Genomic DNA, 57322 nt, shown 5'->3' on the forward strand with positions numbered 1-57322 from the left:
CGGCAAGTTATCCGCTAAACACCTGCACCCTAGAAGGGATAAACAACAAGATAAAGCTAATCAAGCGAATGGGGTATGGGTATCGAGATACCGACTACTTCTTCTTGAAGATAAAAGCGGCTTTCCCCGGAAAGCCGCGATGAACCCCTTAATAGGGGCCTTTTTTGTACTTGGAAGTTTTAAAATTGTTGTCGAGCATGCTCACTTACACCCGTAATCTCTGCGTGCTCTCTTAGAATTTCAAACAACTACTTTGAAAAGCAATGATACTAGAGGCTTCTTTAAAGGAGCTATTTTTTGTATCTGGTGGCTGGTGGATTTGGGATTAAGAGTAAAGAAAAGCGGGTATTAAAAAGGGTTAATGCTTTCACATTAACCCTTTGGTATTTGGTAGTGTCGATTCTACTTTTTGATGCTAAGCAGGGTGCCAGACTTACACTTGAATGAGTAATAATGGCGGCTCTCGTTGAATTTTCCTAAGCCTTCGCCGTCACAGTAGTCGATATTGATGTCACGCATCACTTCTAGTGTGTCTTCGCTTTTCAGAGCGAATTTAGAGCCATCAGAGCAGACAATACGCACTCTTTCATCATGGCTTACTGAGTAAATATCGACTTCGGTGTTACACAGCTCAAAAGAGGCTTCACGAAAGTTGTCTTGCTGTGTATTTGAAGCGCAACCTGCAGTCAGTGTTGCTGCGAAAACTGCCAAAAGTCCGAGTCTTTTCATTGTTAATCCTTCGCTATCATCAGATTGATTGATGAGTTTTATATGCTATTTCAGGTAGCCTATACAACAACACGCTTTGGTTCAAGGAGCGCTCGTTGACTCTAAGATATAAAAGTATAGATGTAGACAGATAATTTATAATTGGCTAACTGCATGTTTATCCAATACGTATCACCAATAAAAAAGACCAACACTGAGGTTGGCCTTTCAAAATCAAGCTTGTTTTAAATGACTATCGAAACTGTTTGGCTTCTGGAAGGAATTCAAAACCAGCAGACGCAAGTTTAGCGATCAATGCTGCTTTGTCGATCTCGTAGAAGTTGACCACTCGATCTATATCACCGCCGAAGTCGTCACGTAGCTTCATGTTGACGATGCTCATCAACATTACAGGATCCATTTTTTCAAAATTAGCGAGGTTCATATTAGTCCTCGAAATCTGAGATCAGCAGGTTTGCAGCGGCAAAGGCTGCACGCTCACGCGCTTCTTTAGGAAGAGATTCGTCTGCAGCAAGGTCATTCAATGTTTTTACCGCGCAGGTGATCGCTTTCGGGATATAGCCTTGGTCGCCACTGCCAATTTGAGAATACAGTTCACGCACCAAATCACAACAATCGTATACTTTCATTTTTATACCTAACCAAATGATAACTGATCTCAATATACACATAGAGATAAGCAAAAACAAAGTGGATCTGATTAAGTTCAGAGTTAGTTTGTTCTTGCTCAATATCTCATTCTGTTGATGCTCAACGTATCACTTGCTAGCTTGCCAATTAGCCGGATATTGACCGCTTAACCAGATATTTGCTGTTCAAGTTGATAAGTCACTTCATCAGCAAGGTTGAGTTGTTTGGCTAACTCTTTGAGGTACGCCTTTTCCATGAAGTTCTGTTCGTCGGCTACGATCAAAGAGGCTAAGTAGATTTCGCTGGCTTGTTGCGGTGATGTCGCGAGTTGAGCGATTTCACTTGGATCGAGTGGTTTGTGCAACTCTTCAGACACCAATTTAGTCAGTTGATAATCGGCACCCATGTTCTCGACGGCTTGTTCAATCTTAGCCATCTCTTCTTCATCGACATGGCCATCGGCTTTGGATGCGGCAATCATTGATCTGAGAATCAGTACGCTATGGTTTGAGTCGTTCTCATCAAATTTAGCTTGCTCGGCATTCGGTGTTTGGCCTTGTTTAGATTGGTAGTCGTTGTAGACCTTGTAAGCGAGAGCGCCCAGAGCTGCTGCGCCACCAATACCTGCGGCTTTCTTACCCATTTTCTTGGTTTTATTAGAACCCATTAATGCACCTAATAGCCCGCCACCAACAGCGCCTGCACCGAAGGCTCCGAGTGTACTTTTACTGCTACTCTTGCCATTGTTGCCTTGAGAAAGGTCACTTAAACTTGAAGACCCTTGTGAAAGTTTCTGAGTGCCTTGTTTAACGAGATCTGACTTAAGTGCTTGGTTAAGTAAGCTTTTGATATCCATCGATACCTCCAATGGTGAGCATGTCCAAAAAGTTGATGACACCAATATACGGATTTGAAGATGAACAGGGGATTAACTTACGTTATTTACTCTACTGATAAATAGGAAGGGAGTTTGAAGCGAAATGACAGGCACAAAAAAGGCCACCTAACGGCAGCCTTTCAATGTTTATCTAGTCAGTAATCGGATTACTAAGCTAGTTGAGCCTTAAGGTGCTCGATAACCGTGTCCATTGCGATAGCTTCTTTATCACCAGTACGACGGTTTTTGTATTCGAAGTTACCTTCGTCCATGCTGCGATCGCCGATAACGATAGTGTGAGGGATACCCACAAGCTCGATATCTTTAAACATAACACCAGGGCGCTCTTTACGGTCATCGAATAAAACTTCGATACCCATAGCTGTTAATTCAGCGTATAGCTTCTCAGCTGCTTCTTTAACGCGCTCAGATTTGTGCATGTTCATTGGTACGATAGCAACTTGGAACGGCGCTAGTGCGTCTGGCCAAGTGATACCGAATTTATCGTGGTTTTGCTCGATAGCAGATGCAACAACACGTGAAACACCGATACCGTAACAACCCATCTCTAGGATTACGCTCTTACCATCAGGACCAAGCATGTTACAGTTCATTGCTTTAGAGTAAGTATTACCCAGTTGGAAGATGTGACCCACTTCGATACCACGCTTAAGCTGGATAGTACCTTTACCACATGGGCTAAGGTCACCTTCAACTACGTTACGTAGGTCTTCAACTTGAGCAAGCTCAACGTCACGACCCCAGTTAATTCCGAAGTAGTGCTTACCGTCTACGTTTGCACCAGCGCCGAAGTCACTCATTACAGCAACTGAGCGGTCAACGATGAATGGTAGCTCTAGGCCAACAGGGCCAAGTGAACCAGGACCAGCGCCAACAAGTGCACGGATTTCTTCTTCAGAAGCCATCTCTAATGGAGAAGCAACCTGTGGAAGGTTTTCTGCTTTCACTTCGTTAAGCTCGTGGTCACCACGGATGATTAGAGCAATGATATCTGCTTCTACTTCATCAGATGCTTTAACGAATAGAGTCTTAACTGTCTTCTCGATTGCTAGACCGTGTTGCTCTACCAATTCTGCGATAGTTTTCGCATTTGGTGTATCAACCAGTTCCATCTCTTGAGTTGGTGCTGCTGCATCTTCAGTAGGAGCAAGTGCTTCTGCTTTTTCGATGTTTGCTGCGTAATCTGACTCAGTTGAGAATGCGATTAGGTCTTCGCCGCTTTCAGCAAGAACGTGGAACTCTTGAGAGCCGCTGCCGCCGATTGCGCCAGAGTCTGCCAATACTGGACGGTATTCAAGGCCCATACGGTCGAATGCTTTACAGTAAGCATCGTGCATCGCTTGGTAAGACTTTTCTAAGCCTTCTTTGTCGATATCAAAGCTGTACGCATCCATCATAGAGAATTCACGTGCACGCATTACGCCAAAACGAGGGCGGCGCTCATCACGGAATTTAGTCTGGATTTGGTACAGATTTAGAGGTAGCTGTTTGTAAGAGCTGATCTCGTTACGTACTAGACTCGTTACCACTTCTTCAGCTGTTGGGCTAAGAACAAATGGACGAGAGTGACGGTCTGTGAAACGAAGTAGCTCAGGCCCCATCTTTTCAGAACGGCCAGTCTCTTCCCAAAGCTCAAACGGTTGAACTACGGGCATCAAGATTTCAACGGCACCTGCATTATCGATCTCTTGGCGAACGATATTTTCGACTTTACGCAGTACACGTAGACCAGTAGGTAGCCAAGTATATAAACCTGAAGCTAGCTTACGGATCATACCTGCACGTAGCATCAGCTGGTGGCTGATAACTTCTGCGTCGTTTGGAGTCTCTTTCAGAGTAGAAAGAAGGTAGTTACTGGTACGCATTCTATGGTATCCGTTTCATCATTGATAAAAGAAAACTTGCTGTCGTTCGTAACCACAGCAAATCTGATATAGCCGCATATAATATCAGCCTATTTGGGATCTCAAAAGCGTTCAATGTCAGTTACATTGATGAAAAGCGTTTCAACCACGAATTTCACGTTAAGATTGAACAAATTTACCGCATATTCCTTGTTGTCAGGCTTACCTTTCTTATAGGCAGGGCGAGGATCTTGGCCTAATACTTCTTTGATCACCTGAATGATATGGCGCGCTTGTGGATGGCTTGCGAGCTTACTTTGCGCTTGCTGCGAAAAGTTAACGTCGAGCACTTCTGGTTCGTCGGCGGCGAACCCTCCCAATGCATCCGGAATCGAATCTGAGTAGGGGATATAAGGCTTGATGTCGATGATCGGTGTACCGTCTACTAAGTCGACGCTGCCGAGATCCAACCAAGTCTGTCCTTTCTCTTGAGACACACCTTTTAGTTCAACCGCAGACATGCCAATTCCATTTGGTCTGAATGTGGCACGTGACGCGAATACACCAATACGTTCATTCCCGCCAAGGCGAGGTGGCCTCACAGTTGGTTTCCAGCCTGCTTCAAGGTTCTTGTCGAACAGAAATAGTAACCAAACATGGCTAAATTGCTCTATATCACGAACAGACTCAAGGCAGTTTGCTGCATCAACCAACCTGACTCTTGAGGTGGATGTGGGTACCAACCTGGGCTGCCTTGGCACAGCGAACTTCTCTTTATAAGGAGACTCAATAAAGCCAACAGGTTCAATGGTGTACATAGTTGGGTGTTCTCTGATTACGATTAAGACGGAAAAATATCATAAAATCGCTTGTTTTTCTTTTGATAATAATTATCATTTGAAATGTTATAACATATCAAAATTAGTTATTTAGGGGAAATACAATGAAACCGAATATCCATCCAGATTACCGTCCCGTGGTTTTTCATGACACCAGTGTCGATGAGTACTTCTTAATCGGCTCAACGCTAAAAACAGACCGTACTATCGAATGGGAAGACGGCAATACTTATCCTTACTTCACGATTGAGGTGTCGTCAAAGTCGCATCCTTTCTATACGGGTAAACAACGAGTGCTACATAAAGAGGGACGTGTTGCGAACTTCACTCGTCGTTTTGGTCAATTAGGTAAGGGAGCGAAATAGAATGAAAGTTGTGAAATCACTTAAAAGTGCGAAAAGTCGCCATCCTGATTGCCAGATAGTAAAGCGCAGAGGTCGTTATTATGTTATCTGCAAAACCAATCCGAGATTCAAAGCGGTTCAGAAATAGTCAGTCAAATTGATGTGACGCGAGTGTAAAAACGAGGGGAAAGTCAAACTTCATTCATTTGTCTGTTTTTCTTTTCCCTCGAGAAGAACCTGACAGAATATTGCGTATTAACTTAGAGTATGGCGTGTTTTATTTTCAAGTGAATCAATGGCTTATATTATCAGTTATATTTGTAGTGAATGTGTATTTGTGAATTATAAATCTAGATTTTGTATTTAATGTAGATTTATTTGCTAATTAATTGTTCAAATAGAGTTAAAAATCGTCGTTTGTTACACATTTTGTAACATTTTGAATTTCTAATTGATAATTTTGTCGCGTACCCTTCGCTGGCAATTTGAACATTTTTGTCACAATTGCATAGGAATCACTACAAGGAGGGAACTGATGAGTTCATCAGCTTCAATAAAAAACAACTCGCCAAAGAAACCTATTTTTACCCGTTTTCTCGATGGTGTTGAATATTTGGGGAACCTATTACCCCACCCGATCACTCTTTTCGCAATCTTCTGTGTCGCTATTCTAGTTACTTCAGGTATAGCTGGATATTTTGATGTGTCTGTTATGGACCCTCGTCCAGAAGGTGCTCCAGGTCGTGCTGCTGACGGCATGATCTACGTTGTAAGCTTACTTAATGCTGAAGGCTTACAGCTCATTGTTACTAATCTAGTGACAAACTTTGTTGGCTTTGCGCCATTAGGTACCGTGCTTGTTGCAATGCTAGGTGTAGCGATTGCTGAGCACTCAGGTCTATTATCTGCGGCGATGCGTGGCATGGTAATGGGCGCATCTAAGCGCATGGTTACGGTAACCGTAGTTTTCGCAGGTATTATCTCTAACACGGCTTCAGAGCTTGGCTATGTAGTACTTATCCCGCTTGCAGCAATGCTTTTCCACTCTTTGGGTCGTCACCCATTAGCAGGTCTAGCGGCAGCATTTGCTGGTGTATCTGGTGGTTACTCTGCAAACCTTCTAATCGGTACGGTTGACCCGCTGCTTTCTGGTATTACTACAACAGCAGCACAAATGATTGACCCGACTTACAACGTTGGTCCTGAATCAAACTGGTACTTCATGTTTGTTTCTACTTTCTTCATCGCGATTACAGGTGCATTTGTAACTGAGAAGATTGTTGAACCAAAACTGGGTAAATACAACGACGAAGAAGCGTCTGAAGATTTATCAAATGATTCAATGGGCAAGCTAACAGACGTTGAGAAGAAAGGCCTTAAGTTTGCGGGTATCGCAGTGCTAGCGGTTTCAGCGCTTCTTGCTTGGACGATTGTTCCAGCTGATGGTGTTCTACGTTCAGCAGCAGGTACGGTTTCAGGTTCTCCATTCCTGAAAAGTATCGTAGCGTTCATCTTCGTATTCTTCGCAGTTCCTGGTTTTGTTTACGGTAAAGTTACCGGCACAATGAAAACAGACCGTGATGTAATCAATGCAATGTCTAAGTCTATGTCTTCAATGGGCATGTACATCGTACTTGTGTTCTTCGCTGCTCAGTTTGTTGCTTTCTTCAAGTGGACTAACTTCGGTCAAGTATTCGCAGTTGCAGGTGCTACTTTCCTACAGGATATCGGCCTAACGGGTCCAATGTTGTTCTTCGCATTCATCCTAATGTGTGGCTTCATTAACCTGATGATCGGTTCGGCTTCTGCTCAGTGGGCAGTAACAGCGCCAATCTTCGTTCCAATGCTAATGTTAGTAGGTTACGCACCTGAAACGATTCAAGCGGCTTACCGTATCGGTGATTCAACAACCAACATCATTACGCCAATGATGAGCTACTTTGGTCTTATCCTAGCTGTAGCGACGCGTTACATGAAGAACCTAGGTATCGGTACTCTGATTGCAACTATGCTTCCATACTCAATCGTATTCTTGGTTGGTTGGAGCTTAATGTTCTACGTTTGGGTATTCGTATTTGGCCTACCAGTAGGTCCAGGTGCTGCAACGTACTACACGCCTTAGTTGTAGAGTAGGGGAAACCTTCTTCTAATTGATATTAAAAAAACCTGCATTGTTTGCAGGTTTTTTGATTTTTTATGGAGAGATAGAACTAGGTTAAGCTCGGATGAGCCAGCTAGCGTTTGGCTAGAATTCTATCTAAGTGGTTGGCAAACTCACGACGGTCGGTTTGAGAAAGGGCACTTGGTCCACCCGTTTGGATGCCACTTGAGCGCATGGTATCCATAAAGTCACGAATGTTCAGACGCGCTTTAATGGTCTCTTTGGTGTAAAGCTCACCACGAGAGCTGAGTGCTTGCCCACCTTTAGTGATCACTTCGTCAGCCAGAGGGATATCGGATGTAATCACAAGATCGCCGGGTTCAGTGCGCTTTACGATTTCATCATCAGCAATATCAAACCCGCTTGGCACTTGAATTGAGTGAATGTTATTGCGTTTAGGAACGGGAACCAGATGGTTTGCCACAAAGGTACATTCAACCCCTGTGCGCTCAGCTGCGCGTACGATTGTTTCTCGGATAACCTTTGGACAAGCGTCCGCATCAACCCATATCTTCATAGTGTTCTATTTCTCTGTTAGCTTATTTATCGGTCAACTTATTGCTCAGTTGCCTTATTGATCAGTTAGTTTAGCTTCAAGCATGGCAACGCGAGCAGTGAGTTCAAGGATTTGCTTTTCCAGTTGGCTAACACGATCAAGTGCTGGCTCTTCTTGTGTCGCGACTTCAACTTTAGGAACACGATTTGCGCTTTTCCAGCTCTTGATGGTCGTGATTAAAGCGGGCATCGGAACGGATGTGCTCATACGAGCCTTAACTAAAGCAACTGTCGGCTCTTTCCCTTGCGCTTGCAGTCCTTCAAGCACTGATTTCAACTCTTCAGAAACATCTTTTGTCAGCATGTTGATCTCCATTTTTAGTCTTTAGTCATTTTACTCGCTCTGGTGAATGATAGCGAATCATAAAACCGCCCATGGCTTGTGAGAGATCTCTTACAAAGGTTGTGAGATAACACGAATACATCGCTAGAGAGATTGATGTGCACATGGTTAAGGTGTTGAATTTTAATTGTTTTATATAATTAACAACTTTCTTAAATTCAAAATGTGATGCAAATCTATTGTCCGAAATCCTAAATCGCGTAAATTAAACCTTGTCGGAAGGATTCTGACACGGAACAGGAAAGCACCAAGGATTTGGTTATCTTCAGGATGAAGATTTGGTTACTTAGGATTGAGTGATCAAGCATGGAGCGTAAGGACATTGTAGGGATACAGTCAGTTAACAGGAAGTTAGCTGCAACGGAATGACAATGGACACCTTTAGGATTAAAGGGTTGGATTAGCATCAGGACGATGTAAAGGACACCGCTCACGGAACAAGTGATGTGCGCTAACTAGGATTGTTAGCTTTCAGGATGATTGGACACCGCTAGGACGGCGAAGTAAAGGAAAGAGCTGAAGGATTACAGCCACTATTATGGATGATGCATGGAGCATTAATTAGTAGCCGGACTGCTGCGAGTAAGACCCTAGCCCTGACACTTCGGTGTCGGGGCTTTTCTTTTCCTAAGGCTTTTTCTCTATCTAGGGGCTCTCTTTAATTCAGGAGCTTTTATCTAAGCACGCGACATCTGCTTTTCTGCTAATGGTCAACACAAGGAGTGTTTTATGACGATAGCAACCTCAAGAACGCTGTTGGTACCTTATACCGAGCAGTTAGAACATGACTTTATCAAGTTGAATTGCTGCCCCATCAATCGTGCTGAAATGAACGGGCCGCATTCTATTGCCTCTGCAAAACACCTATTTCAAGAAATACTGAACGACAACGTTGGTTTTTGCCGAGCCATTATCCACAACCAAACCCGCGAATACCTCGGGCATTTGTTTGTTTCGTCTGAAGAAGGGAAGCATGAACTGGGATTTATTCTGGACAAGGAGTTTTGGAATCAAGGCCTTGCTAGTGAAGTGCTAAAACCTTTCTTTAGTTTGGTTTGTTTTGAAGAACACCTAACGAATGTTGTCGCGACCGTTAATGTTGGTCATAACCCATCAATTAAGTTACTTGAAAAGTTAGGCTTTGCATTTAAAGAGACCAAACAAGATCAGTTTGGCCCTTATCATGAATATAGTTATACCGCGTATTGCGACGTTACATTCTATGAGGCTGTAGCTCAAACCGCATAGAACGGAAGCCCACCATGGTCAGTTTCCCTTGGTACAGGTCATCACCTAACGCTGAAAACTCAAATTGATACACGGTGTGCCAGCGCCAAATGGTGGTGAGCTCATGGCGCATCTTAAGTTTATGACCACTAAAGGCAACACTTAATAGCTGTAAGTCGAGCTCTTTACATTTTCTCGCAATGGCAGCTTTCGCAAGCTCGGATTGCCTGCGCTGTTGCCAAAACAGAAAGCAAAAGAAGCACAGCATCAAAATAGCCAATAAGTTATCTATCATTTAATCCATACTTCCTTTTATCTCTCTATTCCGTTCGTGATTTGAGCTTTTTGTTATGAGCTACTGAGCTGTTCTGTCTGGTATCTATTGCGACTTAGCCGCTTGTTGTAATTCTACAAGTGCATTGGCGAGTTCTGGTGATGGGTTCGAGTTCAATAATGGTAAAAATACCATTCTCAGTGTCGGAATCATCACTAAATCTGCAAATAACTGATTGAACAAGTTTTGGTTGCCCGTTTGTGCGAGACGCAGCAAGAACTGCTCAGCAATCGCAGGATCTTGCAGTGCGTGCCAGCTGCGACCAGCCAAACCAATCAATACTTCTTGGTGGCTTAAGCGCGGGCTAGCCAGAACTTGGTTAATTACGGCGTTGGTTGTGCTTTGCTCTGCGCCAGAAAGGGCACGTACCAGTGCTGACAGTAAGAACAGATCTGGCTCTTGACTGTTAATCTCATTCTCTGCCATTTCTTGTAAGCGTTGAGCGAGCTTGTCATTGATTTGCGTATGCTCAAGCGCCCCGAGAGTCGCGTATAGAGGTTCTGAAGGCAGCTTATTCAATGCTTTGCGAATCGCGACACCATTTTGTTGGCTGCCTAAACGAGCACACATATCAGTGATGCCTTGTAGGCCAACGGTTTTCCAGTTGTCCCAGCCTAGATCGCCTGTGAAGTAGTGTTGAGCGTGTTCGTAGTATTGGCTCGTTGCAAGGTCTAAACCTGCTCTTACTTGGCTATGGAACACGGCCATTTTGTCTTCTGAAGGCTTGAAGGTATATGGGTTGTTTGACAGCTTTTGTTGTTGCTCTTCGCTGATCTCACCGTTCAAACGTGTGCCCATCGCTTCGATAACAAACTTAAGGAAATTGCCGACATCACCTTGATGTAATAGGCCTCTTTCGTCCAGTTTGAATTTTAGGAACCAGATCCATGGCTGCTTCTGTTCATTCCAGTAGCTGATCGCTAAGTGAGCTTGTTTCTGAAGTGGAAATGGGTATGGCTGTTTCCCTTGCTCAACATCGGAGAATAGGGTGTTGTCGATCTTCTGGATACGGCGACCGAGGTCGTAGATATCGTATTGGCAACCGCTATTCTTTAGCAACTGAGTGAGCGTGTGAATCGTTTCCATAGTAATAAAGCTCCTAACTTTCTTTCCTAAATAGATGGTACTCTATGCCCCAATTTCAAGGTCACTAGATAAATAACTTGGTGAAAAATGACAGCTGCCACAAAGTTACCTCCATTACTTCAACAATTAGAACAACAAATGCGCCAATGCTCCCTATGGAGTAGCGTTGCACCGTTGGATGAAGCTCTGGCGAGCGTTGAACCTTTTGCTATCGATTCACTGCAACCCGAAGAGTGGCTACAGTGGATCTTCATCGTCAAGATTAATGCGATGATTGATGCGCAAATGCCTTTACCTAAGGGGTTTGCTATTCATCCATATTTTGGTGAAGTGTGGAAAAATGAGGCAGACAAAGCTGAGCTACTAGTGACGATTCAAAGCATTGATGAGGTATGCGCCTAATGTTAGAGATCATTTATCAAGATGAGTACTTTGTCGCGGTAAATAAGCCTGCAGGAATGCTGGTGCACCGCTCATGGCTAGATAAACACGAGACTCAATTTGTTATGCAGACATTGCGCGATCAAATTGGTCAGCATGTATTTCCATTACACCGCTTAGACAGACCGACATCGGGTGTGTTGGTGTTTGCGTTGTCGAGTGAGGTTGCTTCACAGGTGATGCCAATGTTCGCTAATCATGAGATGCAAAAAACCTATCATGCGATTGTCCGTGGTTGGATAGAAGAGGGCGATACGCTCGATTATGCACTTAAGGTTGAGCTGGATAAGATCGCAGATAAGTTCGCGAAAGAAGACAAAGAAGCGCAAGAGGCAGTGACAGTCTATGAACCGCTAGCAAAAGTAGAAGTGCCATATTCAACAGGACGCTTTCCTACGAGCCGCTACTGCTTGGTTGAGATGATGCCAAAGACAGGTCGCAAACATCAGCTGCGTCGTCACATGGCTCATCTAAGACATCCGATTGTCGGTGATACTTCACATGGTGATGGTAAGCACAATCGACTGTTCCGTGATGATTTAGATTCGCATCGTTTGTTGTTGCACGCTTCTGAGCTTCGCTTTATCCATCCTTTCACAAAAGAAGAGTTGGTGATGAAGGCCAACCTTGATGAAACTTGGCTAAGGTTGTTTGAAACCTTTGAGTGGGATACTAACTTAATCGATGCTCAAACTTGCTTGTCTAAGTAAGTCTCGCGTGTTTAGGCAATCTCCAGTCTAAGTGAATAGAGAAAATAGAATAAAAAAACAAAGGGCTGATAGTGATATCAGCCCTTTTTGTATCTGTATAACCTTAACGGCATAACTAATGTTGGTTAGTTAACAGTAATAGTTAGTCGCGGGATCATTTTAGCTTTTCTAGATCAGCTTCGATCTCAGCGATCTTGCTTGATACCACTTTCTCTAGATGGCGTAAGTCGGTAAGGATCTTCTGCTTCACATCCACCTCAGCCGTTGGCGTCGGTTTGGTGATTTTGTTGAGTTCATCAATCACAAGAGTGAGGTTGCGGTTAATCTCTGTCACTTCTTTGTATTGATTATTGCCACCGCTAACAAGCACACTTTTTACTTGTCGTGGGTACTTAAATTTAACGCTTTTCGCGAACAGTTCCCCTTTCTGCTTACGAAAGTAAATCTTCAGGATATCTTTGTGCGCTTCTTGGCGAAGGGAGTAACGTTCAATCTGTTTAGGTTCGTGGATACCTAAGCCAGTGAGGTTTGGATACATAAGCGACCTCTAGGTTATGAATGTAATACTTTTATGTAATTGACTTGATCAATGTAGCAGCCTAACGACGAGCTAGATAGTTGATATCTGTGAATTGATTGTAAGTTGTGGGCAAGATCGCTCTCTATCTTTGCCCACACTTATTTGGTTATTAAACCTGTTTTTAGACTGAATTCGCTTTCTAAGGTGCGAGTTCAGAAACGTGCTCGGTTAATCGTTCTCTTAGTGCCTGTTCTTGTTCTTCAGACAGCCTTCCTCCCGCTTCACTGGTCAGAATAAACAGATCCTCTGCTCGCTCACCTATGGTGGTGATTTTGGCACCGTGCAAGTTGATGTCTAGCTCCGCAAAGGTTGCACCGACTTGAGCCAATAACCCCGGCGTATCAAGAGCTCTTAACTCCATCAAGGTACGTTTCTTGCTCTTGGTTGGTAGGAACTCAACTAAGGTTTTGACCTTAAAGTGTTGCAAGTTACGTGGCGTGCGACGCGTCTTAATCTTAGTCGGGCGGCCATCAGTCAATACATGAGTCAGATGTTTAGCAACGGCTTTGTGTCTTGCTTCATCAATCGCTTCGCCGTGCTGGTCTAGTACGATAAAGGTATCCAAAACATGACCATCTTTGCTAACCATGACCTGCGCGTCATGAACGTTAAAGTTACGTCTGTCGAGTTCGGCAACCACGGTCGCAAACAGTGCTGCTTGGTCTTTACAATAAACGAACACTTCTGTGCCACCGCGCGTCGCTTTCTTACTGATCAGCACTAACGGTTGGCTTGGGTCTTCTAGGCGAAGTAAGTGCTCACAGTGCCAAGCGATTTGTTTATGTGTGTGACGCAAGAAATAATCGGCCTTAAAGCGTTGCCACAACACTTCAATCTCACGAGCGGTGAAGCCTTCTTTACGCAGCAGTGCTGATGCCATTTGTTGGTTGTGACGAATACGGTCTCTGACATCGACAGGGTTTTCCAAGCCGCGGCGCAGTGCTCGCTGCGTTGAGTGGAACAGCTCAGCTAACAGGGTTCGTTTCCAACTGTTCCATAGCTCAGGGTTAGTCGCACAGATATCGGCAACGGTTAAACAAACCAGTAGCTCGAGTGATTCTTCATCACGCACTTTTTTGGCGAATTCGGTGATCACATCTGGGTCGTAGATATCACGACGTTGAGCCGTTACTGACATCAATAGGTGATTTTGTACCAACCACGCGACTTGTTTGGCTTCAGGCTTCGATAGCCCGTGTTCAATACAGAAAGAGTAAGCCTCAACCGCACCTATCTCAGAGTGGTCTCCGCCGCGGCCTTTGCCGATGTCATGGAAGATAGCGGCAAGGATCAGCAACTCTTTCTTCTGTACTCGAGGATAGACTTCACAGCAGATAGGGTGCTTATCGTGGTTTTCGATTTGACCAAAGCGGTTGATGTGCTTGAGCAGGCGGATACTGTGCTCATCCACGGTGTAAACATGGAATAGGTCAAACTGCATCTGACCAACGATCTGGCTCCACTGCGGTAAGTACGCAGAGAGCACGCCCAATTTGTGCATTAAGCTAAAGGCTTTGTGCAGGGCATTAGGGTGGCGAACTAGATCCATGAACTTGTCACGAGCTTCAGGAATGGTATGCAGGAATCGGTTCAATCGACGGCGTGCCGTACGCAGTTGTCGCAATGTTGGTGGACTTACCCCTTCGATAGTCGAGTCATTGGCGATATGGATGAACATATCGAGAATGGTTTCTGGTCTTGCTTGGAATAGGGCAGGCTTGCGCGCTTCGATCAACGAACCTCGACGTTGGAAATCACTATCGAGAATTTCAGCGTCTTGGGTTTGACCGCCATTGATGATCGCTTGATCGAACAGCTTAAGCAGCATCTTATTCAGTTCAGCAACACGACGAAGGGTTCGGTAGAACTCTTTCATCATCATCTCAACACCACGGTTTCCTTCACCCGTATAACCCAGATGTTCAGCGACTTGAGCTTGATGCGCGAACGTTAAACGGTTGTCGTAACGGCGCAGTTCAATATGCAATGCAAAGCGAACACGCCATAAAAAATCTTGGCACTCAACGAGCTCACGATATTCAGCATCGGTCAGAAAGCCGTATTTGCTCATCTCTAACAAAGAGGTCGCGCCGAAGTGGCGACGCGCAACCCAGCTCAGGGTATGGATGTCTCTGAGCCCTCCCGGAGTCGATTTGATGTCCGGTTCTAAATTATAGGTGGTGTCGTGGTAGCGAGCATGACGCTCTCTCTGTTCTTGAATCTTGGCTTTGTAAAACGTCTCACTTGGCCAAAATGAATCGGAATGAATCTTCAGTTTTAGTTCTTGGAAAGTGTCTTCACTACCACATAACAATCGCGACTCTTGTAGGTTGGTCGCGACGGTTAAATCATCGGTGCCGATATCGAGACACTCAGTAATAGTTCGCACAGCATGGCCAACTTCGAGCTTTAAATCCCAAAGTAGAGTAATGAATTGACTGACCTTTTCACCAAGAGCTGGTGGTAGTGTTTTTTGCGAGACAATGAGAATATCAATGTCAGACAAAGGATGCAGTTCGCCACGACCATAACCACCCACTGCGACAAGTGAAATATGAGGCAGTTTGTTGAATCCGAAATTTTCCCACAAACGATTGAGAAGTAAATCCATGTATTCGGAGCGCAGTAGAACCAAATCGGTGACGGGATGGTGGTTCAGAAATTCATTTTTTTGATACTGCGTGAAGATCTCGAGCTGATTTTTTAATTCGCAGATTTCAATTTGTTCGTCATTGAACGTAAGAGGGCATTGATAAGGCATAGTCTGCTATCCGTGCAAGCAAATGAGAATAGTAAACAATTTAACAGAAGCTGATGGAAAATCGAAATTGAGTGGATAAAAAATATCCTCGACAATGCGAGGATATTTTTAAAAGGCTGATGCGCTCAGTTCGGTGAACTAAGCGTTCTTCATGATACGTGGGATTGTATCATCGCTGCGCAGTGTTAGTACTTCACAACCAGTATCAGTTACAACCAGAGTGTGCTCCCATTGAGCCGAGTTCTTGCTGTCTGCTGTGTATACTGTCCAGCTATCTTCGTCATCAAGACGACAGCCAAACTTACCCGCGTTGATCATTGGCTCGATAGTGAAGCACATGCCTGCTTTTAGCACGGTGCGATCGCTGTTCTTGTAGTGAACTACTTGTGGATCTTCGTGGAATTCAGAACCAATGCCGTGACCACAGTAATCTTTAACAATAGAGAACTTAGCGCGTGGGTTGTTCTTGTTGTTTGTTTTGATGTACTTCTCGATAGCAGTACCGATTTGACCAAGTTGAACACCTGGCTTAACTTGGCGCATGCCTTCGTAAAGTGCTTCTTGAGCAACCATGCACAGACGCTTGTTTGCAGGTGAAACCTCACCCACTAGGAACATCTTAGAGGTGTCACCGTGGTAGCCTTGAGGGCGAGTACTAAGATCGGCATTTGCGTCATCAGGGATGATAACTGTGATATCAACGTTCAGAATGTCGCCATCTTTGAGTACCGCAGGTTTGAATTGACCTGTGCTACCCGTTTCGTCTTGTGACGCGGGAATGCCGTGACACACAATATGATTGATAGACGTACAGATAGACTTAGGGAAACCGTGGTAATCGAGTGGCGCAGAGTATGCACCTCTTTCTAGAGCGTACTCATGACAAAGCGTATTGAGCTCTTCCGTCGTGGTACCCACTTGGATGTGAGGTTCGATCATCTCAATAATGTCAGCGGCCAGCTTGCCGGCGACGCGCATTTTTTCAATTTCTTCAGCAGTTTTAATTTTTACAGCCATTGCATATCTCTTAATTTGGTAGCACCTAAGTGTGCATATTGGGGCTATTCTATCAGTGCAGCAATTTAGCGCAACATTCCCATGCCCATACATTGCTGGTGGATACTGCTCAACGTGAGTGAATCGTGATCAATTTATTGAGACAGAAGTGAATGAATAGCGACACTATTTATAGGTGAAATTCGCCGATAGGGATCAGTATAGCAGTCGCCATTTTTAGAATTTTTTCTAGCCATAGATAGACAAAATATGGTATAAAGCGCGCCGGACATCAGGACTGTTTTCTCCAATTGGCGAAACAAGCTTTGTGTCCACTAACTTATTTCTTTAAATCACACACATTCCGACACATGTTCCGGGGTGCCTCAACAACATAGATAACGGCTGAAAAGTGGTTAGTTGTTAGGGGTCGGATTCATGGGGGATGTGGAGGCCTAACCCCATAGAGGATTTTAAAATGGCAACTGTATCAATGCGCGATATGCTTAAAGCTGGTGTTCACTTCGGTCACCAAACTCGTTACTGGAACCCAAAAATGAAGCCATTCATCTTTGGTGCTCGTAACAAAGTACATATCATCAACCTAGAAAAAACTGTACCAATGTTCAACGACGCTCTAGCTGAAATTGCTAAAGTTGGCGAGAAGAAAGGTAAAGTTCTTTTTGTTGGTACTAAGCGCGCTGCATCTGAAGCTGTTAAAGAAGCTGCTATCAACAGCAACCAGTTCTACGTTAACAACCGCTGGTTAGGCGGTATGCTAACGAACTACAAAACTGTTCGTCAGTCTATCAAGCGTCTGAAAGAACTTGAAGCGCAAGCTCAAGACGGTACTTTCGACAAGCTTACTAAGAAAGAAGCTCTAATGCGTACTCGTGAAATGGAGAAGCTAGAGAAATCTCTTGGTGGTATTAAGAACATGGGCGGCCTTCCAGACGCTCTATTCGTAATCGATGCTGATCACGAACACATCGCAGTTAAAGAAGCAAACAACCTAGGTATCCCAGTTTACGCTGTAGTTGATACTAACTCTAACCCAGACGGCGTTGACTTCGTTATCCCAGGTAACGATGATGCAATCCGTGCAGTACAGCTTTACCTAAACGCTGCTGCAGACGCGGTTAAAGAAGGTCGTAACAAAGATGTTGCTGCTGTAGCTGCTGAAAAAGACGGTTTTGTAGAAGCTGAATAATAGCGGCTCTGAGCCATATTTAGTTCATATTAAGCGGTCATAATCGGTGGCTTAACGGACTGAATACAGTCAATATCAGGGGCCAATTAATTAGGCCCCTGTTTTTTATCTTTTTTAGAATTTACTGAGGAATAGAGAATGGCAACTGTAACTGCAGCTCTAGTTAAAGAACTTCGTGAACGCACAGCTGCGGGCATGATGGAATGTAAAAAAGCACTTGTTGCTGCTGAAGGCGACATCGAGCTAGCAATTGAAAACATGCGTAAATCTGGCGCAGCGAAAGCAGCTAAAAAAGCTGGTAACGTTGCTGCTGAAGGCGCAATCATCATCAAAGAAGCAAACGGCGCAGCTGCTCTTCTTGAAGTTAACTGCCAAACTGATTTCGTAGCTAAAGATGCAGGTTTCCTTGCATTCGCTAACGAAGTTGCTGAAGTTGCTCTAGCAGAACGTCTAGAAATCGCTGCTCTTCAAGCTAAATTTGAAGAAGCGCGTATTGCACTAGTAACTAAGATCGGTGAAAACATCAACATCCGTCGCGTACAATTCGTTGAAGGTGTTGCACTAGCTTCTTACCGTCACGGCGAGAAAATCGGTGTTGTTGTTGCTGGTGAAGGCGAAGCTGAAACGCTTAAGCACGTTGCAATGCACGTTGCTGCATCACGTCCTGAGTTCCTAAACCCAGAAGACGTACCTGCAGACGTAGTTGAGAAAGAAAAAGCAGTTCAAGTTGAAATCGCTATGAACGAAGGCAAACCAGCTGAAATCGCAGAGAAAATGGTTGTTGGCCGTATGAAGAAATTCACGGGCGAAATCTCTCTAACTGGTCAAGCTTTCATCATGGAGCCTAAGCAAACTGTTGGCGCTATCCTGAAAGAGAAAGGCGCTTCAGTATCTGACTTCGTACGTCTAGAAGTTGGTGAAGGCATCGAGAAAGCGGCTGAAATGAGCTTCGCTGACGAAGTTGCTGCGGTACAAAAAGGTTAATCCTTAGCGTATTGTTTGAAAAAGACCGTGGCAAATGCTGCGGTCTTTTTATGAATAATGAATTATTTCCGACTTTTAGCTGTTATGAATGCAAACTGAGCTCTTCAGTTTTTATCCATGACTGTTAATCATCAACTCTTTGGAAGGTAAACTCCATGACTACGAACCCTAAACCAGTGTATCAACGTATTCTGTTAAAACTTAGCGGTGAAGCGCTACAAGGCGAAGAAGGTTTTGGTATTGACCCAACGATCCTTGATCGTATGGCTCAAGAAGTAAAAGAATTGGTTGAACTAGGCGTTCAAGTTGGTGTTGTTATCGGTGGCGGTAACTTGTTCCGTGGTGCTGGTCTTGCTGAAGCTGGCATGAACCGCGTTGTTGGTGACCACATGGGTATGCTTGCAACGGTAATGAACGGCCTTGCAATGCGTGACGCTCTTCACCGTGCTTACGTAAACGCACGTGTAATGTCTGCAATCCCTCTTAAAGGTGTGTGTGACGACTACAACTGGGCAGATGCAATCAGCCAACTACGTCAAGGTCGCGTTGTGATCTTCTCTGCTGGTACGGGTAACCCATTCTTCACTACGGATTCTGCTGCATGTCTACGTGGTATCGAAATCGAAGCTGACGTAGTTCTAAAAGCGACAAAAGTAGATGGTGTATTTACTTCTGACCCTGTAGCAAACCCAGACGCAGAGTTGTATGATACGTTGTCTTACAATACGGTTCTTGATAAAGAACTTAAAGTAATGGACTTGGCTGCATTTACGCTAGCACGTGATCACAAAATGCCAATCCGTGTATTTAACATGAATAAACCAGGCGCACTACGTCGCGTGGTTATGGGTGAAACTGAAGGTACATTAATCAGCGACGCTGACTAATTTTTCGGGCTTACTGAGGTGTTGTACCTTGGCAAGCTTATCCTTATCACTCCAAATAAAAAGCTTTCTTGAAGAAAGAACATAATCAAGGTGAAATTGTGATTAACGAAATCAAAAAAGACGCTCAAGAGCGCATGGTAAAAAGTGTTGATGCACTAAAAAACAGCCTGCAAAAGATTCGTACAGGCCGTGCGCACCCGAGCCTACTTTCTGGTCTTACTGTTGAGTACTACGGTGCTCCAACGCCTTTGACTCAAGTAGCTAACGTTATCGCTGAAGATGCACGTACACTAGCTATTACAGTGTTTGATAAAACGCTGACTCCTCTAGTTGAAAAAGCAATCCTGACATCTGACCTAGGCCTAAACCCTATGTCTGCGGGTACAGTTATCCGTGTTCCACTTCCACCGCTAACGGAAGAGCGTCGTAAAGACCTAGTTAAAATCGTTCGTGGCGAAGCTGAAGGTGGCCGTGTTGCTATCCGTAACATCCGTCGTGACGCGAATGGCGATCTAAAAGCACTTCTTAAAGATAAAGAAATCTCTGAAGATGAAGATCGTAAAGCACAAGACGAAATTCAAAAGCTAACTGACGCTGCGGTTAAGAACGTAGACGAAGTTCTAGCTGTTAAAGAAAAAGAGTTGATGGAAGTTTAATTTTCCATATTCTTTTCTTTCCGGAAAAACGCTGTACTCACGGTGCAGCGTTTTTTTATGCTACTCTGTTCGACTATTAGAATTTGATTCACTCTTTTATGCATAATTCTCAAGCGTTCACAGACTCTCTTCCTAAACACATTGCTATCATTATGGATGGTAATGGTCGCTGGGCAAAAGCTCAGGGCAAGCCTCGCGTCTTTGGCCATAAAAACGGTGTTCAAGCCGTTCGTAAAACTATCTCTTCTGCAGCCAGACTTGGCATTAAAGCCGTTACTCTTTTTGCATTTAGTAGCGAAAACTGGCGTCGTCCTGAAGAAGAAGTCGGTATCTTGATGGAACTGTTTATTTCAGTGCTGTCGAGTGAAGTTAAAAAGCTTCATAAAAATAATCTACAACTTCGTGTTATTGGTGATAAAAGTCGTTTCAATGATCGACTACAAAAGAAGATAGAAGAAGCGGAAGCTTTGACTAGCACCAATACGGGTATGGTTATTAATATTGCAGCTAACTACGGTGGTAAGTGGGATATTCAGCAAGCAATGACCTCTATTGCTCAACAGGTAAAGTCTGGTGATATTAATGTAGATGACATTGATGAAGCTATGATTACACAGCACCTGACAATGGCAGATATTCCTGAAGTCGATCTACTTATCCGTACCAGTGGCGAATGCCGCATTAGTAATTTTATGCTTTGGCAGTTGGCTTACGCCGAAATGTATTTCACTGAACAATTCTGGCCAGACTTTAATGAAGACAGCTTAGTAGAAGCTGTGACTTGGTTTGTTAACCGTGAGCGTCGTTTTGGATGCACCGGTGAGCAAATTAAAGCTCTGATGGACAGTTAATAAGGATTTTTTGGTTTGAAACAACGAATTATTACGGCGTTGATTTTAGCTCCCCTAGTTATTCTAGGTATTTTCGAGTTATCACTTCCTACATTTATTCTTTCACTAGCGGTAATCTCGCTATTGGGTTTTTGGGAGTGGACTCAGTTTGTTGAAAGCAAATCACGTTATGTAGCGTTGATTCCAACGGTTGTGGTAAGTGCTGCAAGTTTTGCTTTTATCCCTTTTGATGCATTTAGCCTTAATAACTTGTCTACTGCTCACTACGCCATTCTAACGATTGGCTCGATTTGGTGGGTAATCGCGAGTGGCATGGCGGTGACTTATCCTAAGTCTATGCCTGCATGGAAAGACTCTTCTCTTCTTCGTCACGCCTTTGGTGTGCTGACTCTGCTGCCATTCTTCTGGAGTGTGGTTATCCTGCGTGCTAACGGTATCGATGCTGATCCTTACCACGGTGCTAAACTGGTGATGTTTGTTTGCTTGCTTGTTTGGGCTGCAGATAGCGGCGCATACTTTTCAGGAAAGAGTTTTGGTAAGCGTAAAATGGCACCAGCGGTAAGCCCTAATAAGACGATTGAAGGTCTTATCGGTGGCATTATTACTGCGGTGATCGTGGCTTGGATCTTTGCTGACTTGTTTGACATCCAATTCACAAGCCCACTTCACATGATTGTTATTACCCTTGTGACCGTTGTTATTTCTGTTCTAGGTGACCTTGTTGAAAGCATGTTTAAGCGTGTTTCTGGGGTGAAAGACAGCAGTAATCTGATTCCTGGTCATGGTGGTATACTAGATAGAATAGATAGCTTAACGGCTGCATTCCCTGTCTTTGCTCTGCTTTATTTAGCATTCTAATAAAAAAGGGCAGTGATTCTGCCCTTTATTACATTTCTACGGTCATATGTGATGCGAAATCTAACTATCCTTGGCGCTACCGGCTCAATTGGTGCAAGTACACTAAAAGTCGTTGAGCAAAACCCAGATCTCTATTCAGTGGTTGCACTGGCTGCAGGCTCGAATGTTGAAAAGATGCTGGCGTTAGTTGAAAAGTGGCAACCAAGCTATGTTGCTATGGCTTGCTCTGATGCAGCGTCTCAACTGACTGAAGTGTTGTCCGTGAGTTACCCTAACGTAAAAGTACTTTCAGGCACTGAAGGCATGTGTCAGGTTGCTTCTTTAGAGGAAGTGGATACGGTAATGGCTGCGATTGTTGGTGCGGCAGGTTTACTTCCTACTATGTCTGCGGTTAAGGCTGGTAAGCGTATCTTGCTTGCTAATAAAGAAGCCTTGGTAATGTCTGGGCAGTTGTTTATTGATGCGGTAGCAAAGTACGGTGCAGAACTACTTCCAGTCGATAGTGAACATAATGCTATCTTTCAATGTTTACCTCAAAGCGTACAAACTAACCTAGGTCGTTGTGATTTAGAAGAGAACGGTATCAACCATATTCTTTTGACTGGTTCGGGTGGTCCTTTCCGTTATACCGATGTGGCTGAACTCGAATCAGTGACTCCTGAACGCGCAATTGCACACCCTAACTGGTCTATGGGTCCTAAGATCTCGGTCGATTCAGCGACTATGATGAATAAGGGCTTAGAGTACATTGAGGCGAAATGGTTATTTAATGCCTCGCAAGAGCAGTTAAAAGTGATTATTCATCCTCAGTCTGTGATTCATTCTATGGTCCAGTACAAGGATGGCTCTGTACTTGCTCAAATGGGCGAACCGGATATGGCGACGCCAATCGCTTTGACGATGTCTTACCCTAATCGTACCGAGGCGGGTGTTAAGCCTTTAGACTTTACTAAAGTGGGTGAGCTTACCTTCTTAGAACCAGATTTCAGTCGTTACCCGTGTTTGAGGTTAGCGATTGAAGCGTGCTACTTAGGTCAGCATGCGACAACAGCCATTAATGCAGCAAACGAGATCGCGGTCGATGCTTTCTTGAACAATCAGGTGAAGTTTACCGATATTGCTGTCATTAACGAACACGTTATGAGCAAAGTATGTGAACAACATAACTCTGAGGGCTTAGATAGCTTGGAAAGCCTTCTCGAGCTCGATAATATGTCTCGTCAAATAGCCATTCAATTTATTAAAGAGCAGCTAACATGAGTGGAATTCTGTGGAACTTCGCATCTTTTATCGTAGCGCTTGGCATTCTGGTTGCTGTTCATGAGTTTGGACACTTCTGGGTCGCTCGTCGTTGTGGTGTGAAAGTTGAAAAATTCTCGATTGGTTTTGGTAAATCAATCTGGAGTAAAGTGGGCCGTGATGGTACTGAATACAGCTTATCAGTGATTCCACTGGGCGGCTACGTTAAGATGCTCGATGGTCGTGTTGACGATCTTTCTGAAGATCAACAGCAATACGCTTTCGACAAGAAGCCGCTTTGGAAACGAACGGCGATTGTGGGTGCAGGCCCTGCATTCAACTTTATCTTTGCGGTGTTCGCGTATTGGTTAGTATTTTTGATTGGCGTACCCGCGGTTAAGCCCGTGATTGGTGAAGTCACTCCACAATCTATTGCTGCACAAGCCGGAATTGAAACTGGAATGGAACTTAAATCTATTTCAGGAATCAAAACCGCAGATTGGGAATCAGTCAATATGGGGTTGATATCGCACATTGGTGATCAATCCATGACAGTGACGGTTGCTTCTCAAGACGACATCGGCTTTGAGCAACAAATGACATTGGATATTTCAGACTGGTCGTTCAACCCAGAAACTGAATCTGCAATGACAACGCTGGGCTTTAGACCGTATTCTCCAGAGATATCGACCGTACTGGCTCAAATCATTGATGATGGCGCTGCATACGATGCAGGTCTTGAAGCTGGCGATAAAATTGTTGAGATTAACGGGCAACCTATTGAACAGTGGCAGTCGGTTGTTGAGTTAATTCGTGCTAATCCAATGACATCATTGGACTTGGTCGTATTGCGAAATGGTGCCGAGCAGTCATTGGTTATGACACCAAAAAGTCGAGAGCTTTCTGATGGTTCGACAATCGGCTATGCAGGTATTGCTCCGGAAGTCGCAGAATGGCCAGAAGATTATCGCTTTGAGTTACAATTTGGTGTAATTGAGTCTGTAGGAAAAGCATTTGATAAAACAGGTCAAATCATTGGATTGACACTGACAATGCTTAAGAAGCTCATCGTTGGTGATGTTGGCTTAAACAACTTGAGTGGCCCTATTTCAATCGCTAAAGGTGCAGGTACAACCGCCGATTATGGTCTGGTTTACTTCTTGGGCTTTTTGGCTCTGATTAGTGTTAACTTAGGGATTATTAATTTGGTTCCGCTGCCTATGCTTGATGGCGGACATTTGCTGTTTTTCGCTATTGAGGCCGTTACTCGTAAACCGGTACCTGAGAAAGTTCAGGAAATGGGATACAGAGTGGGAGGGGCAATCCTCTTCTCATTGATGGCTCTGGCAATATTTAACGATTTTACTCGTCTGTGAATGGTTTCTCACAGGCATTGGTAGTAGCAAGGAATAATTAGAATAAGTATGGCGATTAAGCAAATTCTGTTCGCAAGTCTATTGGCCACTAGTGTGGCTGCGAACGGAGCACAAAACTTTGTAGTTCAAGATATCAAGATCGAAGGTTTACAGCGTGTTGCACTTGGTGCAGCTCTACTGAAAATGCCAGTACGTATTGGCGATGAAGTAGATGAAAGCGATGTGTCTGAGATCATTCGTGCATTGTATGCTTCGGGCAACTTTGAGGACGTTAAAGTACTTCGTGATGAAGGTGTATTGATTGTTCAAGTTCAAGAACGACCGACCATCGCAAGCATCTCATTCTCTGGTAATAAAGCGATTAAAGAAGAACAGCTTCAGCAGAACCTAGATGCGTCTGGTGTTCGTGAAGGTGAAGCCCTTGACCGTACTACGCTGAGTAACATTGAAAAAGGCCTTGAAGATTTTTACTACAGTGTTGGTAAGTACAACGCGACAGTAAAAGCGGTTGTGACACCTCTGCCACGTAACCGTTCTGACCTTAAGTTTGTGTTTACTGAGGGCGTATCCGCTAAGATTCAGCAAATCAACTTTATCGGTAATGAAGTCTTCTCTGACTCTGAACTGCTTAGTCGTTTCAATCTGAATGTTGATGTTGCATGGTGGAATTTCCTTGCGGATGAAAAATACCAAAAGCAAGTATTAGCCGGTGATATCGAAGCGCTGAAATCTTACTACCTTGACCGTGGTTACCTTAAGTTTAAGGTTGACTCTACGCAGGTGGCGATCTCTCCAGACAAAAAAGGTGTTTACATCACGCTTGGCCTCGATGAAGGCGAAGCCTACACCGTTAAAGATGTCTCTTTCCGTGGTGAATTAATCGGTCGTGAGGCTGACTTCGAAGCGTTAGTGCCATTCGAAGACGGCGATACGTACAACGGTTCTTCGGTAACGTCTTTGGAAGAGAACGTAAAACGAATTCTTGGTGAATCTGGCTACGCGTACCCACAAGTTCGCACGATTCCTGAATTTGACGATGAGACCAAAGAAGTGTCGTTGGTTATCAATGTAGAAGCGGGCAGCCGTATCTATGTTCGTGATATTCGATTCACGGGTAACAACTCAACGAAAGACGAAGTACTGCGTCGTGAAATGCGTCAAATGGAAGGCAGCTGGCTTAACTCTAAGTCCATTGATACCGGTAAGAGCCGTCTTAACCGTTTAGGTTTCTTTGAAACGGTTGATGTACAAACAGTGCGTGTTCCTGGCAGTGAAGACCAAGTTGATTTGGTTTACAACGTTAAGGAAGCGAACTCAGGCAGTATCAACTTTGGTGTCGGCTACGGTACTGAATCTGGTGTGAGTTTCCAAGTTGGCCTGCAACAAGACAACTTTGCGGGCTCTGGTAACCGTGTTGGCGTAAGTGCCATGATGAACGATTACCAAAAAAACGTGAGCTTAGACTACCGTGACCCATACTGGAACCTGGATGGTGTGAGCTTAGGCGGTAAGATCTTCTACAACGAATTTGAAGCCTCTGAAGCGGGCATCGTCGACTATACCAACCAAAGTTATGGTACGAGCTTAACCTGGGGTTTCCCTATGGATGAGCTGAACCGCATTGAGTTCGGTGTTGGCTATACGCACAACAAGATCGGTAACGTACCGACTTATATCCAGGTTGAACAGTTTGCGAGAAGTATCGACCAATACGGTGATGAGCACATCTTAACTGATGACTTCGATATCAATATCTCTTGGACGCGTAACAACTTGAACCGTGGTTTCTTCCCAACAGAGGGTAACCACCAACGTGCTTTCGCTAAAATGACGGTACCAGGCTCTGATGCTCAGTACTTCAAAATGCAGTACGATGTAAAACATTACATCCCGCTGACCAAAAAGCATGAGTTCACACTATTGATGCGCGGCCGATTAGGCTATGGTAATGGTTATGGTCAAACAGATGGTAACGATAACTTGTTCCCATTCTACGAGAACTACTACGCAGGTGGTTTTACAACCCTACGTGGTTTTGGCTCTAACTCAGCTGGCCCGAAAGCCGTTTACGGCAGCAGCACAGGTAATAACCCAACCTATGATACCGCTACTGATGATTCAGTGGGTGGTAACGCGGTTGCCTTAGCAAGCTTAGAGTTAATTGTACCAACGCCGTTTGCTTCTGATGAAGCGCGCAGCCAAATTCGTACCAGTGTCTTCTTCGATATGGCAAGTGTATGGGATACCGAGTTCGTAGACCGTGGCGCACCTAACAGTGGCGGCCAGTACTACTACGATTACTCTGATCCAACAAATTACCGTTCATCTTATGGTGCAGCCCTTCAATGGATGTCACCGATGGGCCCACTGGTTTTCTCTCTAGCGAAACCAATTAAAGTTTACGAAGGTGATGATGAGGAATTCTTCACATTCACCATTGGTAGAACTTTCTAATATTTAAAGGACAATAATTTGAAAAATATGATTAAAGCAGCAGGTTTAGGCCTTGTAGTTCTTAGCTCTTCTTTCTTTGCAACAGCTGCTGAAGCTGCGCAAAAAGTGGGTTATGTAAACACTGCACAAGTATTCCAGGCTCTACCTCAGCGTGAAGTTGTTCTTCAAAAAATGCAGGAAGAGTTCAAAGACAAAGCAGCTGAGCTACAGAGCATTCAAGCTGAAGCTAAAACGAAGATTGAAAAGCTTAAGCGTGATGGCGAGCTACTAGGTCCTGACGAAGTTGAGAAGCTACGTATCGAAGTAGGCCAACTAGACAGCAAGTACAAAATCAAAGCTCAAGCACTAGAAAAAGCAAGCCAACGTCGTGAAGCACAAGAGAAGCAGAAGCTATTCAAAGTGATTCAAGATGCTGTAACGAAAGTTGCAGAGAAAGAAGGCTACGACATGATCGTTGATATTCAAGCTCTGCAATACGGCAAGCCAGAATACAACATCTCTGAGAAAGTAATTAAAGCACTGAAATAAGTTTTATGAAGAATCTGACTTTAGCCGAATTGGCAACGATTACCGGGGGAGAGCTACACGGAGATGGTACAATTACCGTTTCAGCAGTCGCTCCGATGGATAAAGCGCAAGAAGGTAACATTACGTTCCTTTCTAACGTGAAGTACAGCAAGCACCTAGGTGACTGTAAAGCGTCCGCTATTATGGTTAAAGAGAGTGAGCGTGAACTGTGCAAGACTAACGTGATTGTGGTTAATGACCCTTATGTTGCTTTTGCTAAAGTTGCTCAAGCGCTTGATACTACTCCTGCTCCCGCAGCGGCTATTGCTGATTCTGCTTCAATCTCTAGCGAAGCAACCATTGGACAAAATGTGTCTATTGGCGCGAACGCTGTGATTGAGTCTGGTGTAGTACTTAGTGATGATGTGATCATCGGTGCTGGTTGCTTTATTGGTAAAAATGCAAAAATTGGCGCAGGCACTAAGCTGTGGGCTAACGTAAGTGTTTACCATGAAGTTGTGATTGGTGAAGGATGTCTGATCCAATCAAGTACTGTTATTGGCTCTGATGGCTTTGGCTATGCGAACGAGAAAGGTGAGTGGGTTAAGATCCCGCAAGTGGGTTCTGTTCGCATTGGTAACCGCGTAGAAATCGGCGCGTGTACTACCATTGACCGTGGTGCATTAGATGACACAATCATTGAAGATAACGTTATCTTAGATAACCAACTTCAAATTGCTCACAATGTTCACATCGGATATGGTTCTGCTCTTGCGGGTGGTACTATCATCGCAGGCAGCACGACGATAGGTAAGTACTGTATTATTGGTGGCGGCAGTGTGATTAATGGTCACATTGAAATCGTTGATGGCGTTACAATCACCGGTATGGGGATGGTAATGCGCAGCATCACTGAGAAAGGCATGTACTCTTCAGGTATTCCTTTACAGCCAAATAAAGATTGGCGTAAAACAGCAACGCGTGTTCATCGAATTGATGAAATGAACAAGCGTTTGAAAACCGTTGAAAAACTTATCGAGAAGAGCGCGGAATCATAATTCCAGCATTTCTAATAAAAGGCTCGCGTACAGCGAGTCTTTTTCGTTTATAATCCTTCTAATTAAATAAAGAATATATATAGGAATACGACTTTGACTACTGAACAGACAACGATGAACATTACTGAAATTCAGGAACTATTACCTCATCGCTACCCATTCTTAATGGTTGATCGTGTGACTAGCTTTGAAAAAGAAAAAACACTGACTGCGATTAAGAATGTCTCTGTTAACGAACCTCAGTTCACAGGCCACTTCCCACAACTTCCTGTATTCCCAGGCGTGTTGATCTTAGAAGCAATGGCACAAGCAACAGGCCTTCTAGCATTTAAATCTTTTGGTGCGCCTTCTGGCAACGAGCTTTACTACTTTGCAAGTGTTGATAAAGCAAAATTCCGTAAGCCAGTAGTACCTGGTGACCAACTGGTTATCGAAGTTGAATTCTTAAAAGAACGTCGTGGCATCGCATCGTTTAATGGTGTTGCTAAGGTTGACGGCGTAGTTGTATGTTCAGCTGAACTTAAATGTGCTCGTAGAGAGTTTTAATATGATTCATGAAACAGCGAAAATTCACCCGGCAGCAGTAATCGAAGGTGATGTAACTATCGGTGCTAACGTGACGGTTGGGCCTTTCACTTACATTGCTGGTAACGTGACAATTGGTGACGACACTGAAGTGATGTCGCACGTTGTGATCAAAGGTCACACAACCATTGGTAAAGAAAACCGTATCTTCCCACACGCTGTTATCGGTGAAGAAAACCAAGATAAGAAATACGGCGGCGAAGACACAACAGTTGTGATCGGTGATCGCAACGTAATTCGTGAAGCGGTTCAAATCCATCGTGGTACGGTTCAAGACAAAGCAACCACAGTGATTGGTGATGACAACTTACTTTGTGTTAATGCTCACGTAGCGCACGATGTTATTGTTGGTAACCACACTCACATTGGTAACAACGCTATTCTTGGCGGTCATGTAACGGTTGGCGACTACGCTGGTGTTATGGCACTTTCTGCGATTCACCCATTCTGCTCAATTGGTGCTTACGCATACATTGGTGGTTGTTCTGCAGTTGTTCAAGATGTACTGCCGTACGTGCTTGCACAGGGTAACCACGCGGCTCCATTCGGTCTTAATCTAGTAGGTTTGAAGCGTAACGGATTTGAAAAACCTGAAATTCGTGCACTACAGAAGGCGTACAAAGAGCTATACCGTTCAGGTAAAACACTTGAAGAAGCGAAAGCGGCTTTAGTTGAAATGGCAAAAGAGTTTACTTCGGTAGCGCCTATGCTTGAAATGCTAGAGAACTCTGAGCGCGGTATTATTCGTTAATACTCGATATGGTTATGTACCAATCAATGTGAGTATGGCAATAACTACTTCATCAGAATGGTATAACAAAAAGATCGCTACTCGTTAGGCGGTCTTTTTTGTTTTAGGCAACAAGGGAATTGAAAAACTATGGCACAGCAAGAAGCAGCAACCAATAGCTCGGACTTCGTTTCGAATGAACCATTGCGCGTAGGCATTGTTGTCGGCGAACTGTCTGGCGATACGCTTGGTGAAGGCTTTATCAAAGCGATCAAATCACAATACCCGAATGCAGAGTTCGTTGGCATTGGCGGGCCGAAAATGAAAGCCCTAGGTTGTGAGTCTCTTTTCGAGATGGAAGAGCTGGCCGTTATGGGCTTAGTTGAAGTGCTTGGCCGTTTACCTCGCTTGTTAAAAGTAAAAGCAGAGCTGGTTAAGTATTTCACTCAAAATCCACCCGATGTCTTTGTCGGTATCGACGCGCCCGATTTCAACCTAAGGCTTGAGTTAGACCTTAAGAACGCTGGTATCAAAACGGTGCATTACGTGAGCCCTTCAGTGTGGGCTTGGCGTCCAAAGCGTATCTTTAAAATCGACAAAGCAACCGACTTAGTCTTGGCTTTCTTGCCGTTCGAAAAAGCGTTCTACGATAAATATAACGTTGCCTGTGAGTTTGTTGGTCACACGTTGGCAGACGCGATTCCTTTAGAGCCTAGTAAACAAGATGCTCGAGAGCTGTTAGGTCTTGATCAAGACAAGCAGTGGTTAGCCGTATTACCGGGTAGTCGTGGTGGTGAGATGGGTTTGATTGCTCAGCCATTTATCGAAACTTGCCAACGTATCAAGCAGAAGTATCCGGATATCAATTTTGTTGTTGCGCTCGTTAACGAGCAGCGTAAAAAGCAGTTTACTGAAATCTGGCAATCGACCGCACCTGAGCTTGAATTCACGTTAGTCGAAGATACGGCAACCAACGTGATTACCGCCGCTGATTCTGTGCTCTTGGCTTCAGGTACCGTGGCTCTTGAATGTATGTTGCTTAAACGCCCTATGGTGGTTGGTTACAAAGTAAATAAGCTGACGGGTTACATTGTTAAGAAGTTGGCGATCACTGAGTTTGTGTCACTGCCGAATATTTTGGCTGGTGAAGAGATCGTGAAAGAGCATATTCTTGAAGAGTGCCACCCAGACTTTTTGTTCCCGTCTGTCGATAAAATGCTATCAGCCGATAACAGTGCCTTGATCAAACGCTTTACCGAGATGCATCACTGGATCCGCAAAGACGCAGACAAACAAGCCGCTAACGCAGTATTGAAATTGATTGACCGACCTTTTGTTGAAGCATAAAGCGCTTATTTACAGAACATTAAGAGATTAGTTATGGCAGTAAAAGAAAAAAAAGAGCTTCCTCCATTTGAATACCCGCAAGGTTACCAGCTGTTTGCTGGCGTGGATGAAGTAGGGCGTGGCCCTTTGGTTGGCGACGTGGTGACCGCTGCGGTTATCCTTGATCCAAACAACCCAATCGAAGGCTTGAACGACTCAAAGAAATTGTCTGAGAAAAAGCGTCTTGCGTTACTTCCTGAAATCAAAGAGAAAGCTTTGGCGTGGTCTGTCGGTCGTTGTTCTCCACAAGAAATTGATGAGTTGAATATTCTGCAAGCGACGATGGTTGCTATGCAGCGAGCTATCGCGGGGTTGAGCGTTCAACCTGATATGGCGTTGATAGATGGAAACCGAGTCCCAGAACTGCCGATGGATGGTCTTGCGATTGTGAAGGGGGACTTGCGAGTGGCTGAAATCAGTGCGGCGTCTATTATCGCAAAAGTCGTTCGTGACCAAGAGATGGAAGATCTTGATAAACTTCATCCAGAGTTTGGTTTTGCTAAGCATAAAGGTTACCCGACCAAAGCGCATTTCGAAGCGATTGAAAAACATGGTGTAACCGAGCATTACCGCAAGAGCTTTAAGCCAGTAAAACGTATTCTTGGTATAGATTAGAGCTTTACGTTAACTAGAGCTTAGCATCGAATAAAGTTGCTAACTTGTATTAGAAAAAAATAGAATACACACAGTTGTAATCCTAGGCTCAAACCTAGAACTCAGGAAAAATAATGTCAGATCCAAAATTTGTTCACCTACGCGTACACAGTGACTTTTCGATGGTGGATGGCCTATCCAAGGTGCCACCATTAGTTAAAAAAGTCGCTGAAATGGGTATGCCTGCTCTAGCATTGACCGACTTTACCAACCTGTGTGGTTTGGTGAAGTTTTACGGTACTGCCCATGGGTGTGGGGTTAAACCTATTATTGGTGCTGACTTCTTGATGCAGTCTCCGGATTTTGGCGATGAATTAACCAAGCTCACTGTTATTGCAACGAATAATAAAGGTTATAACAACCTAACATTATTGATTTCAAAAGCTTACCTTCGTGGTCATGTTCAACATCAGCCTGTTATTGATAAAGAGTGGCTGATTGAACATGCCGAAGGCCTGATTCTTCTATCGGGAGCAAAAGAGGGTGAGATTGGTAAGGCGCTGCTGAAAGGCAATCGAGAGTTGGTTGCAAGCAGCGTTGAGTTTTACAAAACACATTTCGCAGACCGTTTTTATTTGGAGCTCATTCGTACTGGGCGTCCGGATGAAGAGTCTTACCTGCACTTTGCGTTGGAACTGGCTGAGCAGGAAGACTTGCCTGTTGTTGCAACCAACGAAGTAGTATTCCTAACTGAAGACCTGTTTGATGCCCATGAAATCCGCGTGGCAATTCATGATGGTTTCACTATGGTCGATCCTCGTCGTCCTAAAAATTACAGCGCGCAACAGTATCTTCGTAGCGAAGAAGAGATGTGCGAGTTGTTCTCCGATATCCCTGAAGCACTTGAGAACAGTGTTGAGATTGCTAAGCGTTGTAATGTAACGGTTCGTCTGGGCGAGTACTTCCTGCCTAACTTCCCAACGGAAGGTTTGGCGATTGAAGACTTCTTGATCAAGAAATCTGAAGAAGGCCTTGAGCGACGTCTAGCGTTCCTATTCCCAGATGAAAAAGTGCGTGCTGAGCGCAGACCGGAATACGATGAGCGACTCAAGATTGAGCTCGAAGTTGTTAACAACATGGGTTTCCCAGGTTACTTCTTGATCGTAATGGAGTTCATCCAGTGGTCAAAAGACAACGATGTGCCAGTAGGTCCTGGCCGTGGTTCTGGTGCCGGCTCTCTAGTCGCTTACGCCTTGGATATCACCGATCTCGATCCACTTGAATACGATCTACTTTTCGAACGTTTCTTGAACCCAGAACGTGTATCCATGCCCGATTTCGATATCGACTTCTGTATGGATAAGCGTGACCAAGTTATTGATCACGTGGCTGAGATGTACGGTCGTGATGCTGTTTCTCAGATCATCACCTTTGGTACCATGGCGGCAAAAGCGGTAATCCGCGATGTAGGCCGTGTATTGGGCCACCCGTTTGGTTTCGTCGATCGAATTTCAAAGCTTGTACCGCCAGATCCGGGTATGACGCTAGAGAAAGCATTCCTTGCTGAACCTGCATTGCCAGAGCTTTACGATGGCGATGAAGAAGTTCGTGAGCTGATCGATAAGTGTCGCATCCTTGAAGGTTGTACGCGAAATGCCGGTAAGCACGCGGGCGGTGTTGTTATCTCACCCACCACGATCACCGATTTTGCGCCAATCTATGCCGATGCAGAAGGTAACTTCCCAGTAACGCAATTCGATAAGAATGACGTTGAAACCGCCGGTTTGGTTAAGTTCGACTTCTTGGGTCTACGTACTCTGACCATCATCGATTGGGCGTTAGGCCTTGTAAACCCTCGCCTGAAGAAAGAAGGCAAAGAGCCGGTTCGTATCGAGTCGATTCCTCTTGATGACCAAGCGTCATTTAACCTATTACAAAATTCTGAAACCACCGCGGTATTCCAGCTGGAATCGCGTGGTATGAAAGACCTGATCAAACGTCTACAACCGGACTGTTTTGAAGATATTATCGCATTGGTAGCCTTGTTCCGTCCGGGTCCTCTGCAATCAGGCATGGTAGATAACTTTATCGACCGTAAGCACGGCCGAGAAGCGGTTTCATACCCAGATGAAACGTGGCAGCACGAATCGCTTAAAGAGACACTAGAACCTACGTACGGCATCATCCTGTACCAAGAACAGGTAATGCAAATCGCACAGATCCTCGCTGGTTATACGCTTGGCGGAGCGGATATGTTGCGTCGTGCGATGGGTAAGAAAAAGCCAGAAGAGATGGCAAAGCAGCGTGGTACCTTTAAAGAGGGCGCTGAAGCCAATGGTGTTGATGGCGAACTGGCCATGAAGATCTTTGACTTGGTAGAGAAATTTGCGGGCTACGGCTTTAACAAATCTCACTCGGCCGCATACGCACTGGTTTCTTATCAAACGCTATGGCTGAAAACGCACTACCCAGCGGAATTTATGGCTGCGGTAATGACAGCGGATATGGATAACACCGAGAAGGTTATCGGCCTTGTTGATGAATGTTTCCGTATGAAGCTCAAGCTTTTACCACCAGATATCAACTCAGGTTTATACCGTTTCAATGTGGATGAAGATGGCGCGATTGTTTATGGCATCGGTGCGATCAAAGGGGTCGGTGAAGGCCCTATTGAAGCGATCATTGAAGCGCGAAATAAAGGCGGTTACTTTAAAGACTTATTCGACTTCTGTGCACGCCTTGATCTGAAGAAGGTCAACAAACGTGTTATCGAAAAGTTGATTCTATCCGGAGCCTTAGATAGATTAGGTCCTCACCGAGCGGCAATGATGGCATCTTTGAAAGATGCGGTGAAGGCAGCGAGTCAACATCACCATGCCGAGTCTTTTGGTCAATCTGATATGTTTGGCGTGTTGACCGACGCTCCGGAAGAGGTTGAACACAAGTATACCCAAGTGCCTAAATGGCCTGAGAAGATTTGGCTTGAGGGTGAACGTGAAACGCTTGGTTTGTATTTAACGGGTCACCCGGTTAACGCTTACATCAAAGAGTTAGCGAAATACACTAGCTGTCGTTTGAAAGATGCCACGCCAACGCGTCGTGACCAATCACTAACAATTGCAGGCTTGGTGATTGCTGCGAGAGTGATGACGACGAAGCGCGGCACGCGAATTGGTTTGATGACACTTGATGACCGTTCGGGCCGAATGGAAGTGATGTTGTTCTCGGATGCGCTCGATCGCTACGCAGAATTGCTCGAAAAAGACAAAATTGTGGTCGTTTCCGGACAGGTCAGCTTTGATGATTTCAATGGCGGGCTTAAAATGTCCGCGCGCGAGGTCATGGACTTAGGAAGCGCCCGTGAGAAATATGCTCGTGGGGTGTCGATATCTATCGACCAATCCCAAATTAACGGTCAATTTTTTGAACGCTTTAGTCAAATCTTAGAACCTTATAGAGCCGGAACGGTCCCAGTCAATGTATACTACCAGCGTGCCGACGCTAGAGCGCGGTTAACATTGGGCACAGAATGGCGCGTGACGCCAAGTGATACATTACTAGACGAATTAAAACAGCTGCTTGGAAATAGCCAAGTAGAACTCGAATTTAACTAAAATTTAGCTTCGCGAATGCGGAGCTGAATCAACAAGGATTCATAGATGAGCCTGAACTTTCTAGAATTTGAAAAGCCTATCGCTGAACTTGAAGCAAAAATCGAAGCGCTACGTGACGTTTCGCGTCACGGTGGTGACACAGCGGTAGATCTAGACAAAGAAATCGAACAACTAGAGAAAAAAAGCTTAGAGCTTAAACAGAAAATCTTTAGTGACTTAGGTGCATGGCAGGTAGCTCAACTTGCTCGTCACCCTCAACGTCCTTACACCAAAGATTACCTGGAGCATGCATTCACAGAGTTTGAAGAGATGGCGGGCGATCGCGCTTACGCTGACGACAAAGCTATTGTGGGTGGTATGGCTCGTCTAAATGGCCGTCCTGTTATGGTTATTGGTCACCAGAAAGGTCGTGAGACTAAAGAGAAAGTGATCCGTAACTTTGGTATGCCAAAGCCAGAAGGTTACCGTAAGGCGCTACGTCTAATGGAAACTGCTGAGCGTTTCAACATGCCTATTATTACTTTCATCGACACAGCGGGCGCATACCCAGGTGTTGGTGCTGAAGAGCGTGGTCAATCTGAAGCTATCGCTAAAAACCTAAAAGTGATGGCTGGCCTTTCAGTTCCTGTTATCTGTAACGTTGTGGGTGAAGGCGGTTCTGGTGGTGCACTAGCGATTGGTGTTGGTGACTACGTGAACATGCTTCAGTACTCTACGTACTCAGTAATCTCTCCAGAAGGTTGTGCTTCAATCTTATGGCGCGATTCAGATAAAGCACCACAAGCAGCTGAAGCGATGGGCCTGATTGCTCCTCGTCTTAAAGAGCTTGAGCTTATCGACGAAATCATTCCTGAGCCTCTAGGTGGCGCGCACCGCGACCCTGCACAAACCGCTCAAAACATGAAAGACATGTTAGTTAAACAGCTAGAAGAGCTAGAGCAGTTTGATAACGAAACGCTGCTTGAGCGTCGTTACCAGCGTCTAATGAGCTACGGCTACTGCTGATAACTTGCCTTAGCGATAAGGCTAGCTATACGAACAAATGATGAAAGGGTTGGACTCAGTGCCAACCCTTTTTTATTATTAAAACATTATCCCTTAACACACGATCTCTTGGTTTATTAGCCTCATGACACACTTAATTGATACCTTCACATCTGTACTTGATCAAAGCGCGCTTAAGCCTTGTCGGTTGATCGTCGCTTTCAGTGGTGGTGTCGATTCACGAGTGTTGTTGGAGTTGGCTGCCCAATTCGCTAAGTCCCATCACATCGATTGCTGTGCGGTACATGTTCACCACGGCTTAAGCAACAATGCTGATTATTGGGCAGAGCAGTGCAAAACATGGTGTGATGCTTTGTCGGTATCCTTGTTCATTGAACGAGTCTCGCTAGATATTAGCCGTGGAGAAAGCGTTGAAAAGCTGGCTCGAGACGCGCGATACCAAGCCCTTAAAAAGCATATTAGACAAGGTGATGTGTTAGTGACAGGCCAGCACATCGATGACCAAGTCGAGACCTTCTTGTTAGCTCTTAAGCGTGGCAGTGGTCCGAAAGGGCTCTCTTCAATGGCGAAAGTGATGCCATTTTCAGGTGCTCATATCGTTCGCCCACTGCTGTCGGTGACGAGAACGGATATTGAAGTGGCGGCGCGCGATATGGCTTTAACTTGGGTAGAAGATGAGAGTAATCAAGACGTTCGCTTTGACCGTAATTTTATTCGTCATCAAGTCACTCCGACACTGACCGAGCGTTGGCCTAGTTTTCGAGAATCGGTCAGTCGTAGTGCTCAGCTATGTGCAGAGCAAGAGTTACTGTTGGATGAGTTGTTAGAATCTCACTTACAACAAGCTTTGACTGAGAAGCACAGCTTAAGTATTGAGGTATTATCTCAGCACTCTGATTTACTGCGTGCACGCTTATTAAGAATGTGGCTGAGCCGCTGTAATCAACCGATGCCGAGCCAAAAGCAGCTCAAACTTATATGGGATGAGGTGGCATGTGCTCAGGCAGACGCCAACCCTAAGCTGGTGTTGAATGAGGTTGAGGTTAGACGTTTTAATCATCAGCTCTATGTCGTCAAAGAGACCAAAGACTTGTCGAACTGGCAAAGTGATATCTCGATGGAAGAGAGCTTAGTTTTGCCTGACGGTTTAGGGGAACTACACTTAACTTCAGCGGCGAGTGATGGTGTATCTAACCACTGTGATGCGCAACATTTTAGTCTCAACACAACGAGAGGAACACTGCGAGTGATATTTAACCCTGAGGGATTGTCAGCACACCCTGTTGGGCGCGGTCATAGCAGGAAGCTTAAGAAGTTGTTTCAAGAGTACCAAGTACCCAGTTGGTTAAGACGCAGAACGCCGATATTAATGGATGGCGATCGAGTGATCGCTGTTTTAGGCTTATTCGTAGATAAAAACTACGAAGGTCAAGATTGTGAAGCGCTTTGGAGCAAGTAGAAAAAGTTTATGTCACAATTCACCGTCACTTTAATAAAAATAATTAATGGAATATGCAATGAAGAAAATTACACTAGGATTAGTTCTTGGATTTGGACTATTGAGTGGTAACGCTCTGGCGGCTGATGTTGCTGCGGGTCAAGCTAAAGCAGCAATCTGTGCGGCATGTCATGGTGCAGACGGTATCGCAGTGATCCCTGGCTATCCAAACCTTAAAGGTCAAAACGAGCAATACATCGCTTCATCAATTAAGGCCTATAAGAATGGCCAGCGCACCGGCGGTTTGGCCGCTGTAATGCAGGCTCAAGCTTCAATGCTGAGTGATGAAGACATCGCGAATCTAGCCGCTTACTACGCAAGCCTTAAGTAAAACCTTCTCAAAGCGCTGATTAAACAAGATGATAAATTTCGAGCCAGAGCTTTAAAGCTCTGGCTTTTTTCATTGAATGTTTACTATAGCTAACCGATAATGAGCCATTCGCACAGTTTAAGGGATGAACATGAAAAAGATTGAAGCCATTATCAAGCCATTCAAACTTGATGATGTACGTGAAGCACTTGCAGAAGTGGGTATTACGGGTATGACAGTATCTGAAGTTAAAGGCTTTGGACGTCAAAAAGGTCATACTGAGCTATACCGCGGCGCAGAGTACATGGTCGACTTTTTACCTAAAGTGAAACTAGAAATCGTTGTGACCGACGAAGTGGCTGACCAATGTGTTGATACCATCATTGAGACGGCTCAAACAGGTAAAATTGGTGACGGTAAGATCTTCATTACTGAAGTTGAACGTGTGGTACGTATTCGTACTGGCGAAGAAGACGAAGACGCCGTATAAAAAAACTATTACCCTAAAAGGAGCGTTTATCGCTCCTTTTTCATCTCTGGTAGGGTGCTGTATGTTTAAGAAAACCATCATTGTTATCACGTTATTGATAACGCTTGCTGTCGTTAGTTTTCATTTTATCTTCGTGATCCCGAATAAACCCAACCTGATCATTTCCTCTCAAAGTACCAGTAACGACATCTACAGTTGCTACCAAAACTCTGCACCGAAAGCGATTGATGTGTCTGATGGCTTAGACATTACGGTGTGGAATATCTACAAGCAAAACCGAAATAATTGGCAGAGTGAGTTAAATAAGCTGTCGGCAGGTAGCGATTTAGTCTTGCTGCAAGAAGCTAGTATGACAGAAGGACTTCGCCAATGGGTAATGAGCGGACAGTGGGGAAGCACACGTGTTAATGCGTTTGAGGCCTTTGAGCAAAGTGCTGGGGTACTCAACCTAGCAACCCATTTACCGATTGAAGCGTGTGCTTATACTCATGAAGAACCTTGGCTTCAACTGCCTAAATCGGCGCTTTGGTCGCGTTACCAACTAAACAATGGCGAAGAGCTGGCTGTGATTAATATCCACGCTGTGAACTTTACCTTTGGTACGGAAGATTACGAGGCTCAGCTCAAGAGCTTAACTGACAATCTGCAAAAGTATCGTGGGCCGGTTATTTTTGCTGGGGACTTTAATAGCTGGAGTGAAGCTCGCTTTGCTGTATTGAAAGATGCGTTGGAGAAGGTTGGTTTGACGGAAGTTGCCTTTGAGCCAGATAACAGAACTCAGTTCATTACAGGACTGGTGCTCGACCATGTGTTCTATCGAGGGCTAGAGGTAGAAAAAGCAAAAGCGCCCATTACGGACGCTTCTGATCATAACCCTATGCGAGTGACCTTTAAGGCTAAATAGTGATTAGCTATTAGTCATTGGAACTTAACCATTCGCACGGTGGTTACCTTGGGAAATCTAACGGAACAATAGGCTAGAGAGTCTTCGCTAGCCTTATCTCTTCTACTTAAAAGATTAAAATGTAGAGCGCCCAGATTAGGTAGTAGCCAACCCATGGTAAGCCTGAAATCACAAGCGCTTGCCCGCGTTCAAACTCAGTCCACGTTAATACCGCAGCATAACCTAGCACGATGTACCATGGCAGAAGCAGTGGTAATGAGCTAGCAAACTGTGACCAATCATTAGTTAGCGGTAACTTGATCAAGCCATTTAAGCTGTTCAAGTCGGCAGCGTAGTTCATCACATGTCCATGCTTGAGTATCAGGCTTGCGTAGCTTGCTACATCACCTAAAACAGCTGGGAATATAACAACCGATGCCGCTGCAAACCATCGCCAAAAGCTGTGCTGATGTTGGCTTGGCTTGGTTGCTAGGTTAAACCAGAATGCCAATAGAACGATGGTTAATGTTCGGCCAAATACGTCGCTGATGATTTCACTTGCGAGTAAGGTATTGCTGTCAAGTAACGCCAATTGGTCAGGGTTCGTTTGAGCCAGTTGCTGCGAGAGCTCTGCACTTAACCATGCAAAATCTACATTCGAAAAATAAGCACCCCAAAACAAAAATGGGCTGAGCATTAATACGACGTAGGGTTGCCATCCCCAAGCACTTCGTTGATAAAGCGCTAAGAAACAAGCTGTTGGCGAACGGAATATATCCAACAGCATGACGAGTGGGTTACTTGACGGGTTCATACACTTACCTTAGTTACATCAACATACAGCTTCAGTTTTTGTCCTGGCTGTAGGTATTTTTTGTTCTGCAAAGTGTTCCATTTTACAACATCTGTACTTTTTACTTTGAACTTTGATGCAATACCGCTGACTGTGTCACCTGATCTTACGTTATAAAAGATCGTACGGATGATGGCGCCGTCTGAGCCGTTCTTCCAAATGACCAGTTCTTGACCAACTCTAAGCGTGTCGCGTGGTCCCATGCCATTCCACTTAGCCAGTGATTGATGAGAGACCTTATTTGCGCGTGCAATCGTCCATAGGCTGTCACCACTTCTTACAGTATGGCTGAGCTTATATTGACCACGACTCTTCGACTGTGTGCTTGCTAGGCGGTTTGAGGCGCTTAGGGCGTATGTCTTGTCGTCTTTGGTGGATGTTGGGATAAGTAAGTGCTGGCCAATACGAATATTGTTGTTGCTCAAACCGTTTGCAGAGCGGATCACTTTGCTGGTGGTGTTATATTTGCTTGCCAGTACGCTAATGCTGTCACCAGATTGAACCTTGTAACGCACCAACTTCATGCCTTTGCCTTTATTGGCAGCGACTTCTTTGTTGAATTTCTCAACTGAATCTAAAGGAAGTAATAGTTGTTGGTGTTTCTCTGGTGCCGTTGCCCATTGGTTGTAAGCCGGGTTGTAACCTTGAAGTTCTTTGACAGGAATGCCTGCGTAGTTCGCAGCAATGGCTAAATCAAGCTGTTCTTCAGGGTTAACCAGAGTCAGCACTGGCTTATTCGGGATCGCCGGAATATCGATGCCATACTTTTCTTGGTTGGCAATGACATCTGCTAGAGCAAGCAGTTTAGGTACATAGCTGCTGGTCTCTTTTGGTAAGTCCAAAGAGAAAAAGTCGATTGGCTTGCCAAGCTTCTTGTTCTTGCGGATTGCGCTGTTTACTCGACCACCACCACTGTTATAGGCAGCAATCGCATGATTCCAGTCGCCATCGAAACGTCGGTTAAGATCTGAGAGGAAGTCCAATGCGGCGTCGGTAGAGGCGGCAACATCGCGGCGGCCGTCATACCAAAAGTTCTGTTCAAGCCCGTAGTCTTTGCCAGTGCCTGAAATGAATTGCCATAGACCAGCAGCACTGCCATGAGAGTAGGCAAACGCATCGAAAGAGCTTTCTACAACGGGTAGTAGTGCCAATTCTAGTGGTAAGCCTTTTTCTTCAATCTTAGTCGTGATCAGATACAAGAAAGGTTCAGCACGCTTTGATACTGTTTTTAGATGACTCGGGTGCTTGAGATACCAAGTTCGGTAGTAGTCGACCTTCTTTTGGTCTGGCACTTCCATTTCAAGTTGCATCGCAATGCGTTTCCAAACATCTTCTTGTGTTTGTGGAGTAACTACAGGTGCTTCAACTTTTTGATCTTCTTTGGCTGTTGCTTCTGATGAAACGTTCGCTTGAGAAACTTCTTTAGTAGGAGATGTGTTGGTTTGCTCGGAAGCTTGGTCTGGATTCTCTGACTGAGTTAATTGGCAACCAGAAAGTAGTAATACCAAAGCCCAGCTGTACTTAACTCGCATGTTACAGCCTTTTTAATTAACGGCCGATGATAATACTTGCCACCCCCTATGAGTGACAAGTCTGTATTTGTTAAAATTCGTTCTTCCACGCACGTAAAGCGGTGAATACCGATAAAGGATCGGTCTGCTCGGTGCGATTAGACACTGATTTCACTACACTTGGCTCGGTATAGCGCAGGAAGGGGTTCACAAACTTCTCTTGTCTCAAATTTGTGGGGATGGTCGACTTATTTTGAGCGCGAAGTCGGTTCACTTGGTCGCGATATTGCTGCAAATGTTGGTTATCAGGCTCTACGGCTAATGCGAAAGCGATATTGGCTGCAGTGTACTCATGTGCACAATAAACTTCGGTTTCTTGAGGCAGAGCCGTGATCTTATTCAGTGCATCGAACATCTGTTGTGGTGTGCCTTCCATGATTCGGCCACAGCCCGCAGAGAACAACACATCACCACAAAACAGTTTGGCATCGCCCACATAACCAATATGACCCGCAGTATGGCCACTGAGCCCTAGGACGAGGAATACTTCGCCAAACAGTTCTAATTGATCACCATCATCGACCGGATGAGTTAAGGTAGGGATAGGTTCATTCCTTGGACCGACAACATCCACGCCGGGAAATTGTCTAACGAGTTCTGGAACACCACCAATGTGATCGTGGTGGTGGTGTGTAATCAAGATTGCATCTAAAGTTAGCTCATGGTGTGCCAAGTACTCTAATACTGGAGCCGCATCACCAGGGTCGACGACAGCACAACGGCGATCGCTATTTTGAATCAGCCAGATGTAATTGTCGTTAAATGCAGGTATGCTTTTGATATGTAACATTATTGGTTCTCCAGTCACTATTAGTGCGACAGAATAAGTGAGACAGATTATTGATGAAGCCAGCACGTAGCAGAAAGAAGTTTGAACGTCCTTACACTTGGGCGCAATTGCACAATGGGGACTGGTTGAGAGAATCTATTCAAACTCGACTCGATGAGTGGTGCCCAAAGCTATTTGGTTACCATATGCTCAAGCTCGGTGGCCTCAGTAGTGAGATTTCTAGCTGCACATGCAACATTCAACATCAAGTAAACCTAGATATCCAGAACCCATTACATAATGTGATAGCGGATGGCTATAATTTACCCTTTTTGGAGAAAAGCTTTGATGTTGTAGTACTGAGTCATCAGCTAGATTATAGCAATGACCCGCATCGCTTATTGAGAGAAGTCGATCGAGTGATGATGGACGATGGCTATATCATTATCACGGGCTTCAACCCAATCAGTGTCACTGGGCTTGCCAGTTTGATGCCTTGGCGAAAGAACAGCTTGCCTTGGAGTGGGCGTATGTACACGCCAAGTCGAATTAAAGACTGGTTAGGTGTACTTAACTATGAAGTAATTCATTGTGACACCTACGCGCTGTTTCCGATGAGTAAGTATCAAGCGATGTGGACGTGGTTGGAGAACAGCTTAGGTGGTTGTGCATCCTTCGCCGGAAGCCAATACTTTATTGTTGCTCGTAAGCGTACTTACCCGCTAAAACCCATCAAACCACATTGGCACCTCAAGCGACGTTTCTCGCCTGTTGGGGCAAGTTTTAGAACCAATACGCGCCGTACAATGGATTCAGCCAAAGCGTCATATCCGCTAAAAACAGAAAAAGCCGATTAGTTGTCGGCTTTTCATCTATCAATTCGATTGAGAAATTGTCAATTAGTTTAAGAAATTATAAATCGCTTTCTGAAATGTGCGTCTAATTAAAAAGACGATTAGCTTGGTTGATAGCCCGTATCTTCTAGAGTCGGATTCTCCGCTGCATTTCGCGCTAAATCATCACACATTTCGTTTTCTCTGTGTCCCGCGTGTCCTTTTACCCAGCGCCAATCAACGCTATGGCGAGCGGTTTCTTTATCGAGCCTTTGCCACAGATCGGCATTTTTAACCGGTTTCTTGTCGGCTGTTTTCCAGTCACGCTTTTTCCAGTTATGAATCCACTGTGTGATGCCTTGACGCACGTATTGGCTATCTGTGGTCAGAATCACAGAGCAAGGTTCTTTGAGGGCTTGGAGAGCAACGACAGCGGCGAGCATTTCCATACGGTTATTGGTTGTTAGCGTGAAACCTTCTGCTAGCGTCTTCTCGACTTTTTTGTAGCGAAGTACGATGCCATAGCCGCCGGGACCAGGGTTGCCTAAACAAGAACCATCAGTGAAAATTTCAACTTGTTTCGTCATGATTTGATACTATTACCTCAAGCACATTATCGGCATAGTCTGACACAGTTATCCTTATGAATACCAGTAGCACTCCAGAACAAAGCACGAGCGAAAAAAACAGTTCGAACGAAAATAAGCGCATTGTTGTACTCGATACCGAAACCACCGGTATGAATACAGAAGGTGGCCCTCACTATATGGGTCACCGCATCGTTGAAATTGGTGCAGTAGAGATCATCAACCGTAGGCTGACCGGGCGTCATTTCCACGTCTACATCAAGCCCGATCGTGCGATTCAAGAAGAGGCGATTGGCGTTCACGGTATTACCGATGAATTCTTGATTGATAAGCCTGAATACCAAGACATTCATAAAGAGTTTCTCGACTTTATCAAAGGTGCGGAGCTGGTGGCTCATAACGCGCCCTTCGATACGGGCTTCATGGACTATGAGTTTGAGAAGCTCAACCCAGCGATAGGTAAAACGGATGACTACTGTAAAGTTACCGATACCTTGGCAATGGCGAAGAAGATATTCCCAGGTAAAAGAAACAACCTAGATATCTTATGTGACCGTTACGGTATCGATAACTCGCACCGCACTCTCCACGGCGCATTGCTCGATGCGGAGATCCTAGCCGACGTCTACTTATTGATGACGGGTGGTCAAACTTCGCTGCAATTTAACGCTGGTCAACAGGAAGGTGAAGCCGAAAGCATACGAAGAGTAGAAAGTGGTCGAAAATCCCTAAAGGTTTTACGAGCTACGGCCGATGAAGTAGAAGCGCATCAAAGTCGTTTAGATCTCGTCGAGAAAAGCGGAAGCTGCCTCTGGCGTCAGTAGGGAGAAAGTATGTTAAGGGTATTGGCTACCGGTTGCTTATTGCTGTTAAGTTTTGGCTTACATGCAGCAACAGAATCCGTTATGAGTTTATTGGACAACCGTTTTAGAGTTGATCCCAGTATTGAACAAGTCACCTTTGTGATTTATCGAGCCGATAACTCTAAACCTGTCGTTTTGGTTCGCCCTGATGGCAAGAAATACTACTCTTGGCGCAATGCTGATAATGTCCGTTGGTACGAAGAATCGTCCATGGACATTATCTCTATCGACAATCCGATGCCCGGCCCTTGGCAAGCGATAGGTAAAGTTTCCCCTAAGAACAATATCAAGCTGCTGTCTCATCTTGTTTTGGATGCTAATGAGTTCCCAGATAAGTTGTATCAAACAGAGCGCATCAAATTTACCGCTCGACTGACTTCTGATGGCAAGCCGCTGGTGCTGCGCGATTTTCTCGATCGCGTGAAGCTTAAGGTTACCTTTACTAAGTTTGTTGAAAACGAAGAGTCTTTGGTGAGAGAAGCGCGCCCGGTGCCGGTTGTGATGGGCGAGTTTGCCGATGATGGCGCTGATCTTGATGAAAAGGCCGGAGATGGTGTGTTCACTGTCTCTTTGCCAATTGATATCGAGCCCGGTAAATACCGAGCGCTTATTACCTCTGGTAATGGCGTGTTCCTGCGAGCGCAAGAGCAAGAAGTCTTGGTTTACCCAACACCGATCACTAGCACCTTCATTCAATCACGAAAAGAGGGTTTACCTCATACTATTGTGGTGTCTGGTGAACAGGGGATGATCGCACCGAGCTCGTTAGCGGTTCATGTTGAGCACAAGGCTCCTGATGAATATGTGATGTACAAGCAGGGGCAAGCTGAAGTCGACGCAATGAAAGTCGCTTTAGAGGTGCCTTATAATGGCGATTTAGGAATTTATAATTGGTCAGGGATGGTTTATGCCACTGATGCTTCAAGTCAGCGCCCGCTGATTTTTCCAATTACCGAGCAGTCGTACAGCGTTGTTGAAGATATCGACTTAGCAGAGTCACGACGTCTTCAAGAAGAAGCTCTTGCTGAACAGAAGCGTATCGCAACAGAGTTGATGATCCTTCAAAAACGTGAAGATGACAGACAGCGCAGTATGATCATTATTGCGGTGGGTAATGTGGTCGCTATTCTATTGGGCTTATTGATTTGGTTTGTGGTTCGTAAGGTCAAGGCGAAGAAAAAAGCGTTACCTGAGATGCAGCTCAAGGCGCCCAAGTAACTCGCTTAGATGATTAGATTGTCTAGAGAGAATAAGCTGCTAGATAAAGCATTGGAATTTGTGGCAACGAAATCATGAACAAAAAAACGGGACTCATAGTAGTCCCGTTTTTGTTTCTTTTTCTGGCCTTAAGCGACGTTATCAATCGATTGGTCTGGGTACTGAGATTTTGCTGCAAGCTCCTCTGGTGAGAAGTCATCCACGTTAATCGTGTACAGTCTATGTTCCTCAGCGCTAATCAGAAGATTTGCTTCGTCTTGCGTTAAGATACCTTTCTCAAGTCCCAACTGAGCAACAAGATCAAGTCGTAAGAAGGCACGTTTTTGATGTGTCTCTTTGCAGACTTTGTCGAACAGAGGTTCAGCTTGAAGAATCACTTCTAGCGCTTTTTCAATCTTACCTACTGGGTTGTATTCCGTCGCTTCTAGGTATTGGCCGCGACCTATACGAGAGCGTGTTTCGCTTGGTGTTTGTAGAATGTGCGCAACTTTGCTATCGAGCTTGTCGTTTGGAGCACGACGGATACGACCAAATGGCATTAGCACAACACGAAGCAGACGACCAATCACAGGGTTAGGGAAGTTCGCTAAGAATTCATCAATCGCCACTTCAGTCTGACGTAAGCTATCTTGCATCCCCCAATGTACTAACGGTAGATCTTCAGCGTGGCTGCCTTCACTTTCAAAGCGCTTCAACGTTGCTGAACCGAGGTAAAGTTGACTTAAGATATCACCCAGTCTTGCTGATAAACGTTCTCTACGCTTCAGTGATCCGCCTAGAACTGCCATTGAAATATCAGACAGTAGCGCTAGGTTTGCACTGTAGCGGTTTAGCTGTTGGTAGTAACGCTGTGTCTGTTTATCTGTTTTATTTGAAGGTGTTGGCGCATCAGAACCACGACCATCGGTTAAACCAAACCACAAGCTGCGGACTAGGTTGCTCATCGTAAAGCTAACGTGCCCTGCTAACGCTGAATCAAACTTATCAAGCGCATCGCTGCTTTCAGAATAAGCCGCTTCCATTTCGTTCAGTACGTAAGGGTGACAGCGAATCGCACCTTGACCATAGATGATCATTGAACGAGTCAGGATGTTTGCGCCTTCAACCGTAATCGCGATAGGCGAGCCTTGGTAGCCACGAGCTAGGAAGTTCGATGGGCCTAAACAAATGCCTTTACCACCGACGATATCCATCGCATCAATGATGCTGCGCTGGCCACGGTGAGTACAGTGGTACTTAACGATTGCAGAGATAACCGAAGGCTTTTCACCAAGGTCGATGCCCGCAACGGTTAGGTTACTTGCAGCGTCCATTACATAAGCGTTACCTGCAAGGCGTGCAAGTGGCTCTTCAACCCCTTCCATGCGGCCAATAGGCTGTTTGAACTGACGGCGGATACGAGCGTAAGCGCCAGTTGCAAGCGCGGCAGACTTGATGCCACCAGTTGAATTTGAAGGCAGTGTGATACCACGACCAACCGACAGGCACTCAACCAGCATACGCCAGCCTTGACCGGCCATTTTCTGACCGCCAATGATGAAATCGATAGGCACGAAGATATCGTCGCCTTGCGTCGGGCCATTTTGGAAAGGTACGTTTAGTGGGAAGTGGCGGTTGCCAATCTCTACGCCTTTTAAATCCGTTGGGATAAGCGCACAAGTGATACCAAGATCTTTTTGATCACCAAGCAGGCCATCCGGGTCACGAAGTTTAAAAGCTAAGCCTAATACCGTCGCGACAGGCGCGAGAGTGATGTAACGCTTGTTCCAAGTTAGGCGCATGCCAAGTACTTCTTCGCCTTGCCAGTCGCCTTTACATACCACACCGTAATCTGGGATAGAGCCTGCATCTGAACCGGCTTCTGGGCTAGTCAGAGCAAAACAAGGGATCTCTTTACCTTCCGCTAAGCGAGGCAGGTAGTGGTTTCTTTGTTCTTCTGTTCCGTAGTGTTGTAAAAGTTCACCAGGGCCTAATGAGTTAGGTACGCCAACCGTCGATGACAATACACTAGAAACGCCCGTTAGCTTCTGTAGAACCAAAGATTGAGCGTAAGCTGAGAACTCTAAGCCGCCGTATTTTTTCTTGATGATCATGGCGAAGAATTTATGGTCTTTCAGGTATTGCCATACTTCTGGTGGCAAATCAGCAAGCTCATGTGTCACTTGGTAATCATTGACCATTTCACACACGGTATTTACTGGGCCATCTAAAAACGCTTGCTCAGCTTCAGAGAGCTTCGGATCAGCAATGTTCTGAAGCTTCTTCCATTCAGGTTTGCCTTTGAACAGCTCTGCTTCCCACCATACTGTGCCAGCTTCTAGTGCTTCTTTTTCTGTCTGAGACATCGCCGGTAGAACTTTCTTAAATAAAGAGAGTGCTTTTTGGCTGATCAGTGTCTGACGAATGGTCGGTACAGCAAAGATCGCAACGGCTAATAGATAGCAAAGCCAGCCAGTAACAGCCACGCCGCCAAGCAGTGTTAATGCTACCATTGCGCCGGTTAATACAACTAATGCACGTACCAGACTAACTCTATGGTAAAGACAGACGCCTAAGATGGCGGTCATGCCGAGTAGGGAGAGCAATATGTTCATGATCGATTTCCTTTTCAGAGATCACTTATTGTTATTAAGTTTTAGGTAAGAGGTCTAACCAGTCAAGTGTAAACAAAATATTAAATATTTGTAAAACTCCAAAGTGAGTAAAAAGTGATCTCAATAGAGTTAAAGTTCTAATTGTGAGAGGTTGGTGGCGAATATTTGGACGGATCGGCAGTGAGACCCTAATAAAGGTGGCAATCTTTGGGCTTAAGTGTCGACACTATTTCATGTTTGTGGGTAAACTCAGTTATAAAGAGGGGAAAACCCTCAGTTCTCATTTCACGCACTTTAAGTTGCGTTAAAAAAAATAAGAGATAAGCCTTATGTACCAAGACCTAATCAAAAGTGAATTAAACGAAGCTGCTGACGTTCTTAACAAGTTTTTGAGTGACGACCATAACATCGCTCAAATTGAAGCGGCGGCAAAACTGATTGCTGACTCATTCAAGCAAGAAGGCAAGGTGCTTTCTTGTGGTAACGGTGGCTCACACTGTGATGCAATGCACTTCGCGGAAGAGCTAACAGGCCGATACCGTGAAAACCGTCCAGGTTACGCTGGTATTGCGATTTCAGATCCAAGCCACTTGTCTTGCGTGAGTAATGATTTTGGCTACGACCACGTATTTTCTCGTTATGTAGAAGCGGTAGGCCGTAAAGGTGATGTGTTGTTCGGTCTGTCGACTTCAGGTAACTCTGCCAATATTCTAAAAGCGATTGAAGCTGCTCAAGCTAAAGGCATGAAGACGATTGCATTGACGGGTAAAGATGGCGGCAAAATGGCGGGTTGTGCTGATATCGAAATCCGAGTGCCACACTTTGGTTACGCAGATCGCATCCAAGAGATTCACATTAAGATCATTCATATTGTGATTCAGCTTGTTGAAAAAGAGATGGAATAATAGTTTTACAGACATTTGGAGCCCAGCTTAGGCTCCATTGGTTTTAATAGGGAGTAGATTAAACCATGTGTGAATTGCTCGGTATGAGCGCGAATGTGCCAACTGATATTTGTTTTAGCTTTACTGGTCTTATGCAGCGTGGAGGCAATACTGGCCCGCACCGCGATGGCTGGGGTATTACCTTCTATGAAGGAAAGGGTTTTCGTACATTTAAAGATCCTAACCCTAGCTGTGAATCTAAGATCGCTGAGTTGGTTCAAAACTACCCAATTAAAAGCCAAGCCGTTGTCAGTCATATCCGTCAAGCGAACCGTGGTGGTGTTAATCTAGAAAATACACACCCTTTTACTCGTGAGCTTTGGGGGCGATACTGGACCTTCGCTCACAATGGTCAATTAACGGATTACGACGATCTGATCAGTGGTCGTTTCAGACCGGTCGGCGAGACAGACAGTGAGCTCTCTTTCTGTTGGTTACTCAAACAACTCGAAGAGCGTTTTCCTGAGCCACCTCAAGATATGGAAGGTATGTTTCGCTTTGTGGCTGAGTGTTGTGACAAGCTGCGTGAGAAAGGCGTTTTCAACATGTTACTCAGTGATGGTGAGTATGTGATGACCTTCTGTACCAACCATTTGTACTGGATAACAAGGCGCGCACCTTTTGGTAAAGCGAGCCTGATTGATGAAGATGTTGAGATTAACTTCCAAGAAGAAACTACACCAAATGATGTGGTGACGGTGGTAGCAACTCAACCTCTTACGGACAATGAACAGTGGTTTAGAATGAAGCCGGGCGAATACGCACTGTTTCATTTTGGTGAGCTGATTGGCAACAACCATCAAGCGTTAGAAGATGTTGCTTATGCGCCGAAAAAGGTAGCGAGCCAAGCACCGACAGAGCCATTAAGCTAATGCTGTAGATCGTATTGCTTGAACCCGAACAAACGAAGGCCGCTTACTGCACTAACCAGTCAGTAAGCGGCCTTTTTGTTTTTCAGCAATTTGTTGTCTGAGAGTCGTTTGACGAATTACTCTTCTGCGTAACCGTGTTTACCTAATGCTTTACCGTCTAACACAGCCTGTCCATTGACCATTGATAAACGGTCTTCCGCGAACCACTTGCAGACCATAGGGTAAATGCAGTGTTCTTGAGTCAGCACTCGGCTTGCCAACATATCAGCATCATCATCTTCAAATACCGGCACCTTAGCTTGCAAGATCACAGGGCCGCCATCGAGCTCCTCGGTAACAAAGTGGACGCTAGTACCGTGTTCTTTGTCTTGCGCATCAATGGCACGCTGGTGGGTGTGTAGGCCTGGGTATTTCGGCAACAGAGAAGGGTGGATGTTGACCATTTTCCCTGCATAGTGACGAACAAACTCTGAACTCAGGATTCGCATGTAGCCAGCGAGTACGATTAAATCTGGCTGGTAAGCATCGATCTGAACCATCAATTCATGGTCAAACTCTTCACGTGAACCAAAGTCTTTTGGATTCACTGAATGAGCGTCAACACCTGCGGTTTTCGCTCGTTCTAATCCAAAAGCCTCTGCTTTGTTTGAGAAGACAGCTTTAACCGATGCATCAATCATATCGCTATCGCAGGCATCTAAAATAGCCTGTAAGTTACTTCCGCTTCCTGAAACTAACACAACGATGTTTTTCTGAGAGTGACTGGTTTTATTTGAGTGATTGTTTTTCATAGAGTGGGTCATACGATTGATTAACTGAATTGTTTACAATGTACCTACATAAACTAAGGTTTTCTGCGGGCTAAATAGCAAAATGAGGACCATTAGGTCCTCATTGATTAACTAAGTAAGTGAGCGTATCACTTATTTAATTTCAACTTGCTCTTCGCCAGCTTCAGCGTTTGCGATCTCACCGATAACCCAAGCGTTTTCGCCTTCAGCTTTCAGTAGTTCAACAGCAGCGTCTGCTTGATCTTTAGGTAGAGCAACAACTAGGCCTACACCACAGTTGAAAGTGCGGTACATTTCGAATGTCTCCACGTTACCTTTCTCTTGTAGCCAGTTGAAGATAGCAGGCCATTCCCAGCTCTTGCCATCAATGACTGCTTTAGTACCTTCAGGAAGTACGCGTGGGATGTTTTCCCAGAAACCACCACCTGTGATGTGTGAGATAGCATGAATGTCATGCTCTGCAATCATCTTAAGTGCCGATTTGATGTAAATCTTAGTTGGTTCTAGTAGGTGCTCACCGATAGTGCGACCTTCTAGTTCTTCACTCTTATCAGCACCAGAAACTTCTAGAACTTTACGAATTAAAGAGTAACCGTTTGAGTGTGGACCACTTGAACCAACAGCGATAAGTGCGTCGCCTGCTGCTACTTTAGTGCCGTCAATGATGTCCGCTTTTTCTACAACACCAACACAGAAACCAGCTACGTCGTAGTCGTCGCCTTCGTACATGCCTGGCATTTCAGCCGTTTCACCACCGATTAGTGCACAACCAGCTTGAACACAACCTTCAGCGATACCAGAAACAACGTCTGCTGCTGTATCTACATCTAGCTTACCTGTTGCGTAGTAGTCTAGGAAGAATAGCGGCTCACCACCTTGAACGATTAGGTCGTTCACACACATTGCCACTAGGTCGATACCAATGGTGTCGTGTTTTTTCAGATCCAAAGCAAGGCGAAGTTTAGTACCAACACCATCAGTACCTGAAACAAGTACCGGCTCTTTGTATTTCGTTGGAAGTTCACATAGGGCGCCAAAGCCACCAATACCGCCCATTACTTCAGGGCGACGAGTGCGTTTAACAGCACCTTTAATACGGTCTACTAGTGCATTACCAGCGTCGATATCAACACCAGCGTCTTTGTAGCTTAGAGAAGAAGTATTACCACTCACGGGATAGTCCTCGAACTTAAGTTGGATGTGAAAACGGCGCTATTCTAACAGGGCTTGATTACCAAGAGCAAACGTTTGCGCGGTTTTTTTTATTAGAATAAAGATTCTGAAATAACCTTAGAGTTCGTGTATAATCTACAGGTTTGTTTAAATATTGCCGGAGTTGGAAATGAAAGTTGTTGAAGTGAAACACCCGCTAGTAAAACATAAAATTGGCCTGATGCGTGAAGGTGAGATTAGCACTAAGCGTTTTCGTGAGCTAGCGACAGAAGTGGGTAGCCTTCTAACATACGAAGCGACATCAGACTTTGAAACTGAGCGTGTGACGATTAACGGTTGGAACGGTCCAGTAGAAGTTGACCAAATTAAAGGTAAAAAAGTAACGGTAGTGCCAATCCTACGTGCTGGTCTAGGCATGATGGACGGCGTTCTTGAGCACATCCCAAGTGCACGTATCAGCGTTGTTGGTATCTACCGTGACGAAGAAACACTTGAGCCAGTACCATACTTCAACAAGCTTGCATCTAACATCGATGAGCGTATTGCTCTAGTGGTAGACCCAATGCTTGCGACAGGTGGTTCTATGATCGCGACTATCGACCTGATGAAAGAGAAAGGTTGTAAGCACTTTAAGATTCTTGTGCTTGTTGCTGCTCCTGAAGGTATCGCTGCTCTAGAAAAAGCGCACCCAGATGTTGAGCTTTACACGGCTGCAATCGATGAGAAGCTAAACGACAAGGGCTACATTGTTCCTGGTCTTGGCGATGCTGGCGATAAGATCTTCGGTACTAAGTAATTCGGTTTCAGCTTAAGTGACTCTAAACAGTTCCTTAACTCGCTGAATTAACCGTATTAATAAAAAGGGAGAGCATTCGATGCTCTCCCTTTTTTGATCTTGTTAGGTTGTGATTCTTTGGAATCTAGCCTTACCGACTCATTAATCGATTTGAGCTTTATCTACCACAGTGTTGTCACCTAGCTCTTCTGGAAGTACTAGGTTAAGTAGAATCGCAACGATACCGCACAAGCTTACGCCCTGTAGGCTAAAGTCACCGATACCAAAGGCCATGCCGCCAATACCAAAGACTAAAGTAATGCCCACAATCACAAGGTTACGTGATTTATGCAGGTCAACGTTGTTCTTGATGAGTGTGTTAAGGCCCACTGTTGCGATAGAGCCAAACAGTAGAATCATGATGCCACCCATTACAGGAACCGGAATCGTTTGAAGTAGTGCGCCTAGCTTACCAACCAATGCAAGAACGATAGCAGTAACAGCAGCCCAAGTCATGATCACTGGGTTGAATGCTTTCGTCAGCATTACTGCACCTGTTACTTCACTGTAGGTTGTGTTTGGCGGAGCGCCCAGCATTGAAGCGGCAATTGTAGCCACGCCGTCGCCTGTGATAGTACGGTGTAAACCTGGCTTTTTAAGGTAGTCTTTACCGGTTACGTTAGAGATAGCAAGCATGTCCCCTACGTGCTCTACGGCTGGTGCGATAGCAACAAACACCATAAAGAAGATAGCGTTGATGTTAAATTCTGGTGCTGTGAAGTTAGGTAGTGCTAACCAAGATGCTTGCGCTACTGGAGTGAAGTCTACCGCGCCGTATACCAAGCTGGTGATGTAACCCGCAACAATACCACCGAAGATTGGCAGTAGCTTAAGGAAGCCTTTTGAAAACACACTGATGACAATCGTCACTAACAGTGAAATTGAAGAGATCCACAGGGCAGCGTCTGCATCAACAAGCTGAACCGCACCATCGCCTGTCTTACCTAGCGCCATGTTAACTGCAACAGGTGCAAGACCTAAACCGATAACCATGATCACAGGGCCAACAACGACTGGTGGAAGCAGTTTATGGATGAAGCCAACGCCACGAACTTTAATTAACGCGCCCATTAGTACATACACAACACCCGCCGCCATCAAGCCGCCCATGGTTGCACCAACACCCCAAGTTTGAATACCAAACATGATAGGCGCGATGAAAGCAAAAGAAGATGCTAAGAAGATTGGCACTGAACGGCGTGTAATAAGTTGGAATAAAAGGGTACCGATACCTGCGCCAAACAGTGCAACGTTGGGATCGAGTCCAGTCAGTAGCGGCACTAATACAAGCGCACCAAATGCTACAAACAGCATTTGCGCACCTTGCAGAGCATTTTTCATGTTATGTCCTTAAAAATGGTCGTTATATGAAAAGCGAAAAATAAAATTCGCGGGATTCTATCACTTGGCAATCGATTGCTACACCAAATAGATCAAATTTATTTATCTTAGTGATGTTTTATATCCATCTAAGCCCTAGAAATTCAGTTTATAAGTGAGCGATTTATCATGGCCAGGTGATATTTTGTGGTTATTAAACACAGTGGGCGCTATCGACCTTGCCCCTCAATCCATAGTTGCTTATCATCTAGGCACAAGATTTGAATATTAGGATCAGTATGCGCTACATAGCATTGTTGTTGATGGGACTATTAGCCTCTCCGAGTTATGCCTTAACTCAAGTAGATATTTTTAGTGCTGAAGTTGCGATTAACGCTGAAGACAAACAGCCAGAACAAGTGGCAAGAAATACAGGTATGGAGCAGGTATTGATACGTGCGACTGGCCAAACTGATGTCGCTTCGAATGAGACGATTCAAAAGGCGATGCGCAAGAGTTCGCAGTACATGTCTCAAATGAGTTTTGGCGAAAGCAATGACCAATCAACATTGCGTATGCGTTTTAACGGTGCTCAAATCCGTTCTCTGTTGACTCAAGCACAGTTACCTTACTGGCCTGACACGCGTTCAAACATCCTTGTTTGGCTGGTGGAAGAGGACAACTACGACAAGAACATCGTATGGGAACACTCTAACTCACAGTTAGCAGCTAGCTTACAAGCTAAGGCAAAAGAGCGTGGCTTGCCTCTAACGCTGCCTGTGGGTGACTTTGACGATATTACGGGTATTGCGACTTCTGATTTGTGGGGTAGCTTTGTTACGCCAATCAGTAAAGCGAGTCAGCGTTATCCTGTTGATGCTGTGTTGGTGATAAAGGCTCAATCTTCAGGCCTACGTTGGGCTCTATACGATCAAAAGCCAAGTCAATTGACGAGTGCACCAACATCGCCTGTAAGTGGTTCACTATCGGGTAACAGCGACACGACTTCTAAGAAGTTAGTTGACCAAATCAGTAACTACTACGCAGGCAAAAGTGCTGTGACGGTAGCGAGTGAGTCATCAGAATCGATTTTAACGCAGTTTATTAGCCTGAATAATGCTCAAGACTTCTTCCAGTTAGAGAACGCACTTAAGCGTCTAAACTCGGTGGCAAGCCTAGATATTCTGAAGATTCAGAATAACGAAGTCACTTTCCGAATTCACTTATTGTCGACTCAACAAGAGTTTGAGCAAGAAGTAGCAAGTATTCGCCAAGTTGCGAAGGTTGAAGAATCTTACATTGAGCCTGAAGTGAGCCCTGAATTTGAAACTCAAGACAACACAATGTCTGTAGGTGATGATTCAACAGACGCTGCTGAAGTCGTTGGTGACGAAACTGACTCAGGCGTACAAGTGATTAAGGGCAACGAGGTATCTGAGGATGCTGAGCTAACGAATACGCCTGACGCAACGTTAGAGGATTCTAGTACAGAAGATCTAACCATCACTGCGCCAGTACATGCTAAGCCAAGCTTGGTATACGAGTGGGTTCGCTCATAATTGTCAGCTGACATGACTGATTGAAATGAAAACTTGAAAAAAGCCCTGCAAGAGCAATCTCGCAGGGCTTTTTGTTTGTAAGCGGTCAGTTTAAAAGCATGGGCTCAATATTATTGCTCGAACTTAGCTTTTTCTCTCTTTTCTACTTCAGAAAGACGCTTCAACTTGATGCCTAACTCTTTGGCTCTAAAGCGAGTAAATAAGATATTGCCCGCGAAACCTAGAGTCGTCAGAAGCAGTTCTACAGCCGCTAATAAACGTTCACCATCGTCTACATACAAGATAGTTAATGCGTGTAGGAAATAGAGCATCAAGACGAAATTTGCCCATGCGTGCGTATAAGGTTTTCCTGCTAAAATGCCCGGTAATGGCAATAACAGCGGGATAGCCCAAGCAATCGCCAGTGTGACATTACTGAGATGAGGGTGCGGTGAAAGCGTCATCTGCCAAGCCACCACCCAGAATAAAAGCGACAAGTTGCCCGCTAAAGCAAGGTAGCGAAATAGCTTGGTTTTGGGAGACATAGCCTTCTCTGGCATATACATCATTGAGAAATTCCCTTCTGATTTATTGCGATGCGCGCTAGGCGTTTACCTAGGTTTTGCGCCAACTCAATCTCTTCTTTGCTAAGTGAAGCGCTCTCTCCAGTACTGCTTGCACCATAAGGCGTACCACCAGTTTGAGTGGTGTGCAGCGCCGGTTCTGAGTAGGGGATGCCCACGACTAACATGCCGTGATGAAGCAGGGGCAACATCATGCTTTGTTGTGTTGTCTCTTGACCACCATGCAATGATGAAGAAGAGGTAAATACACAACCTGGCTTATCGATGAGATCACCATTGATCCACATTGATGTCGTGCTATCCCAAAAGTGCTTCATTGGCCCG

Annotated in this window: 58 protein-coding genes (1 of these 58 cut by a window edge); 35 read left to right on the top strand and 23 right to left on the bottom strand. The window is 44.9% G+C overall.

Annotated elements, in window-relative coordinates; all coding sequences use genetic code 11:
* On the top strand, positions 1-143 hold a 143-nt coding region (locus AB6E51_RS09320; protein ID WP_229648106.1), incomplete at its 5' end, for a transposase.
* Positions 144-402: 259 nt separating this feature from the next.
* Here the strand turns inward: AB6E51_RS09320 and AB6E51_RS09325 are convergent.
* From AB6E51_RS09325 to tsaA, 6 genes are all read right to left on the bottom strand, one after another.
* Entirely contained in the window at positions 403-729 is a 327-nt protein-coding gene (locus AB6E51_RS09325; protein WP_017066388.1) for a hypothetical protein, read from the bottom strand.
* A 232-nt stretch (positions 730-961) separates the two neighbouring features.
* Positions 962-1153: a DUF4250 domain-containing protein gene (locus AB6E51_RS09330; RefSeq protein WP_029235125.1), complete on the bottom strand. Its 192-nt coding sequence runs from the start codon at positions 1151-1153 to the stop codon at positions 962-964.
* A gap of 1 nt (position 1154) precedes the next feature.
* Positions 1155-1358, bottom strand: coding sequence for a YaeP family protein (locus AB6E51_RS09335; protein WP_008222923.1), 204 nt, complete (start codon positions 1356-1358; stop codon positions 1155-1157).
* Positions 1359-1525: 167 nt separating this feature from the next.
* On the bottom strand, positions 1526-2215 hold the full coding sequence (locus AB6E51_RS09340) for a tellurite resistance TerB family protein (protein WP_102333904.1): 690 nt from the start codon (positions 2213-2215) through the stop codon (positions 1526-1528).
* Between the two features lie 191 nt (positions 2216-2406).
* Entirely contained in the window at positions 2407-4122 is a 1716-nt protein-coding gene (locus AB6E51_RS09345; protein ID WP_372058916.1) for a proline--tRNA ligase, read from the bottom strand.
* A gap of 101 nt (positions 4123-4223) precedes the next feature.
* Entirely contained in the window at positions 4224-4919 is a 696-nt protein-coding gene (gene tsaA / locus AB6E51_RS09350) for a tRNA (N6-threonylcarbamoyladenosine(37)-N6)-methyltransferase TrmO (protein WP_017063354.1), read from the bottom strand.
* A gap of 125 nt (positions 4920-5044) precedes the next feature.
* Between tsaA and AB6E51_RS09355 the strand changes: the two genes are divergently transcribed.
* The 3 genes from AB6E51_RS09355 (at position 5045) to AB6E51_RS09365 (ending at position 7406) form a co-directional block, all read left to right on the top strand.
* On the top strand, positions 5045-5305 hold the full coding sequence (locus tag AB6E51_RS09355; RefSeq protein WP_009847432.1) for a type B 50S ribosomal protein L31: 261 nt from the start codon (positions 5045-5047) through the stop codon (positions 5303-5305).
* A gap of 1 nt (position 5306) precedes the next feature.
* Positions 5307-5432, top strand: a complete 126-nt coding sequence (gene ykgO, locus AB6E51_RS09360) for a type B 50S ribosomal protein L36 (RefSeq protein ID WP_372058918.1) — start codon at positions 5307-5309, stop codon at positions 5430-5432.
* A gap of 387 nt (positions 5433-5819) precedes the next feature.
* Positions 5820-7406: an AbgT family transporter gene (locus AB6E51_RS09365; protein WP_017066391.1), complete on the top strand. Its 1587-nt coding sequence runs from the start codon at positions 5820-5822 to the stop codon at positions 7404-7406.
* Between the two features lie 112 nt (positions 7407-7518).
* On the opposite strand, the gene AB6E51_RS09370 is transcribed toward AB6E51_RS09365, so the two are convergent.
* Positions 7519-7962: a YaiI/YqxD family protein gene (locus AB6E51_RS09370; RefSeq protein ID WP_017063355.1), complete on the bottom strand. Its 444-nt coding sequence runs from the start codon at positions 7960-7962 to the stop codon at positions 7519-7521.
* A gap of 54 nt (positions 7963-8016) precedes the next feature.
* A complete protein-coding gene (locus AB6E51_RS09375; protein ID WP_017069390.1) occupies positions 8017-8304 on the bottom strand; it encodes a hypothetical protein in 288 nt (95 codons plus the stop codon).
* Positions 8305-9072: 768 nt separating this feature from the next.
* On the opposite strand from AB6E51_RS09375, the gene AB6E51_RS09380 reads away from it, so the two are divergent.
* On the top strand, positions 9073-9591 hold the full coding sequence (locus AB6E51_RS09380; RefSeq protein ID WP_017060749.1) for a GNAT family N-acetyltransferase: 519 nt from the start codon (positions 9073-9075) through the stop codon (positions 9589-9591).
* Here AB6E51_RS09380 and AB6E51_RS09385 read toward each other — a convergent pair.
* On the bottom strand, positions 9557-9865 hold the full coding sequence (locus AB6E51_RS09385) for a DUF3301 domain-containing protein (RefSeq protein WP_017060748.1): 309 nt from the start codon (positions 9863-9865) through the stop codon (positions 9557-9559). The two genes, AB6E51_RS09380 and AB6E51_RS09385, sit on opposite strands and share 35 nt — an antisense overlap.
* Positions 9866-9949: 84 nt before the next feature.
* A complete protein-coding gene (locus tag AB6E51_RS09390; RefSeq protein ID WP_017066393.1) occupies positions 9950-10990 on the bottom strand; it encodes a DUF3549 family protein in 1041 nt (346 codons plus the stop codon).
* Between the two features lie 87 nt (positions 10991-11077).
* Here AB6E51_RS09390 and AB6E51_RS09395 point away from each other — a divergent pair, with 87 nt between their 5' ends.
* Both AB6E51_RS09395 and truC read left to right on the top strand, forming a co-directional pair.
* On the top strand, positions 11078-11392 hold the full coding sequence (locus tag AB6E51_RS09395) for a YqcC family protein (protein ID WP_017066394.1): 315 nt from the start codon (positions 11078-11080) through the stop codon (positions 11390-11392).
* Positions 11392-12141: a tRNA pseudouridine(65) synthase TruC gene (gene truC / locus AB6E51_RS09400; protein ID WP_017060745.1), complete on the top strand. Its 750-nt coding sequence runs from the start codon at positions 11392-11394 to the stop codon at positions 12139-12141. The genes AB6E51_RS09395 and truC overlap by 1 nt, the downstream gene beginning before the upstream one ends.
* Before the next feature lie 154 nt (positions 12142-12295).
* Here the strand turns inward: truC and AB6E51_RS09405 are convergent, their stop codons facing one another.
* From AB6E51_RS09405 to map, 3 genes are all read right to left on the bottom strand, one after another.
* Positions 12296-12679 (bottom strand): DUF3461 family protein, encoded by a 384-nt coding sequence (locus tag AB6E51_RS09405; protein WP_004734354.1) that lies wholly within the window; start codon positions 12677-12679, stop codon positions 12296-12298.
* 181 nt (positions 12680-12860) lie between these two features.
* The gene (gene glnD / locus AB6E51_RS09410) at positions 12861-15482 is read right to left on the bottom strand and encodes a bifunctional uridylyltransferase/uridylyl-removing protein GlnD (protein ID WP_017060744.1); all 2622 of its coding nucleotides are present in this window, start codon (positions 15480-15482) and stop codon (positions 12861-12863) included.
* Between the two features lie 138 nt (positions 15483-15620).
* On the bottom strand, positions 15621-16499 hold the full coding sequence (gene map / locus AB6E51_RS09415; protein WP_017060743.1) for a type I methionyl aminopeptidase: 879 nt from the start codon (positions 16497-16499) through the stop codon (positions 15621-15623).
* A gap of 457 nt (positions 16500-16956) precedes the next feature.
* Between map and rpsB the strand changes: the two genes are divergently transcribed.
* The 21 genes from rpsB to AB6E51_RS09520 all read left to right on the top strand — a co-directional run bounded on the left by rpsB (position 16957) and on the right by AB6E51_RS09520 (position 39674).
* Positions 16957-17688 carry a 30S ribosomal protein S2 gene (gene rpsB / locus AB6E51_RS09420; RefSeq protein ID WP_009847420.1) on the top strand — a complete coding sequence of 244 codons (732 nt, stop codon included), beginning with the start codon at positions 16957-16959 and terminating at the stop codon, positions 17686-17688.
* A 138-nt stretch (positions 17689-17826) separates the two neighbouring features.
* The gene (gene tsf, locus AB6E51_RS09425) at positions 17827-18672 is read left to right on the top strand and encodes a translation elongation factor Ts (RefSeq protein WP_010436487.1); all 846 of its coding nucleotides are present in this window, start codon (positions 17827-17829) and stop codon (positions 18670-18672) included.
* Positions 18673-18827: 155 nt separating this feature from the next.
* The gene (pyrH, locus tag AB6E51_RS09430) at positions 18828-19559 is read left to right on the top strand and encodes a UMP kinase (RefSeq protein WP_017060742.1); all 732 of its coding nucleotides are present in this window, start codon (positions 18828-18830) and stop codon (positions 19557-19559) included.
* 98 nt (positions 19560-19657) lie between these two features.
* Positions 19658-20215, top strand: a complete 558-nt coding sequence (gene frr, locus AB6E51_RS09435; RefSeq protein ID WP_017060741.1) for a ribosome recycling factor — start codon at positions 19658-19660, stop codon at positions 20213-20215.
* A gap of 98 nt (positions 20216-20313) precedes the next feature.
* Positions 20314-21066, top strand: coding sequence for an isoprenyl transferase (locus AB6E51_RS09440; RefSeq protein WP_017063364.1), 753 nt, complete (start codon positions 20314-20316; stop codon positions 21064-21066).
* A gap of 15 nt (positions 21067-21081) precedes the next feature.
* On the top strand, positions 21082-21924 hold the full coding sequence (locus tag AB6E51_RS09445) for a phosphatidate cytidylyltransferase (protein ID WP_017063365.1): 843 nt from the start codon (positions 21082-21084) through the stop codon (positions 21922-21924).
* Positions 21925-21975: 51 nt separating this feature from the next.
* Complete coding sequence (gene ispC / locus AB6E51_RS09450) at positions 21976-23184, top strand: 1-deoxy-D-xylulose-5-phosphate reductoisomerase (protein ID WP_372058920.1); 1209 nt, start codon at positions 21976-21978, stop codon at positions 23182-23184.
* A complete protein-coding gene (gene rseP, locus AB6E51_RS09455; RefSeq protein ID WP_017060736.1) occupies positions 23181-24539 on the top strand; it encodes a sigma E protease regulator RseP in 1359 nt (452 codons plus the stop codon). Before ispC ends, rseP begins: the two co-directional genes overlap by 4 nt.
* Positions 24540-24587: 48 nt before the next feature.
* The gene (bamA, locus tag AB6E51_RS09460; RefSeq protein WP_017069384.1) at positions 24588-26993 is read left to right on the top strand and encodes an outer membrane protein assembly factor BamA; all 2406 of its coding nucleotides are present in this window, start codon (positions 24588-24590) and stop codon (positions 26991-26993) included.
* A gap of 18 nt (positions 26994-27011) precedes the next feature.
* On the top strand, positions 27012-27521 hold the full coding sequence (locus tag AB6E51_RS09465) for an OmpH family outer membrane protein (RefSeq protein ID WP_019821612.1): 510 nt from the start codon (positions 27012-27014) through the stop codon (positions 27519-27521).
* A 5-nt stretch (positions 27522-27526) separates the two neighbouring features.
* On the top strand, positions 27527-28558 hold the full coding sequence (lpxD, locus tag AB6E51_RS09470; protein WP_171732507.1) for a UDP-3-O-(3-hydroxymyristoyl)glucosamine N-acyltransferase: 1032 nt from the start codon (positions 27527-27529) through the stop codon (positions 28556-28558).
* Positions 28559-28651: 93 nt separating this feature from the next.
* Complete coding sequence (gene fabZ, locus AB6E51_RS09475; RefSeq protein ID WP_009847408.1) at positions 28652-29104, top strand: 3-hydroxyacyl-ACP dehydratase FabZ; 453 nt, start codon at positions 28652-28654, stop codon at positions 29102-29104.
* Between the two features lies 1 nt (position 29105).
* Positions 29106-29894: an acyl-ACP--UDP-N-acetylglucosamine O-acyltransferase gene (gene lpxA / locus AB6E51_RS09480; protein WP_050644950.1), complete on the top strand. Its 789-nt coding sequence runs from the start codon at positions 29106-29108 to the stop codon at positions 29892-29894.
* Between the two features lie 129 nt (positions 29895-30023).
* On the top strand, positions 30024-31220 hold the full coding sequence (lpxB, locus tag AB6E51_RS09485) for a lipid-A-disaccharide synthase (RefSeq protein WP_017066406.1): 1197 nt from the start codon (positions 30024-30026) through the stop codon (positions 31218-31220).
* 33 nt (positions 31221-31253) lie between these two features.
* Entirely contained in the window at positions 31254-31874 is a 621-nt protein-coding gene (rnhB, locus tag AB6E51_RS09490; RefSeq protein ID WP_017063371.1) for a ribonuclease HII, read from the top strand.
* Between the two features lie 113 nt (positions 31875-31987).
* Positions 31988-35467, top strand: coding sequence for a DNA polymerase III subunit alpha (gene dnaE, locus AB6E51_RS09495; protein WP_372058922.1), 3480 nt, complete (start codon positions 31988-31990; stop codon positions 35465-35467).
* A gap of 45 nt (positions 35468-35512) precedes the next feature.
* Positions 35513-36472, top strand: a complete 960-nt coding sequence (gene accA, locus AB6E51_RS09500; RefSeq protein ID WP_017060731.1) for an acetyl-CoA carboxylase carboxyl transferase subunit alpha — start codon at positions 35513-35515, stop codon at positions 36470-36472.
* Positions 36473-36596: 124 nt separating this feature from the next.
* The gene (gene tilS / locus AB6E51_RS09505) at positions 36597-37931 is read left to right on the top strand and encodes a tRNA lysidine(34) synthetase TilS (RefSeq protein WP_102320147.1); all 1335 of its coding nucleotides are present in this window, start codon (positions 36597-36599) and stop codon (positions 37929-37931) included.
* Positions 37932-37977: 46 nt separating this feature from the next.
* The gene (locus AB6E51_RS09510; protein ID WP_170791809.1) at positions 37978-38301 is read left to right on the top strand and encodes a cytochrome c; all 324 of its coding nucleotides are present in this window, start codon (positions 37978-37980) and stop codon (positions 38299-38301) included.
* Positions 38302-38431: 130 nt separating this feature from the next.
* Positions 38432-38770: a nitrogen regulatory protein P-II gene (gene glnB / locus AB6E51_RS09515; protein WP_017063373.1), complete on the top strand. Its 339-nt coding sequence runs from the start codon at positions 38432-38434 to the stop codon at positions 38768-38770.
* Positions 38771-38831: 61 nt separating this feature from the next.
* Positions 38832-39674: an endonuclease/exonuclease/phosphatase family protein gene (locus AB6E51_RS09520; RefSeq protein ID WP_017060728.1), complete on the top strand. Its 843-nt coding sequence runs from the start codon at positions 38832-38834 to the stop codon at positions 39672-39674.
* 106 nt (positions 39675-39780) lie between these two features.
* Here AB6E51_RS09520 and AB6E51_RS09525 read toward each other — a convergent pair whose 3' ends face one another.
* The 3 genes from AB6E51_RS09525 to gloB form a co-directional block, all read right to left on the bottom strand.
* Positions 39781-40467, bottom strand: coding sequence for a YIP1 family protein (locus AB6E51_RS09525; RefSeq protein WP_017060727.1), 687 nt, complete (start codon positions 40465-40467; stop codon positions 39781-39783).
* Positions 40464-42038, bottom strand: a complete 1575-nt coding sequence (locus AB6E51_RS09530) for a LysM peptidoglycan-binding domain-containing protein (protein WP_017063374.1) — start codon at positions 42036-42038, stop codon at positions 40464-40466. The genes AB6E51_RS09525 and AB6E51_RS09530 overlap by 4 nt, the downstream gene beginning before the upstream one ends.
* Positions 42039-42108: 70 nt before the next feature.
* Positions 42109-42867 carry a hydroxyacylglutathione hydrolase gene (gloB, locus tag AB6E51_RS09535; RefSeq protein ID WP_017060725.1) on the bottom strand — a complete coding sequence of 253 codons (759 nt, stop codon included), beginning with the start codon at positions 42865-42867 and terminating at the stop codon, positions 42109-42111.
* 53 nt (positions 42868-42920) lie between these two features.
* Between gloB and AB6E51_RS09540 the strand changes: the two genes are divergently transcribed.
* Entirely contained in the window at positions 42921-43703 is a 783-nt protein-coding gene (locus AB6E51_RS09540) for a class I SAM-dependent methyltransferase (RefSeq protein ID WP_017060724.1), read from the top strand.
* A 98-nt stretch (positions 43704-43801) separates the two neighbouring features.
* Here the strand turns inward: AB6E51_RS09540 and rnhA are convergent, their stop codons facing one another.
* Positions 43802-44266 (bottom strand): ribonuclease HI, encoded by a 465-nt coding sequence (rnhA, locus tag AB6E51_RS09545; protein ID WP_017060723.1) that lies wholly within the window; start codon positions 44264-44266, stop codon positions 43802-43804.
* Between the two features lie 56 nt (positions 44267-44322).
* On the opposite strand from rnhA, the gene dnaQ reads away from it, so the two are divergent.
* Together dnaQ and AB6E51_RS09555 are read left to right on the top strand one after the other, a co-directional pair.
* Positions 44323-45090: a DNA polymerase III subunit epsilon gene (dnaQ, locus tag AB6E51_RS09550; protein WP_076656889.1), complete on the top strand. Its 768-nt coding sequence runs from the start codon at positions 44323-44325 to the stop codon at positions 45088-45090.
* Positions 45091-45099: 9 nt separating this feature from the next.
* Positions 45100-46347, top strand: coding sequence for a TIGR03503 family protein (locus AB6E51_RS09555; protein ID WP_372058924.1), 1248 nt, complete (start codon positions 45100-45102; stop codon positions 46345-46347).
* 128 nt (positions 46348-46475) lie between these two features.
* Here AB6E51_RS09555 and fadE read toward each other — a convergent pair whose 3' ends face one another.
* The gene (gene fadE, locus AB6E51_RS09560) at positions 46476-48941 is read right to left on the bottom strand and encodes an acyl-CoA dehydrogenase FadE (RefSeq protein WP_059019960.1); all 2466 of its coding nucleotides are present in this window, start codon (positions 48939-48941) and stop codon (positions 46476-46478) included.
* Positions 48942-49270: 329 nt separating this feature from the next.
* On the opposite strand from fadE, the gene lpcA reads away from it, so the two are divergent.
* On the top strand, positions 49271-49846 hold the full coding sequence (gene lpcA, locus AB6E51_RS09565; protein WP_017063379.1) for a D-sedoheptulose 7-phosphate isomerase: 576 nt from the start codon (positions 49271-49273) through the stop codon (positions 49844-49846).
* Between the two features lie 65 nt (positions 49847-49911).
* Positions 49912-50757, top strand: coding sequence for a class II glutamine amidotransferase (locus AB6E51_RS09570; protein ID WP_372058925.1), 846 nt, complete (start codon positions 49912-49914; stop codon positions 50755-50757).
* Between the two features lie 116 nt (positions 50758-50873).
* On the opposite strand, the gene purN is transcribed toward AB6E51_RS09570, so the two are convergent.
* Both purN and purM read right to left on the bottom strand, forming a co-directional pair.
* Positions 50874-51548: a phosphoribosylglycinamide formyltransferase gene (purN, locus tag AB6E51_RS09575; protein WP_017060717.1), complete on the bottom strand. Its 675-nt coding sequence runs from the start codon at positions 51546-51548 to the stop codon at positions 50874-50876.
* A gap of 132 nt (positions 51549-51680) precedes the next feature.
* A complete protein-coding gene (gene purM / locus AB6E51_RS09580) occupies positions 51681-52721 on the bottom strand; it encodes a phosphoribosylformylglycinamidine cyclo-ligase (RefSeq protein ID WP_008222945.1) in 1041 nt (346 codons plus the stop codon).
* 169 nt (positions 52722-52890) lie between these two features.
* Between purM and upp the strand changes: the two genes are divergently transcribed.
* Positions 52891-53517: a uracil phosphoribosyltransferase gene (gene upp, locus AB6E51_RS09585; protein ID WP_017060716.1), complete on the top strand. Its 627-nt coding sequence runs from the start codon at positions 52891-52893 to the stop codon at positions 53515-53517.
* Positions 53518-53658: 141 nt separating this feature from the next.
* On the opposite strand, the gene AB6E51_RS09590 is transcribed toward upp, so the two are convergent.
* Positions 53659-54897: a uracil-xanthine permease family protein gene (locus AB6E51_RS09590; protein ID WP_065583985.1), complete on the bottom strand. Its 1239-nt coding sequence runs from the start codon at positions 54895-54897 to the stop codon at positions 53659-53661.
* 278 nt (positions 54898-55175) lie between these two features.
* Here AB6E51_RS09590 and AB6E51_RS09595 point away from each other — a divergent pair, with 278 nt between their 5' ends.
* Positions 55176-56435: a DUF2066 domain-containing protein gene (locus AB6E51_RS09595; protein ID WP_136978524.1), complete on the top strand. Its 1260-nt coding sequence runs from the start codon at positions 55176-55178 to the stop codon at positions 56433-56435.
* 110 nt (positions 56436-56545) lie between these two features.
* Here the strand turns inward: AB6E51_RS09595 and AB6E51_RS09600 are convergent, their stop codons facing one another.
* On the bottom strand, positions 56546-56983 hold the full coding sequence (locus AB6E51_RS09600; RefSeq protein WP_017060713.1) for a DUF2069 domain-containing protein: 438 nt from the start codon (positions 56981-56983) through the stop codon (positions 56546-56548).
* Positions 56980-57322: the 3' portion of an NAD(P)H:quinone oxidoreductase gene (gene wrbA / locus AB6E51_RS09605; protein ID WP_372058926.1), read on the bottom strand. Its footprint extends 251 nt past the window's final position; 343 of the gene's 594 nt are visible here — the last part of the coding sequence; its start codon lies beyond the right edge, outside the window — the gene reads right to left on this strand; it ends in the stop codon at positions 56980-56982. The genes AB6E51_RS09600 and wrbA overlap by 4 nt, the downstream gene beginning before the upstream one ends.

Source organism: Vibrio sp. 10N.247.311.47 (genome assembly GCF_041467535.1).
Taxonomy (GTDB): Bacteria; Pseudomonadota; Gammaproteobacteria; order Enterobacterales; family Vibrionaceae; genus Vibrio; species Vibrio crassostreae_C.

Excerpts from the sequence above, each read along its gene's own strand:
- AB6E51_RS09325 (WP_017066388.1), bottom strand. The coding sequence starts at position 729 with ATGAAAAGACTCGGACTTTTGGCAGTTTTCGCAGCAACACTGACTGCA.
- AB6E51_RS09330 (WP_029235125.1), bottom strand. The coding sequence starts at position 1,153 with ATGAACCTCGCTAATTTTGAAAAAATGGATCCTGTAATGTTGATGAGC.
- AB6E51_RS09335 (WP_008222923.1), bottom strand. The coding sequence starts at position 1,358 with ATGAAAGTATACGATTGTTGTGATTTGGTGCGTGAACTGTATTCTCAA.
- AB6E51_RS09340 (WP_102333904.1), bottom strand. The coding sequence starts at position 2,215 with ATGGATATCAAAAGCTTACTTAACCAAGCACTTAAGTCAGATCTCGTT.
- AB6E51_RS09345 (WP_372058916.1), bottom strand. The coding sequence starts at position 4,122 with ATGCGTACCAGTAACTACCTTCTTTCTACTCTGAAAGAGACTCCAAAC.
- tsaA (WP_017063354.1), bottom strand. The coding sequence starts at position 4,919 with ATGTACACCATTGAACCTGTTGGCTTTATTGAGTCTCCTTATAAAGAG.
- AB6E51_RS09355 (WP_009847432.1), top strand. The coding sequence starts at position 5,045 with ATGAAACCGAATATCCATCCAGATTACCGTCCCGTGGTTTTTCATGAC.
- ykgO (WP_372058918.1), top strand. The coding sequence starts at position 5,307 with ATGAAAGTTGTGAAATCACTTAAAAGTGCGAAAAGTCGCCATCCTGAT.
- AB6E51_RS09365 (WP_017066391.1), top strand. The coding sequence starts at position 5,820 with ATGAGTTCATCAGCTTCAATAAAAAACAACTCGCCAAAGAAACCTATT.
- AB6E51_RS09370 (WP_017063355.1), bottom strand. The coding sequence starts at position 7,962 with ATGAAGATATGGGTTGATGCGGACGCTTGTCCAAAGGTTATCCGAGAA.
- AB6E51_RS09375 (WP_017069390.1), bottom strand. The coding sequence starts at position 8,304 with ATGCTGACAAAAGATGTTTCTGAAGAGTTGAAATCAGTGCTTGAAGGA.
- AB6E51_RS09380 (WP_017060749.1), top strand. The coding sequence starts at position 9,073 with ATGACGATAGCAACCTCAAGAACGCTGTTGGTACCTTATACCGAGCAG.
- AB6E51_RS09385 (WP_017060748.1), bottom strand. The coding sequence starts at position 9,865 with ATGATAGATAACTTATTGGCTATTTTGATGCTGTGCTTCTTTTGCTTT.
- AB6E51_RS09390 (WP_017066393.1), bottom strand. The coding sequence starts at position 10,990 with ATGGAAACGATTCACACGCTCACTCAGTTGCTAAAGAATAGCGGTTGC.
- AB6E51_RS09395 (WP_017066394.1), top strand. The coding sequence starts at position 11,078 with ATGACAGCTGCCACAAAGTTACCTCCATTACTTCAACAATTAGAACAA.
- truC (WP_017060745.1), top strand. The coding sequence starts at position 11,392 with ATGTTAGAGATCATTTATCAAGATGAGTACTTTGTCGCGGTAAATAAG.
- AB6E51_RS09405 (WP_004734354.1), bottom strand. The coding sequence starts at position 12,679 with ATGTATCCAAACCTCACTGGCTTAGGTATCCACGAACCTAAACAGATT.
- glnD (WP_017060744.1), bottom strand. The coding sequence starts at position 15,482 with ATGCCTTATCAATGCCCTCTTACGTTCAATGACGAACAAATTGAAATC.
- map (WP_017060743.1), bottom strand. The coding sequence starts at position 16,499 with ATGGCTGTAAAAATTAAAACTGCTGAAGAAATTGAAAAAATGCGCGTC.
- rpsB (WP_009847420.1), top strand. The coding sequence starts at position 16,957 with ATGGCAACTGTATCAATGCGCGATATGCTTAAAGCTGGTGTTCACTTC.
- tsf (WP_010436487.1), top strand. The coding sequence starts at position 17,827 with ATGGCAACTGTAACTGCAGCTCTAGTTAAAGAACTTCGTGAACGCACA.
- pyrH (WP_017060742.1), top strand. The coding sequence starts at position 18,828 with ATGACTACGAACCCTAAACCAGTGTATCAACGTATTCTGTTAAAACTT.
- AB6E51_RS09440 (WP_017063364.1), top strand. The coding sequence starts at position 20,314 with ATGCATAATTCTCAAGCGTTCACAGACTCTCTTCCTAAACACATTGCT.
- ispC (WP_372058920.1), top strand. The coding sequence starts at position 21,976 with ATGCGAAATCTAACTATCCTTGGCGCTACCGGCTCAATTGGTGCAAGT.
- rseP (WP_017060736.1), top strand. The coding sequence starts at position 23,181 with ATGAGTGGAATTCTGTGGAACTTCGCATCTTTTATCGTAGCGCTTGGC.
- bamA (WP_017069384.1), top strand. The coding sequence starts at position 24,588 with ATGGCGATTAAGCAAATTCTGTTCGCAAGTCTATTGGCCACTAGTGTG.
- lpxD (WP_171732507.1), top strand. The coding sequence starts at position 27,527 with ATGAAGAATCTGACTTTAGCCGAATTGGCAACGATTACCGGGGGAGAG.
- lpxA (WP_050644950.1), top strand. The coding sequence starts at position 29,106 with ATGATTCATGAAACAGCGAAAATTCACCCGGCAGCAGTAATCGAAGGT.
- lpxB (WP_017066406.1), top strand. The coding sequence starts at position 30,024 with ATGGCACAGCAAGAAGCAGCAACCAATAGCTCGGACTTCGTTTCGAAT.
- rnhB (WP_017063371.1), top strand. The coding sequence starts at position 31,254 with ATGGCAGTAAAAGAAAAAAAAGAGCTTCCTCCATTTGAATACCCGCAA.
- dnaE (WP_372058922.1), top strand. The coding sequence starts at position 31,988 with ATGTCAGATCCAAAATTTGTTCACCTACGCGTACACAGTGACTTTTCG.
- accA (WP_017060731.1), top strand. The coding sequence starts at position 35,513 with ATGAGCCTGAACTTTCTAGAATTTGAAAAGCCTATCGCTGAACTTGAA.
- tilS (WP_102320147.1), top strand. The coding sequence starts at position 36,597 with ATGACACACTTAATTGATACCTTCACATCTGTACTTGATCAAAGCGCG.
- AB6E51_RS09510 (WP_170791809.1), top strand. The coding sequence starts at position 37,978 with ATGGAATATGCAATGAAGAAAATTACACTAGGATTAGTTCTTGGATTT.
- glnB (WP_017063373.1), top strand. The coding sequence starts at position 38,432 with ATGAAAAAGATTGAAGCCATTATCAAGCCATTCAAACTTGATGATGTA.
- AB6E51_RS09520 (WP_017060728.1), top strand. The coding sequence starts at position 38,832 with ATGTTTAAGAAAACCATCATTGTTATCACGTTATTGATAACGCTTGCT.
- AB6E51_RS09525 (WP_017060727.1), bottom strand. The coding sequence starts at position 40,467 with ATGAACCCGTCAAGTAACCCACTCGTCATGCTGTTGGATATATTCCGT.
- AB6E51_RS09530 (WP_017063374.1), bottom strand. The coding sequence starts at position 42,038 with ATGCGAGTTAAGTACAGCTGGGCTTTGGTATTACTACTTTCTGGTTGC.
- gloB (WP_017060725.1), bottom strand. The coding sequence starts at position 42,867 with ATGTTACATATCAAAAGCATACCTGCATTTAACGACAATTACATCTGG.
- AB6E51_RS09540 (WP_017060724.1), top strand. The coding sequence starts at position 42,921 with ATGAAGCCAGCACGTAGCAGAAAGAAGTTTGAACGTCCTTACACTTGG.
- rnhA (WP_017060723.1), bottom strand. The coding sequence starts at position 44,266 with ATGACGAAACAAGTTGAAATTTTCACTGATGGTTCTTGTTTAGGCAAC.
- dnaQ (WP_076656889.1), top strand. The coding sequence starts at position 44,323 with ATGAATACCAGTAGCACTCCAGAACAAAGCACGAGCGAAAAAAACAGT.
- AB6E51_RS09555 (WP_372058924.1), top strand. The coding sequence starts at position 45,100 with ATGTTAAGGGTATTGGCTACCGGTTGCTTATTGCTGTTAAGTTTTGGC.
- fadE (WP_059019960.1), bottom strand. The coding sequence starts at position 48,941 with ATGAACATATTGCTCTCCCTACTCGGCATGACCGCCATCTTAGGCGTC.
- lpcA (WP_017063379.1), top strand. The coding sequence starts at position 49,271 with ATGTACCAAGACCTAATCAAAAGTGAATTAAACGAAGCTGCTGACGTT.
- AB6E51_RS09570 (WP_372058925.1), top strand. The coding sequence starts at position 49,912 with ATGTGTGAATTGCTCGGTATGAGCGCGAATGTGCCAACTGATATTTGT.
- purN (WP_017060717.1), bottom strand. The coding sequence starts at position 51,548 with ATGAAAAACAATCACTCAAATAAAACCAGTCACTCTCAGAAAAACATC.
- upp (WP_017060716.1), top strand. The coding sequence starts at position 52,891 with ATGAAAGTTGTTGAAGTGAAACACCCGCTAGTAAAACATAAAATTGGC.
- AB6E51_RS09590 (WP_065583985.1), bottom strand. The coding sequence starts at position 54,897 with ATGAAAAATGCTCTGCAAGGTGCGCAAATGCTGTTTGTAGCATTTGGT.
- AB6E51_RS09595 (WP_136978524.1), top strand. The coding sequence starts at position 55,176 with ATGCGCTACATAGCATTGTTGTTGATGGGACTATTAGCCTCTCCGAGT.
- AB6E51_RS09600 (WP_017060713.1), bottom strand. The coding sequence starts at position 56,983 with ATGATGTATATGCCAGAGAAGGCTATGTCTCCCAAAACCAAGCTATTT.